Source organism: Streptomyces sp. NPDC059224 (assembly GCF_042754285.1).
Classification (GTDB): domain Bacteria; phylum Actinomycetota; class Actinomycetes; order Streptomycetales; family Streptomycetaceae; genus Streptomyces.
Window position 1 is genome coordinate 1 of record NZ_JBHZAN010000041.1, and the last position, 56,904, is coordinate 56,904.

Annotated in this window: 47 protein-coding genes, 2 tRNA genes and 1 pseudogene (1 of these 50 only partly in view); 23 read left to right on the forward strand and 27 right to left on the reverse strand. The window is 71.8% G+C overall.

Going from position 1 to position 56,904, the window contains the following annotated elements; genetic code table 11:
- Positions 1 to 129: 129 nt before the first annotated feature.
- The 5 genes from clpX to ACFXI4_RS36035 all read right to left on the reverse strand — a co-directional run bounded on the left by clpX (position 130) and on the right by ACFXI4_RS36035 (position 4,949).
- Positions 130 to 1,416 (reverse strand): ATP-dependent Clp protease ATP-binding subunit ClpX, encoded by a 1,287-nt coding sequence (clpX, locus tag ACFXI4_RS36015; protein WP_351319384.1) that lies wholly within the window; start codon positions 1,414 to 1,416, stop codon positions 130 to 132.
- A gap of 189 nt (positions 1,417 to 1,605) precedes the next feature.
- A complete protein-coding gene (locus tag ACFXI4_RS36020) occupies positions 1,606 to 2,271 on the reverse strand; it encodes an ATP-dependent Clp protease proteolytic subunit (protein ID WP_362723399.1) in 666 nt (221 codons plus the stop codon).
- A gap of 73 nt (positions 2,272 to 2,344) precedes the next feature.
- The gene (locus tag ACFXI4_RS36025; RefSeq protein ID WP_384999376.1) at positions 2,345 to 2,950 is read right to left on the reverse strand and encodes an ATP-dependent Clp protease proteolytic subunit; all 606 of its coding nucleotides are present in this window, start codon (positions 2,948 to 2,950) and stop codon (positions 2,345 to 2,347) included.
- Between the two features lie 346 nt (positions 2,951 to 3,296).
- On the reverse strand, positions 3,297 to 4,685 hold the full coding sequence (gene tig, locus ACFXI4_RS36030; RefSeq protein ID WP_384999249.1) for a trigger factor: 1,389 nt from the start codon (positions 4,683 to 4,685) through the stop codon (positions 3,297 to 3,299).
- Positions 4,686 to 4,872: 187 nt separating this feature from the next.
- Positions 4,873 to 4,949: transfer RNA gene (locus ACFXI4_RS36035), tRNA-Pro, on the reverse strand.
- A 163-nt stretch (positions 4,950 to 5,112) separates the two neighbouring features.
- On the opposite strand from ACFXI4_RS36035, the gene ACFXI4_RS36040 reads away from it, so the two are divergent.
- A tRNA-Gly gene (locus ACFXI4_RS36040) sits at positions 5,113 to 5,183 on the forward strand.
- A 237-nt stretch (positions 5,184 to 5,420) separates the two neighbouring features.
- On the opposite strand, the gene ACFXI4_RS36045 is transcribed toward ACFXI4_RS36040, so the two are convergent.
- Positions 5,421 to 5,615, reverse strand: coding sequence for a hypothetical protein (locus ACFXI4_RS36045; protein ID WP_054231893.1), 195 nt, complete (start codon positions 5,613 to 5,615; stop codon positions 5,421 to 5,423).
- 462 nt (positions 5,616 to 6,077) lie between these two features.
- On the opposite strand from ACFXI4_RS36045, the gene ACFXI4_RS36050 reads away from it, so the two are divergent.
- The gene (locus ACFXI4_RS36050) at positions 6,078 to 7,208 is read left to right on the forward strand and encodes an acyltransferase family protein (RefSeq protein ID WP_384999252.1); all 1,131 of its coding nucleotides are present in this window, start codon (positions 6,078 to 6,080) and stop codon (positions 7,206 to 7,208) included.
- Between the two features lie 6 nt (positions 7,209 to 7,214).
- Here ACFXI4_RS36050 and ACFXI4_RS36055 read toward each other — a convergent pair whose 3' ends face one another.
- Entirely contained in the window at positions 7,215 to 7,670 is a 456-nt protein-coding gene (locus ACFXI4_RS36055; protein ID WP_384999255.1) for an HD domain-containing protein, read from the reverse strand.
- 130 nt (positions 7,671 to 7,800) lie between these two features.
- Complete coding sequence (locus ACFXI4_RS36060) at positions 7,801 to 8,964, reverse strand: PP2C family protein-serine/threonine phosphatase (protein WP_384999258.1); 1,164 nt, start codon at positions 8,962 to 8,964, stop codon at positions 7,801 to 7,803.
- 175 nt (positions 8,965 to 9,139) lie between these two features.
- Here ACFXI4_RS36060 and ACFXI4_RS36065 point away from each other — a divergent pair, with 175 nt between their 5' ends.
- Complete coding sequence (locus tag ACFXI4_RS36065; protein WP_384999261.1) at positions 9,140 to 10,381, forward strand: GNAT family N-acetyltransferase; 1,242 nt, start codon at positions 9,140 to 9,142, stop codon at positions 10,379 to 10,381.
- A gap of 22 nt (positions 10,382 to 10,403) precedes the next feature.
- On the opposite strand, the gene ACFXI4_RS36070 is transcribed toward ACFXI4_RS36065, so the two are convergent.
- Together ACFXI4_RS36070 and ACFXI4_RS36075 are read right to left on the reverse strand one after the other, a co-directional pair.
- Positions 10,404 to 11,207 (reverse strand): Fpg/Nei family DNA glycosylase, encoded by an 804-nt coding sequence (locus tag ACFXI4_RS36070; RefSeq protein ID WP_384999264.1) that lies wholly within the window; start codon positions 11,205 to 11,207, stop codon positions 10,404 to 10,406.
- Positions 11,208 to 11,277: 70 nt separating this feature from the next.
- Entirely contained in the window at positions 11,278 to 11,769 is a 492-nt protein-coding gene (locus ACFXI4_RS36075) for a ribose-5-phosphate isomerase (RefSeq protein WP_384999267.1), read from the reverse strand.
- A gap of 203 nt (positions 11,770 to 11,972) precedes the next feature.
- Here ACFXI4_RS36075 and ACFXI4_RS36080 point away from each other — a divergent pair, with 203 nt between their 5' ends.
- Positions 11,973 to 13,448 (forward strand): amino acid permease, encoded by a 1,476-nt coding sequence (locus ACFXI4_RS36080; protein ID WP_384999270.1) that lies wholly within the window; start codon positions 11,973 to 11,975, stop codon positions 13,446 to 13,448.
- 12 nt (positions 13,449 to 13,460) lie between these two features.
- Here ACFXI4_RS36080 and ACFXI4_RS36085 read toward each other — a convergent pair whose 3' ends face one another.
- A complete protein-coding gene (locus ACFXI4_RS36085) occupies positions 13,461 to 15,113 on the reverse strand; it encodes a protein kinase (protein ID WP_384999379.1) in 1,653 nt (550 codons plus the stop codon).
- Positions 15,114 to 15,455: 342 nt separating this feature from the next.
- Here ACFXI4_RS36085 and ACFXI4_RS36090 point away from each other — a divergent pair, with 342 nt between their 5' ends.
- Positions 15,456 to 16,166 (forward strand): LPXTG cell wall anchor domain-containing protein, encoded by a 711-nt coding sequence (locus ACFXI4_RS36090; protein ID WP_384999273.1) that lies wholly within the window; start codon positions 15,456 to 15,458, stop codon positions 16,164 to 16,166.
- 68 nt (positions 16,167 to 16,234) lie between these two features.
- Here the strand turns inward: ACFXI4_RS36090 and ACFXI4_RS36095 are convergent, their stop codons facing one another.
- The gene (locus tag ACFXI4_RS36095; RefSeq protein ID WP_384999276.1) at positions 16,235 to 16,819 is read right to left on the reverse strand and encodes a biotin transporter BioY; all 585 of its coding nucleotides are present in this window, start codon (positions 16,817 to 16,819) and stop codon (positions 16,235 to 16,237) included.
- A gap of 288 nt (positions 16,820 to 17,107) precedes the next feature.
- On the opposite strand from ACFXI4_RS36095, the pseudogene ACFXI4_RS36100 reads away from it, so the two are divergent.
- Both ACFXI4_RS36100 and ACFXI4_RS36105 read left to right on the forward strand, forming a co-directional pair.
- Positions 17,108 to 17,811: pseudogene (locus ACFXI4_RS36100) on the forward strand (amino acid transporter); the annotation flags it as partial.
- A gap of 139 nt (positions 17,812 to 17,950) precedes the next feature.
- A complete protein-coding gene (locus ACFXI4_RS36105; protein ID WP_362731533.1) occupies positions 17,951 to 18,598 on the forward strand; it encodes a superoxide dismutase in 648 nt (215 codons plus the stop codon).
- 135 nt (positions 18,599 to 18,733) lie between these two features.
- On the opposite strand, the gene ACFXI4_RS36110 is transcribed toward ACFXI4_RS36105, so the two are convergent.
- The gene (locus tag ACFXI4_RS36110; RefSeq protein WP_362730447.1) at positions 18,734 to 19,396 is read right to left on the reverse strand and encodes a DsbA family protein; all 663 of its coding nucleotides are present in this window, start codon (positions 19,394 to 19,396) and stop codon (positions 18,734 to 18,736) included.
- A gap of 136 nt (positions 19,397 to 19,532) precedes the next feature.
- Here ACFXI4_RS36110 and pepN (ACFXI4_RS36115) point away from each other — a divergent pair, with 136 nt between their 5' ends.
- Positions 19,533 to 22,112, forward strand: a complete 2,580-nt coding sequence (gene pepN / locus ACFXI4_RS36115) for an aminopeptidase N (RefSeq protein ID WP_384999281.1) — start codon at positions 19,533 to 19,535, stop codon at positions 22,110 to 22,112.
- A gap of 207 nt (positions 22,113 to 22,319) precedes the next feature.
- Complete coding sequence (locus ACFXI4_RS36120) at positions 22,320 to 23,357, forward strand: hypothetical protein (RefSeq protein WP_384999284.1); 1,038 nt, start codon at positions 22,320 to 22,322, stop codon at positions 23,355 to 23,357.
- Between the two features lie 77 nt (positions 23,358 to 23,434).
- Here the strand turns inward: ACFXI4_RS36120 and ACFXI4_RS36125 are convergent, their stop codons facing one another.
- From ACFXI4_RS36125 to ACFXI4_RS36150, 6 genes are all read right to left on the reverse strand, one after another.
- Positions 23,435 to 24,637 (reverse strand): glycosyltransferase, encoded by a 1,203-nt coding sequence (locus ACFXI4_RS36125; RefSeq protein WP_384999287.1) that lies wholly within the window; start codon positions 24,635 to 24,637, stop codon positions 23,435 to 23,437.
- A gap of 311 nt (positions 24,638 to 24,948) precedes the next feature.
- Entirely contained in the window at positions 24,949 to 26,097 is a 1,149-nt protein-coding gene (locus ACFXI4_RS36130) for an RNA polymerase sigma factor (protein WP_384999382.1), read from the reverse strand.
- 8 nt (positions 26,098 to 26,105) lie between these two features.
- Positions 26,106 to 26,513: a YciI family protein gene (locus ACFXI4_RS36135; protein ID WP_362731936.1), complete on the reverse strand. Its 408-nt coding sequence runs from the start codon at positions 26,511 to 26,513 to the stop codon at positions 26,106 to 26,108.
- Between the two features lie 145 nt (positions 26,514 to 26,658).
- Positions 26,659 to 27,792: a serine hydrolase domain-containing protein gene (locus ACFXI4_RS36140; RefSeq protein ID WP_384999290.1), complete on the reverse strand. Its 1,134-nt coding sequence runs from the start codon at positions 27,790 to 27,792 to the stop codon at positions 26,659 to 26,661.
- A gap of 126 nt (positions 27,793 to 27,918) precedes the next feature.
- Entirely contained in the window at positions 27,919 to 29,697 is a 1,779-nt protein-coding gene (locus ACFXI4_RS36145; RefSeq protein WP_384999293.1) for a TIGR03767 family metallophosphoesterase, read from the reverse strand.
- A gap of 265 nt (positions 29,698 to 29,962) precedes the next feature.
- Positions 29,963 to 30,427 (reverse strand): NUDIX hydrolase, encoded by a 465-nt coding sequence (locus tag ACFXI4_RS36150; protein ID WP_384999295.1) that lies wholly within the window; start codon positions 30,425 to 30,427, stop codon positions 29,963 to 29,965.
- Positions 30,428 to 30,637: 210 nt separating this feature from the next.
- On the opposite strand from ACFXI4_RS36150, the gene ACFXI4_RS36155 reads away from it, so the two are divergent.
- Complete coding sequence (locus ACFXI4_RS36155) at positions 30,638 to 33,943, forward strand: S8 family serine peptidase (protein WP_384999298.1); 3,306 nt, start codon at positions 30,638 to 30,640, stop codon at positions 33,941 to 33,943.
- A gap of 49 nt (positions 33,944 to 33,992) precedes the next feature.
- Here the strand turns inward: ACFXI4_RS36155 and ACFXI4_RS36160 are convergent, their stop codons facing one another.
- Positions 33,993 to 34,802 (reverse strand): hypothetical protein, encoded by an 810-nt coding sequence (locus tag ACFXI4_RS36160; protein ID WP_384999301.1) that lies wholly within the window; start codon positions 34,800 to 34,802, stop codon positions 33,993 to 33,995.
- Positions 34,803 to 34,804: 2 nt separating this feature from the next.
- A complete protein-coding gene (locus ACFXI4_RS36165) occupies positions 34,805 to 35,332 on the reverse strand; it encodes a sigma-70 family RNA polymerase sigma factor (protein ID WP_362731267.1) in 528 nt (175 codons plus the stop codon).
- A gap of 298 nt (positions 35,333 to 35,630) precedes the next feature.
- Here ACFXI4_RS36165 and ACFXI4_RS36170 point away from each other — a divergent pair, with 298 nt between their 5' ends.
- The 3 genes from ACFXI4_RS36170 to pepN (ACFXI4_RS36180) all read left to right on the forward strand — a co-directional run bounded on the left by ACFXI4_RS36170 (position 35,631) and on the right by pepN (ACFXI4_RS36180) (position 40,268).
- On the forward strand, positions 35,631 to 36,647 hold the full coding sequence (locus tag ACFXI4_RS36170) for an aspartate-semialdehyde dehydrogenase (RefSeq protein ID WP_384999304.1): 1,017 nt from the start codon (positions 35,631 to 35,633) through the stop codon (positions 36,645 to 36,647).
- A gap of 159 nt (positions 36,648 to 36,806) precedes the next feature.
- A complete protein-coding gene (locus tag ACFXI4_RS36175; RefSeq protein WP_362729243.1) occupies positions 36,807 to 37,595 on the forward strand; it encodes a glucose 1-dehydrogenase in 789 nt (262 codons plus the stop codon).
- A gap of 99 nt (positions 37,596 to 37,694) precedes the next feature.
- Positions 37,695 to 40,268: an aminopeptidase N gene (gene pepN, locus ACFXI4_RS36180; protein WP_384999307.1), complete on the forward strand. Its 2,574-nt coding sequence runs from the start codon at positions 37,695 to 37,697 to the stop codon at positions 40,266 to 40,268.
- A 49-nt stretch (positions 40,269 to 40,317) separates the two neighbouring features.
- Here pepN (ACFXI4_RS36180) and ACFXI4_RS36185 read toward each other — a convergent pair whose 3' ends face one another.
- Entirely contained in the window at positions 40,318 to 41,580 is a 1,263-nt protein-coding gene (locus tag ACFXI4_RS36185) for a M14 family zinc carboxypeptidase (RefSeq protein WP_384999310.1), read from the reverse strand.
- 372 nt (positions 41,581 to 41,952) lie between these two features.
- Between ACFXI4_RS36185 and ACFXI4_RS36190 the strand changes: the two genes are divergently transcribed.
- Positions 41,953 to 42,405, forward strand: a complete 453-nt coding sequence (locus tag ACFXI4_RS36190) for a DUF5707 domain-containing protein (protein WP_384999313.1) — start codon at positions 41,953 to 41,955, stop codon at positions 42,403 to 42,405.
- A gap of 25 nt (positions 42,406 to 42,430) precedes the next feature.
- On the opposite strand, the gene ACFXI4_RS36195 is transcribed toward ACFXI4_RS36190, so the two are convergent.
- Positions 42,431 to 43,900, reverse strand: a complete 1,470-nt coding sequence (locus tag ACFXI4_RS36195) for an FAD-dependent monooxygenase (protein ID WP_384999316.1) — start codon at positions 43,898 to 43,900, stop codon at positions 42,431 to 42,433.
- 171 nt (positions 43,901 to 44,071) lie between these two features.
- Between ACFXI4_RS36195 and ACFXI4_RS36200 the strand changes: the two genes are divergently transcribed.
- Positions 44,072 to 44,671 carry a TetR family transcriptional regulator gene (locus tag ACFXI4_RS36200; protein WP_384999318.1) on the forward strand — a complete coding sequence of 200 codons (600 nt, stop codon included), beginning with the start codon at positions 44,072 to 44,074 and terminating at the stop codon, positions 44,669 to 44,671.
- A gap of 99 nt (positions 44,672 to 44,770) precedes the next feature.
- On the opposite strand, the gene ACFXI4_RS36205 is transcribed toward ACFXI4_RS36200, so the two are convergent.
- From ACFXI4_RS36205 to ACFXI4_RS36215, 3 genes are all read right to left on the reverse strand, one after another.
- Complete coding sequence (locus ACFXI4_RS36205) at positions 44,771 to 45,037, reverse strand: hypothetical protein (RefSeq protein ID WP_384999321.1); 267 nt, start codon at positions 45,035 to 45,037, stop codon at positions 44,771 to 44,773.
- Between the two features lie 139 nt (positions 45,038 to 45,176).
- The gene (gene malQ, locus ACFXI4_RS36210; protein ID WP_384999324.1) at positions 45,177 to 47,267 is read right to left on the reverse strand and encodes a 4-alpha-glucanotransferase; all 2,091 of its coding nucleotides are present in this window, start codon (positions 47,265 to 47,267) and stop codon (positions 45,177 to 45,179) included.
- Positions 47,268 to 47,477 carry a hypothetical protein gene (locus tag ACFXI4_RS36215; RefSeq protein WP_384999326.1) on the reverse strand — a complete coding sequence of 70 codons (210 nt, stop codon included), beginning with the start codon at positions 47,475 to 47,477 and terminating at the stop codon, positions 47,268 to 47,270.
- A 158-nt stretch (positions 47,478 to 47,635) separates the two neighbouring features.
- Here ACFXI4_RS36215 and ACFXI4_RS36220 point away from each other — a divergent pair, with 158 nt between their 5' ends.
- The 5 genes from ACFXI4_RS36220 to ACFXI4_RS36240 are packed head-to-tail and all read left to right on the forward strand — an operon-like array spanning position 47,636 to position 51,765.
- Positions 47,636 to 48,217, forward strand: coding sequence for an RNA polymerase sigma factor (locus ACFXI4_RS36220; RefSeq protein WP_384999385.1), 582 nt, complete (start codon positions 47,636 to 47,638; stop codon positions 48,215 to 48,217).
- Entirely contained in the window at positions 48,214 to 49,092 is an 879-nt protein-coding gene (locus ACFXI4_RS36225) for a zf-HC2 domain-containing protein (RefSeq protein ID WP_384999329.1), read from the forward strand. Before ACFXI4_RS36220 ends, ACFXI4_RS36225 begins: the two co-directional genes overlap by 4 nt.
- Before the next feature lie 8 nt (positions 49,093 to 49,100).
- Positions 49,101 to 49,853 (forward strand): ABC transporter ATP-binding protein, encoded by a 753-nt coding sequence (locus ACFXI4_RS36230; protein WP_384999388.1) that lies wholly within the window; start codon positions 49,101 to 49,103, stop codon positions 49,851 to 49,853.
- Entirely contained in the window at positions 49,850 to 51,157 is a 1,308-nt protein-coding gene (locus tag ACFXI4_RS36235) for a hypothetical protein (protein WP_384999332.1), read from the forward strand. The genes ACFXI4_RS36230 and ACFXI4_RS36235 overlap by 4 nt, the downstream gene beginning before the upstream one ends.
- A 5-nt stretch (positions 51,158 to 51,162) precedes the next feature.
- The gene (locus ACFXI4_RS36240) at positions 51,163 to 51,765 is read left to right on the forward strand and encodes a hypothetical protein (RefSeq protein ID WP_384999391.1); all 603 of its coding nucleotides are present in this window, start codon (positions 51,163 to 51,165) and stop codon (positions 51,763 to 51,765) included.
- Positions 51,766 to 51,801: 36 nt separating this feature from the next.
- On the opposite strand, the gene ACFXI4_RS36245 is transcribed toward ACFXI4_RS36240, so the two are convergent.
- A complete protein-coding gene (locus ACFXI4_RS36245) occupies positions 51,802 to 52,338 on the reverse strand; it encodes an HNH endonuclease (protein ID WP_362728685.1) in 537 nt (178 codons plus the stop codon).
- Between the two features lie 360 nt (positions 52,339 to 52,698).
- Here ACFXI4_RS36245 and ACFXI4_RS36250 point away from each other — a divergent pair, with 360 nt between their 5' ends.
- From ACFXI4_RS36250 to ACFXI4_RS36260, 3 genes are all read left to right on the forward strand, one after another.
- Positions 52,699 to 53,802 (forward strand): mechanosensitive ion channel family protein, encoded by a 1,104-nt coding sequence (locus ACFXI4_RS36250; RefSeq protein ID WP_384999394.1) that lies wholly within the window; start codon positions 52,699 to 52,701, stop codon positions 53,800 to 53,802.
- Between the two features lie 647 nt (positions 53,803 to 54,449).
- Positions 54,450 to 55,661, forward strand: coding sequence for an ROK family protein (locus tag ACFXI4_RS36255; protein WP_384999335.1), 1,212 nt, complete (start codon positions 54,450 to 54,452; stop codon positions 55,659 to 55,661).
- A 94-nt stretch (positions 55,662 to 55,755) separates the two neighbouring features.
- On the forward strand, positions 55,756 to 56,904 hold the 5' portion of the coding sequence (locus ACFXI4_RS36260; protein ID WP_384999338.1) for an ABC transporter substrate-binding protein. 189 nt of this gene lie beyond the right edge of the window; 1,149 of the gene's 1,338 nt are visible here — the first part of the coding sequence; the start codon lies at positions 55,756 to 55,758; its stop codon lies beyond the right edge, outside the window.

Sequence of the window (56,904 nt, forward strand, 5' to 3'; positions counted from 1 at the left end):
TCTCCCCGGGTCTCTTTCCCCCCTATTCGTTTATCAGAGCACGCTGTACGGCCATCCCTTGCCCGTTACCCCGCTGGGCGGGTCGGAGGGCACGCTCGCGGGCGCCCCTCCTCGCTATGACCGGTACGGCTATGCCGACTTCTGCTCACCCGCGCCGCGCCCGCGCGCGTCGCGCGGGATCAGGGTCGGGTTGACGTTGGAGTGGACGACGTCGGCCGTGATGACCACGCGGGCCACGTCCTTGCGGGACGGGACCTCGTACATCACGGACATGAGGACTTCCTCCATGATGGCGCGCAGGCCGCGGGCGCCGGTCTGGCGGAGGATGGCCTGGTCGGCGATGGCCTCCAGCGCCTCGCGCTCGAAGTCCAGCTCCACGCCGTCGAGTTCGAACAGGCGCTGGTACTGCTTGACCAGCGCGTTGCGCGGCTCGATCAGGATCTGGAGCAGGGCCTCGCGGTCCAGGTTGTGGACCGAGGTGATGACGGGCAGCCGGCCGATGAACTCGGGGATCATGCCGAACTTCACCAGGTCCTCGGGCATGACGTCCTCGAACTGGTCCTTGGACTGCAGCTCCCGCTTGGAGCGGATGGTCGCGCCGAAGCCGATGCCCTTGGCGCCCGCCCGGGACTCGATGATCTTCTCCAGGCCCGCGAAGGCGCCGCCCACGATGAACAGCACGTTCGTCGTGTCGATCTGGATGAACTCCTGGTGCGGGTGCTTGCGGCCGCCCTGCGGCGGGACCGACGCGGTGGTGCCCTCCAGGATCTTCAGCAGGGCCTGCTGCACGCCCTCGCCGCTGACGTCCCGGGTGATCGACGGGTTTTCACTCTTCCGCGCGACCTTGTCGATCTCGTCGATGTAGATGATCCCGGTCTCGGCCTTCTTGACGTCGTAGTCGGCCGCCTGGATCAGCTTGAGGAGGATGTTCTCGACGTCCTCGCCCACGTAGCCCGCCTCCGTCAGCGCGGTCGCGTCGGCGATCGCGAACGGGACGTTCAGCATGCGGGCCAGGGTCTGCGCCAGAAGCGTCTTGCCGGAGCCGGTGGGCCCCAGCAGCAGGATGTTGGACTTCGCCAACTCGATGGCGTCCTCGCGGCTTTGGCCGCCGCCGTTCTCGCCGGCCTGGACCCGCTTGTAGTGGTTGTACACCGCGACCGAGAGGGCCTTCTTGGCGGCCTCCTGGCCGACCACGTAGCCCTCCAGGAACTCGTAGATCTCGCGGGGCTTGGGGAGTTCCTCCCAGCGCACCTCGCTCGTCTCGGCGAGTTCCTCCTCGATGATCTCGTTGCAGAGGTCGATGCACTCGTCGCAGATGTACACACCGGGCCCTGCGATGAGCTTCTTGACCTGCTTCTGGCTCTTGCCGCAGAACGAGCACTTGAGCAGATCGCCGCCGTCACCGATGCGTGCCACGGTGTGCTTCCCCTTCGCCTGGGAGACGCCTGGACTCTTTCGAATCCAGCGGCTCCTGGTGCTGCCTTATGTCGACGGTACCTTGCCGGGCCCCTCGTACGGGCCCCCCTTGGCACGGTTCACTTTGACGTGCACCTTGCCGAGCCCGCGGTCAAACCGGGCCAAGGGCGGCAGAGACTACATCCTCTGTCAGCGGACGTCAGCGTTGTTCATCTTCCGGGTGGAGATGATCTGGTCCACGATGCCGTAGTCGAGGGCTTCCTCAGCCGTGAGGATCTTGTCGCGCTCGATGTCCTCGCGGACCTGCTCGATCGGCCGGTTGGAGTGCTTGGACAGCATGGTCTCCAGCTGGTCACGCATCCGCGTGAACTCCTTGGCGATGATCTCCAGGTCGGAGAGCTGGCCGCGGCCGGTGGAACCGGCGGGCTGGTGGATCAGCACCCGGGAGTTCGGCAGCGCCATGCGCTTGCCGGGCGTGCCGGCGGCCAGCAGGATCGCGGCGGCGGAGGCCGCCTGGCCCATGCAGACCGTCTGGATGTCGGGCTTGACGAACTGCATCGTGTCGTAGATCGCCGTGAGGGCGGTCATGTCGCCGCCCGGGCTGTTGATGTAGATCGAGATGTCCCGGTCGGGGTCCATCGACTCCAGGCACAGCAGCTGCGCCATGACGTCGTTGGCGGAGGCGTCGTCGATCTGGACGCCGAGGAAGATCACGCGCTCCTCGAAGAGCTTCGCGTACGGGTCGTACTCGCGGATGCCCTGGGAGGTGCGCTCGACGAAGCGCGGGATGACGTAGCGGGCGTCGGGCCGGGGCCCGTCGTAGCGGGCGTCAGCGGCGCCGGGAATGTTGCTCATGAGGGTGTTCACCGTCCTGGTGGCGTTCGGGGGGCTGGAGTCTCGGCGGAGCGTGGCGTGGCCGGGCCTGGTCTCAGGCGCCGGTGCCGCCGCCTCCCGGAACACCGGAGGCATGCGTGATGATCTCGTCGATGAGACCGTACTCCTTGGCCTCTTCCGGGGTGAACCAGCGGTCGCGGTCGCCGTCGCGGATGATCGCCTCGACGGTCTGGCCGGAGTGCTGCGCGGTCAGCTCGGACATGCGCTTCTTGGTGCGCAGCAGGTACTCGGCCTGGATCTTGATGTCCGAGACGGTACCGCCGAGGCCCGCGGAGCCCTGGTGCATCATGATGTCGGCGTGCGGCAGCGCGAAGCGCTTGCCCGCGGCGCCGCCGGTGAGCAGGAACTGGCCCATCGAGGCCGCCATGCCCATCGCGATGGTCACCACGTCGTTCGGGATGTACTGCATGGTGTCGTAGATCGCCATGCCGGCCGTCACCGAACCACCGGGGCTGTTGATGTAGAGGTAGATGTCCTTGCCGGGATCGGCCGCGAGCAGCAGCAGCTGCGCGGTGATCTTGTTGGCGATGTCGTCGTCGACCTGCTGGCCCAGGAAGATGATCCGCTCGCCGAGCAGCCGGTTGTAGACCTGGTCGCCGAGGCCACCACCGAAGGAAGGCTCGCCGGCGGCGGAGGGCATCAGATTCGTCACGTATCCACCTGCTCGTCTTACGACGGCGCCGGGCCGTCTCACGTTTCCGTAGCCGGGGGCTTGGCTGCCCTCGTACTCATGGACCCTAACGCGATGGTCCCTTCGGGGAATCCCGGTAAGAGGGCTGTTCGCCGGGGGCGTAGAGCCCCCGGCGGTGGCCGGACGGGTACTCGCCGTGGTGGTACGGGCGCGCGGGCGCGTGCGGGCGCGCAGCGGCTTGTCGCGCAGTTCCCCGGTGCCCCCGCGGGGGGCACTACGGTCCCGGCGATGACGAAGGGGCCCCCGGGACAGTGCCCAGGAGCCCCTTGTACGCCGTTGGCGGGCGCCGTGGGGCTCAGCCCTCGGTCTTCTCCTCGTCCGTGGCGGCCGGGGCCTCGGCGGCGGCCTCGGGGGCCTCCGTCTCGTCCTCGTCCTCGTCGTCCAGGTCGACGAGCTCGCCGTTGGTGTCCTTCACCGTGGCGGCCTCGACCACGACGGCCAGGGCCTTGCCGCGGGCGACCTCGCCGACCAGGAGCGGAACCTGGCCGCCCTCGACGACGGCCTGGGCGAACTGGTCGGGGGACATGCCGGAGGAGGCCGCACGCCGCATGAGGTGCTCGGTGAGCTCCTCCTGGTTGACGTTCAGCTTCTCCACCTTGACCAGCTCGTCGAGGACGAACTGGGTCTTGATGCCCTTGACCGCGGCTTCCTTGGTCTCGGCCTCGAACTCCTCGGCGGTCTTGCCCTGGATCTCGAGGTACTTCTCCAGGTCGAGACCCATCTGGCCGAGCTGGTGGTGCTCCAGGTTGTGCTTGCGGGTGTTGATCTCGTCCTCGAGCAGCTTCTCGGGGACGGGCACCTCGACGAGCTCCAGGAGCTTCTCCAGGACGCGCTCCTGGGCCTGCGTGGCCTGGTCGTACGTCTTCATGTTGGCGAGCCGCTTGCGGCTGTCTTCCTTGAGCTCGTCCAGGGTGTCGAACTCGGAGGCCAGCTGCGCGAACTCGTCGTCCAGTGCGGGAAGTTCGCGGGCGGCGACCTGGGTGACCTTGACGGTGACCTCGGCCTCACGGCCGGCCGCGGAGCCGCCCTTGAGCTCGGAGGCGAAGGTGGCCTCGCCACCGGCCTCCAGGCCCTTCACGGCGTCGTCGATGCCGTCGAGCAGCTCGCCGGAGCCGATGGTGTAGGAGACACCGCTCGCGATGCCGTCCTCCAGCACCTCGCCGTCGACCTTGGCCTCCAGGTCGATGGTGACGACGTCGCCGTCCTCGGCGGCCCGCTCGACCGGGGAGGTCGAGGCGAAGCGCTCACGGAGCTGCTCCACGGACTTCTCGATGTCCTCGTCGGTCACCTCGACGGCGTCGACCTCGACCTCGATACCGGAGTAGTCCGGGATCTCCAGGGCGGGGCGGATGTCGACCTCGGCGGTGAAGTTCAGCGTCTCGCCGTCCTTCAGCTCGGTGATGTCGACCTCGGGCTGGCCCAGCGGGTTGAGCTCGGCCTCGTTGACCGCCTCGGTGTAGAACTTCGGAAGCGCGTCGTTGACGGCCTCCTCCAGCACCGCACCGCGGCCGAACCGCTGGTCGATGACGCGGGCCGGGATCTTGCCCTTGCGGAAGCCCTTCACCGTGACCTGCTGGTTGATCTTCTTGTACGCCGCGTCGAGGCTGTCCTTGAGCTCCTCGAAGGGCACCTCGACAGTGAGCCGAACCCGGGTCGGGTTCAGGGTCTCCACGGCGCTCTTCACGGTTCGGTCTCCTTGTGGCTGACTGCTTGGGTTCTGCCGGGACCAGAGAGGCACCGGCGGAGTTTCGCCGCCCGGAGGAGTTCGTAGGCCGCCGTGCGGGGGCCGGGACACGCGGGCGCGCAGCTTGCATAGTAACCGCAGCCGCTCAGCGCCCCAAAAGGCGATCAAGACGGACGCCGTCATTCGATGGTCGGGGTGGCGGGATTTGAACCCACGGCCTTCCGCTCCCAAAGCGGACGCGCTACCAAACTGCGCCACACCCCGTTTCGGTGCGACACGTAGGGTACATGCCCGGCCCGCCCGCGTCGGCCGCTTTGTTCACCCGCGCCGACGCCACGTCCGTGCAGACCAACACGTTGGCCTAGGCGGTGGACGACCCGCTACGATGCCTTCTGTGCCGCGGTCACCGACCTGTGGTGCGCGGCGTGCGGGCGTAGCTCAATGGTAGAGCTCCAGTCTTCCAAACTGACTACGCGGGTTCGATTCCCGTCGCCCGCTCTGCGTGGCGAAGGCCCAGGCGAGAGGTTCCGACCTCCTTGCCTGGGCCTTCCGCCTGTCCGGGCCTTCCCCGCGTCCGGGGCCGGGCACCTCACTCCGTGGCGGGCCGGGCACGCCGGGCGCACGGACGGAGCCGGCGAAGTACAGGGCGTACGGAATCCATGTCTCGGTTCCGTCGCGTGTCCGCGGCTCGGGAAGCTCACTCGCGCGGGCGCATGCCCGCGCGCGCCCGCGCGGTCAGAAGCTGATCGAGTTGATGGTCTGCGCTATCGAGTCGAGGAAGCGCTGGATGGAGGGGGCCATCCCGGTCGACGCGAGGAAGAAGCCGAACAGGACGGCGACGATCGCGGGGCCGGCCTTGATGCTCCCCCCTCTGATCAGCACCACCAGGATGATCGCCAACAGCAGCACCACAGACAGTGAAATCGCCACAACTGATCACGCCCTCGGTCGGTTCCGCTCTCCCGGCCCGGGGGTACGACCCCGCACCCCCGCCAGGACCATCGTGCCACCAACCCGGCCGCACTATGCGGCCCGTGACACAACGTCGACAACTCACCGCCCACCGGCCCCCGCCCGCACAGTAATTCGACGGCCCACCCGGCCGCGGATCCAAGGTAATCGGCAGACTTGGTTTCGGTGTCCACACAACGCGTGCGCAGCCAATTCGAATTGTTGACACAGGCATCACAAGACGGAGTCACACGCAGGCGTTATGCACCAATTAGTCAGGATGAACAGGGACATCAAGGGTGTAAGTGCCGCATGAAACCGCATGGCTGCAGGAGTCGACCCGGGTAAACAGACGGACGGTTCACAGACCGTCACGGCCGATATCCAGCATTCACATCGATGGTTTTACGAAATCCCACAGGCGACGCTAGGGTGCCTCAGATGTTTGCCGCCGCCACGTCCCCCGGCCAGAACCCAGCACCGCGTCCCCCCGCCCGGCCGCCGGCGTACGGACACCGCGACGCCTTCTTCGACAACGCCAAGTACCTGGCGATCGTGCTCGTCGCGATGGGCCACTCCTGGGAGCCGCTGAAGGGCGACAGCCGTGTCCTGGAGGCGCTGTACTGCGTCGTGTACGCCTTCCACATGCCGGCGTTCATCGTCATCTCCGGCTACTTCTCCCGGAATTTCGACATGCGCCCGGACCGGCTGAAGCGGCTGATCACCGGCGTCGTCGTGCCGTACGTCCTGTTCGAGACCGCCTATTCGCTGTTCGAGCGGTACGTCGACCACTCCCCCGGCCAGGACATCAGCCTGCTCGACCCCTGGTACCTGACCTGGTTCCTGTGCGCACTGTTCGTCTGGCGGCTGACCACGCCGATCTGGCGGGCGGTCCGCCACCCGCTGCCCGTCGCCTTCGCCGTCGCGATGCTGGCGTCCGTGTCCCCCAGCATCGGCGACGACCTGGACCTGCAGCGGGTCCTGCAGTTCCTGCCGTACTTCGTGCTCGGCCTGTGCCTGAGGCCCGAGCACTTCCGGCTGGTACGCCGGTGGCCGGTTCGGATCGCCGCGCTGCCGGTGTTCGCCTTCGCGCTGGCCTTCTCCTGGTGGTCGGTGCCCCGGATGAACACCGCGTGGTTCTACCACCGGGACTCCGCGCAGGAACTGGGTGTGCCGTGGTGGTGCGGGCCGGTGATGGTGCTCGCGATGTCCGGCTGCTCGCTGCTGCTGACGGCCGGCTTCCTGTCCTGGGTACCGGGCCGCCGGATGTGGTTCACGGCACTGGGCGCGGGCACGCTGTACGGCTATCTGCTGCACGGTTTCGCCGTGAAGTACGCCGACCACGCGGGCTGGTTCGATCCGCGGTGGCTGCACGGGCCGCTCGGCGAGATCCTCGTCACCGCCCTCGCGGGCGCCACCGTCACACTGCTGTGCTCCGGGCCGGTCCGGCGGGTGTTCCGGTTCGCCATGGAGCCGAGGATGGCCTGGGCGTTCCGGCAGGACGCGGCGGAACAGGCGCGGGAGCGGCAGCGCCGGGAGGGCAGCGAGGGCCGGGAGATGGCCAACGCGTGATTCCGGTTACACCGGCGGGCCGAGCAGGGCGCGCATCCTGGCGTACTTCTCGGTCAGCCGTTTCCGGGTCTCTTCGTCGAGTACGGCGAGACGGCCCGGGTCGGCGTTGTGCGCGAGGTCGGCCTCTTTGACCAGGAGGGCGCCCGGGGTGTCCAGGATGCGGCGGGCGTACGCCTCGGCGGGCTCGGCGGGGTGCTTGGTGAGGGCGAGCACGATGGCCCTGGTGCGGGCCGTGAGGGGGGTCGCCGCGAGCCGTTCCGCGCTGAGGGCGTGGTCCTCGACGGCGTCGTGCAGCCAGGCGGCGGCGATCTGCTCCGGGTCACCGCCGCGGGCGCGGACGCCCTCGGCCACGGCGGCGAGGTGCTCGGCGTAGGGGCGGCCGGCCTTGTCGGTCTGTCCCGCGTGGGCGGCTCGGGCGAGCGCCTCGACTTCGGGGAGGGAGAGGGGGGTCGGGGAGGTCACAGGTGCGAGTGCTCCGTGGCGGGGGCGGGGACGCTCACCGGCGCTTGCGGGGTGCCTCCCCCGGAGGGGGTGCCGCCGGCGCCCACCCGTGCCGCCCCGAGCGGCACGACCGCCCGCGGGCCGGGCCGGCTCACCGCGCCGCCTCGCGGCAGATCAGCAGCAGCGCCCTGTCGTCGTTCACGTCCTTCGCCACCGCCTCGATCAGGTGCCAGGCCGCGCCGTGGAAGCCGCCCGCCACATAGCGGTCGGCCTCGCCGGTGAGGCGGTCGATACCCTCCACGATGTCCCGGTCCGACGTCTCCACCAGGCCGTCCGTGAAGAGCATCAGGACGTCGCCCGGGCGCAGCGAGCCCTTGACCGAGTCGAACTGGGCGCCGTCGTAGACGCCCAGGAGCGGGCCCTCCGCGGCCTTCTCCTCCCAGCGGCCGCTGCCCGCGCTGAGCTGGAGCCCCGGGGGGTGGCCCGCGGAGTAGAGCTCGTAGTCGCCGGAGTCCAGGTCGAGGACCAGGTGGATCGAGGTGGCGAAGCCCTCGTCCCAGTCCTGGCGCAGGAGGTATCCGTTGGCGGCGGTGAGGAAGGCGTGCGGGGGCAGGGAGCCCAGGAGGCCGCCGAACGCGCCGGACAGCAGCAGGGCGCGGGACGCCGCGTCCATGCCCTTGCCAGAGACGTCGGTGAGGACGACCTCCATCGTGCGGCCGTTGTTCGTGCGGGCGGCGACCACGAAGTCCCCGGAGAAGGACTGGCCGCCGGCCGGCCGCAGGGCCATCTCGCGGTGCCAGCCCGGCGGCAGCTTCGGCAGCTTGCTCTGCACCCGGATGCGTTCGCGCAGGTCGAAGAGCATGGTGCCGCCGCGCCGCCAGGGCACGCCGACCCGGCTGCGGAACTGGGCGGTGAGGAGGCCGAAGAAACCGCAGGCGGCCACGACCAGGACCACGCCGGGGGTGACCCGGGAGGGGCCCTCGGTGTAGGGGCCGAGCCGGACCGACTCGACGATCAGCGCCGTGGCGCCCGCCGCGTACAGGCCGAGCAGGCTCGCCGGGCGCAGCAGCAGGCCGCCCGCGATGATCGGCAGGACCAGGGAGGCCGGCGAGAACCACACCGAGTTGGCGAGGGTCATGGCCGCCAGCACGGGCACGGTCAGCAGGAGTCCGGCGAGCGCGATCCAGTCGGAACCGTCGCCGCGGAAGTAGTCCACGGCGCTTCTGCGCAGCCCGACGCGGGCCCGGTGCCACTGCATCCTGCACCGGGCCGTGAAGGTCTCGGCCTTCCCGCGCCGCTCTCCGTCTACTGCCATCAGTTCGGGACCCTATCCATCGGACCAGCTGCTTGGCACGGGAGGTCCCACTTGTCCCCCGTCCGAGGTTCGCCGTCGAGTGCGACTTCACAGTGAACTTCACCGGACGGCCCCGCGTCGCCGTCCGGGAGAAATTCGCTGGCCTGTCCGGCATTGCCCCTGGTACGCATGGCGCATGGCGACCGACCGTGCGACCGAGTTGAAGGTGCTGCGTGCCGAGGAGTTCGACGGGTGGTGGGACCACCTGATCCGGGCTTTCGGCGCCGGCTCGACCTCCGCGGAGGAGCGTGAGCTGGATCGCTCCCTCACGGAGTTCGAGCGTTCACTGGCCGTATGGGACGGGTCCGACCTGGTCGGGACGGGCGGGGCGTTCAGCTTCCGGATGACCGTACCGGGCGGCGCGGTGCTGCCGGTGGCGGGCGTCACCATGGTGAGCGTGTCCGCCACGCACCGGCGGCGCGGGGTGCTGACCGCGATGATGCGGCGCCAGCTGGACGACGTACGGGAGCGGGGCGAGGCGCTCGCCGCGCTGACCGCCTCCGAGCCGGCGATCTACGGCCGCTTCGGGTACGACATGGCCGTCCAGCAGCTGCAGGCCGAGATCGACACGAGCCGGGTCACGCTGACCGTGCCGGCCGGCACCGACGACGTACGGCTGAGGTACGCCAGGCCGGCCGACGTGCTCGACGCGTGCGAGGCGGTGTACGCGGAGCTGGTGCCGCTGCGGCCCGGGATGCTGGCTAGGCAGCCCGGCTGGGAGCGGGCGCCCCTCGTGGACCCGGAGAGCCACCGGGACGGGGCGTCGGCGCTGCAGTGCGTGGTGGCCGAGCGGGACGGGCGGATCGTCGGGTACGCCCGTTTCCGTACCAAGCTGGGCTGGTCGCCGAGCGGGCACGACGGCACCGTGGCGCTGGAGGACCTGGCCGCGCTGGACGCGGCGAGCGACGCGGCGCTGTGGCGGTTCCTGTTCGGCATCGACCTGATGTCCAAGCTGACGCTGCGGGGACGGCCGGTCGACGACGCCTGGCAGTACCTGGTCTCCGACATCCGGCGCTGTCTGACGCGGGTGCGGGACATGGGATACCTCCGCCTCGTCGACGTCGGCAGGGCGCTCGCGGCGCGGACCTATCAGGCGCCGGTGGACGTGGTGTTGGAGGTGACCGACGCCTTCTGTCCGTGGAACGAGGGGCGTTGGCGGCTGACCGGCGACACCAAGGGCGCCTCCTGCGAACGTACGGCGGATGCGGCCGAACTCGCCCTGTCCGTACGGGAGCTGGCGGCGGCCTACCTCGGTGGTGTCTCCCTGGTGTCGCTGGCGCGGGCGGACCGGGTACGGGAGCTGCGGCCGGGGGCGCTCGCGGAGGCGTCGACGGCGTTCGGGTCGGCGTCCCTGCCGTGGCTGCCGCACGGTTTCTAGAGCCCGCTCCGGGGCGCGCCGCTCAGCGCTTCTGACAGCCGGGGCACCAGAAGAGGTTGCGGGCGGCGAGGTCCACGGTGCGGATCTCGGTGCCGCAGATGTGGCAGGGCAGGGCGGCCCGGCGGTAGACGTACACCTCGCCGCCGTGGTCGTCCACGCGCGGCGGGCGTCCCATCGCCTCCGGGGTGTGTTCGGGCCGGACGGTGTCGATGCGGTTGTTCCGGACGCCTTCGCGCATGAGAGCGACGAGGTCGGCCCAGACGGCGTCCCACTCGGCGGGGGTGATCTCCCGGCCCGCGCGACAGGGATCGATCCCGTGCCGGAACAGCACCTCGGCGCGGTAGACGTTGCCGACCCCCGCGATGACCTTCTGGTCCATCAGGAGCGCGGCGACGGTCGTGCGGCTGCGGGAGATCTTTTGGTACGCGGCGTCCGGGTCGGCGTCGGCGCGGAGCGGATCCGGGCCGAGCCGGGCGTGTACGGCGTGCTTCTCCGCGTCGGTGATCAGGGCGCAGGTGGTGGGGCCGCGCAGGTCGGCGTAGGAGGCGGTGTCGGCGAGGCGGAGCCGGACGGTGTCGGTGCCCGGCGGCGCGGGAGCGTCACCGAAGGTGACCTTGCCGAAGAGCCCGAGGTGGATGTGGACCCAGTCACTGTCGCGGAAGCCCAGGAAGAGGTGCTTGCCGTGCGCCTCGGTGCGGGTGAGGGGCGCGCCGTCGATCAGCTGGGCGGCGTCGGAGAACTTGCCCTGCGGGCTGCTGACCCGCACGGGTCCGCTGAGCCGGCGGTAGTCCAGCGCCAGCCGGTGGATCGTGTGCCCCTCTGGCACTGAGGTGATTCCTTTCCCACCCACCCACTCGACTCACTCGGTCGAGGGGTGGGAATCGGAGGACTTCCGGTTACGCCTGCTGCTGCGGGTGGTGCGCCGGGATCGGCGGGAGGGCGCCCGTCGTCTCGTACGCACTGAGCATGTCGATGCGGCGGATGTGGCGCTCACCCTGCGAGAACGGCGTGTTCAGGAAGGTCTCGACGAACTTCGTCGCCTCCTCCTGGGTGTGCATCCGCGCCCCGACCGCGACGACGTTCGCGTCGTTGTGCTGCCGGCCGAGCGACGCGGTCTCCTCGCTCCAGGCGAGCGCCGCGCGCACGCCCTTCACCTTGTTCGCCGCGATCTGCTCACCGTTGCCGGAGCCGCCGATCACGATGCCGAGGGACTCCGGGTCCGCCGCGGTCCGCTCGGCCGCGCGGAGGCAGAAAGGCGGGTAGTCGTCCTGGGCGTCGTAGATGTGGGGGCCGCAGTCGACGGGGTCGTGGCCCGCCGCCTTCAGCCACTCGACGAGGTGGTTCTTGAGTTCGAAGCCCGCATGGTCGGAGCCGAGATACACGCGCATGGGACGAGTGTGACATGGCCGTTGACACGCGGCAGTACGGGGGCCACGCCCCGGAAAGTGTGAGTAACACTACAGAACCTCAGGAAAACCTCAAGTAACGATCTGGAATCAAAGGTTCAGGAATTCCTCCGCCTCCGTTTCACTGGACCAACTCGTACGCCGCTCGTACGGGACCCCCATTCACGGCGCAAAGGAATTCCCCCATGACTTCGCAGCCGACCACGACTGCCCCGCCCCCGGCCGGCGGTCCCGGCAACGGCAACGGTCTGCACGCAGGACTCAAGAACCGCCATCTGTCGATGATCGCCATCGGTGGTGTCATCGGCGCCGGTCTCTTCGTCGGTTCCAGCTCGGGTATCGCCACCGCAGGACCCGGCATCCTCCTGTCGTACGCACTCGTCGGCACGCTCGTCGTCCTCGTGATGCGGATGCTCGGCGAGATGTCCGCCGCCAATCCGACCTCCGGTTCGTTCTCCGCGCACGCCGACCGCGCGCTCGGCCGCTGGGCCGGGTTCTCCATCGGCTGGCTGTACTGGTTCTTCTGGGTCGTGGTGCTGGCGGTCGAGGCGACCGCCGGCGCCAAGATCCTGGAGGGCTGGATCCCGGCCGTGCCCCAGTGGGGCTGGGCGCTCATCGTGATGGTGGTCCTGACCGCCACCAACCTGGTCTCGGTCGGCTCCTACGGCGAGTTCGAGTTCTGGTTCGCCGGCATCAAGGTCGTCGCGATCGGCGCGTTCATCGTCGTCGGCCTGCTGGCGGTCCTCGGTGTGCTCCCCGGCGTCCACGCGGACAAGGCGAGCTTCGCCAACCTCACCGACCACGGCGGATTCCTGCCCAACGGGCCCGGCGCCATCCTCACCGGCGTCCTGCTGGTCGTCTTCTCCTTCATGGGCAGCGAGATCGCCACCCTGGCGGCCGGCGAGTCCGAGAACCCGCAGCGCGCGGTCACCAAGTCGACCAACAGCATCATCTGGCGGATCGGCGTCTTCTACCTCGGCTCGATCCTCATCGTCATCGCGCTGCTGCCGTGGAACGACCCGTCGATCAAGGAGAAGGGCTCGTACGTCGCCGCCCTCGACTCCCTCGGCATCGCGCACGCCGGCGAGATCATGAACTTCATCGTGCTGACCTCGGTGCTCTCGTGCCTCAACTCCGGCCTGTACACGGCATCCCGGATGGCGTTCTCGCTCGGGCAGCGCGGCGACGCGCCGAAGGCGTTCGCCAGGACCACCTCCCGCGGTGTGCCGATGGCCGCGATCGTGGCGTCCGTCGTCTTCGGGTTCGTCGCCGTCTTCTTCAACTACCGCTTCCCGGACTCCGTCTTCCTCTTCCTCGTCAACTCCTCCGGCGCGGTCGCCCTGTTCGTCTGGCTGGTCATCTGCTTCTCGCAGCTGCGCATGCGGAAGATAATCCAGGCCGAGGCGCCGGAGAAGCTCGTCGTGAAGATGTGGCTGTACCCGTACCTGACCTGGGCGACGGCCGGTCTGATCGTGTTCGTCCTCGGCTACATGCTGACCGACACGGAGGGTGAGAGCAGCGGCCGTACGACCGTGCTGCTGTCGCTGCTCGTCGCGGCGCTCGTGATCGCCGTCGCGCTGGTGAAGCAGAAGCTCACGGGGAACCGGGCGGCGGTCGCCGCGGAGGCCGGTGAGCCCGCCGACAAGGTGTCCGTCGGCTGATCCGCTGGCCGCTCACAGCAGGGTGAAGTCCTCCTTGACCCGCTCATAGGTCCGCACGGCCTGGGTTTCGACCGCCGGCTGGTACCAGGTGTTGATCTGGTACGACTTCCCGTCGGCGTCGAAGCCCAGCAGCCGTGCGTGCCAGGGGACTCCCTCGAGGGTGAAGGTGTACTCCCAGATCACCGCCGGGTGGCCGCGGAACTCCGTCTCGGCCAGCCGGATCTTGCTGTAGTCCTGGCCCTGGTGGGCGCTGCGTTCGGAGGCGCTCCAGCTGTCCATGAGGTCCCCGCGGGCCAGGGAGGACTTGGCGACGAGTTCCTGGCTGCCGTCCGGGGAGGTGTAGTGCACCTCGGCGCCGGTCTTCACGTCCCTGCGCCAGCCCTTCGGGGTCACCCAGGCGAAGCCGCCGGCCTCCTCGTGGGCGCCGGGCGGGAGGGTCCGGGGGCGGGCGGTGCCTTCGACCGTGGGCGCGGGTGTGGTGGGCCTCGCGGTCGAGGCGGTCGGGGAGGTGCCGGCCGCTCGACCGTCACCGCCGCCGGCCGTGGTGGTGACGAGGACGGCAACGGCGGTGGCCACCGCCGCGGTCCCGAGGACGGCCAGGAGAGCGGTGCGCCGGGGGACTTTGCGCCGGGGGGCCGCCGCGGGTGCGCCAGGCCTTGTGGCGCCGTTCGCCGCGCCCCTGAGGGGGCGTCGCAGCGTGGGGTCCGCCGGACTGCTGGACGGGGGCTCCGAGCGGGATTCCGTCGCCGCCTCCGTCGAAGCGCTCACCGGCGGGGAGGTCTGCACCTGTGCCGGCTGCGGGCGGGCGTCCTCCGGGGCCGGGGCGTGCGGTTTCGTCAGCTCCACGTACGTCGGGGTCGGGCGCTCCACCGGGACAGGAACCGGGGCCGGGTAGGCCTGTGCCGGGGTCCGGGTCGGGTGGGCCACCGGGCGCAGGGTCTCCTCGACCTCCTCCAGGCCCGGGCGTGCCGTCGGTTCCTTCGCCAGCAGCGCGGTCAGCAGGTCGTGCAACGGGCCCGCCGTCGCCGGGAGTTCGGGCTCCTCGTAGAGGACCGCGTGCAGGGTGGCGAGGGTCGTGTCGCGGGAGAAGGGGGAGCGGCCGCCGAGCGCGGCGCACAGGGTCGCGCCGAGCGACCAGACGTCGGACGGCGGGCCCTGCGGGCGCCCGGAGATCCGCTCGGGTGCCATGTAGTCGGGGGAACCGACGAGCATGCCGACCATGGTGAGCGCCTTGGCGTCCTGGATCGCCGCGATGCCGAAGTCGGTGAGGACGACGCGGCCGGCGGCGCTCTCGACGAGTACGTTCCCGGGTTTGATGTCGCGGTGCAGCACCCCCCCGGCGTGCACCTGCCGCAGCGCGGCGACCAGACCGAGGCCGATCCGGGCCGCCGCGCGCGGGCTCAGCGCCCCCTCCTCGGCCATGATCCATTCAAGGGAGCGGCCGTGGACCAGCTCCATGACGATCCACAGCCGTTCCCCCTCGTCGACGACGTCGTAGACCCGTACGACGTTGGGGTGGTCGATCCGGGCGGTGGCACGGGCCTCGCGCAGGGTGCGTTCGCGGCGGGTGCGGGTGTCCTCGGCACCGAGCCCGTCGATCCGCATCTCCTTGACGGCCACCTGCCGGTCGAGCGTCTCGTCGGCGGCCCGCCACACCCGCCCCATTCCCCCCTGCCCGATACTCTCGGCCAGCCGGTAGCGACCGGTCACCAGCAGCCCCGGGACACCACCGGGCCCCGCACCCCCCGAACTCCCCGGACCCACCGGATTCTCCGGGCCATCAGAATTCCCTGGACCACCGTGATCACCCGGGCTCCCTGGACTTCCTGGACTCCCTGAATTCTCTGAATTCTCCGGCAATTCGCTGCACCCCCTCAACGACCGCCTCCGATGACACACGATGGTCACACTTACGGCCGTACCAGCATAGTGCGGAGAAATCTTGTGGTACCTCTTCAAGTGGCCGCGAATTCAGGCGCGGCCCAGGGGGTCGCAAGGGGGACGAACATGAGTTCTCGTCGTATGGCAGTCGTCGCGGGATCGCTGGTCACGGCATCTTTCTCGGCCGTGATAATCCTCCCGTTCACGGCTGTCGCCGATGACCAGGGACCGGCGAGCGGCAAGGGGGGAAAGGCGGTCGACCAGGCACCGGAGGGCGTGAAACTCACGACCACTCTGCCCGGGAAGATCTCGGTCGACAACAGCTCGCAGAAAACGGCAGTCACCGCCACCGTCAAGAACGAAGGAACCAAGGACAGCACCGACATCAGGCTTTTGGTGGTCGGTTTCGACGGCCTGAAGGTCACGAACGTGCGGGGCTGCGACGCCATCGCGGCGAAGGACCTGCCGGCCGGTTCGAACAGCGGCTTCCGTTGCCCGGTCGGCGCGCTCGGCGCGGGCAAGTCGAAGTCGTACCCGGTGGACGCCACGTTCGACCTGGGCAGGACCGGGAGGATCTGTCTGCCCGTGCAGAGCGCGGACGGGAAGAAGACGTTCTGGCAGCAGGGCCCGGTGCCGTTCGGTACGACGAACCCGTCGCCGAACGCGCCGGCCACCCCGCTGCTGCTCGGCACCGACAACAAACCGGTGGGGCCGGGCGGCGACCAGCTGCCGAAGACCGGCGCGGACCGTGACGTACTGCCGCTCGGCGCGGCCGGCGCGGCGCTGATCGTGGCCGGGGCGGCGGGCGTGTGGTGGTCGCAGCGGCGGGCGGACTGAGCGGGACACCCACGCGAAGGGGCCCGGGGCGCGTGTGCGCCCCGGGCCCCCGCGGAGCTCTCGTCCCGTCAGCTCTTGCCGGTGAGCTTCCAGGCGGCCGGCATCGCACCCATCGCCAGGACCGCCTTCACCGCGTCGCCGATCAGGAACGGGGTGAGGCCGGCGGCGATCGCCGCGGACGCGGACAGGTCGGCGGCGTAGGCCAGGTACGGCACACCGATCGCGTAGATGAGCGCCTCGCCGAGCAGCATCGTGCCCGCCATCCGCAGCGCGTTGCGGTCGGCGCCGCGCCGGGCCAGGGCGCCCACGACGGCGGAGGCGAGCATCATGCCGAGGATGTAGCCGAAGGAGACGGAGACTCCGGAGGTGCCGCTCGCGAACCACGGCACGCCCGCGAGGCCCGCCAGCGCGTACAGCGCGAGGGAGAGCAGACCGCGGCGGGCACCGAGGGCGGTGCCGACGAGCAGGGCCGCGAAGGTCTGGCCGGTCACCGGGACCGGGGAACCCGGCACCGGGACGGCGATCTGCGCGGCGAGGCCGGTGAGCGCGGCTCCGCCGGCCACGAGGGCGACATCGCGCACCCGGGACACGGGCAGGAGGTCGGCGAGGACGGTGCCGGTACGGCTCGACGCGGCTGCGGTGGCGGTGCTCATGGGGACTCCGCGAGGTGAGGGTGGACGGACAGGCAGGGGACACCGTGACGCTATCCCGGGCCGCCTGAACCGAACACGTCAGCGATCGACAAAGGCCGGAACGGGCACTTGGTGGGCTCCCCACAAAGAATGTGGACTACACGCGGTACGAGGTGACGCCGATCACTGAGGCAGAGATGTTTCAGTCACGTCAGCGGCGTTGAGCAGGCCTGTGGAGTTCCACCAATCGAATCCCAGGGCTCTGGTGGGATTCCGGGTTGCCGGCCTACGCTCTCGCACATGGCCGCCATCGCGGCGGCCGAGTCTGAGGACCCGGTCCGGGGCGTGGCGAGCGCGGTCCGCACCGCGATGTGGCGCATCGCGCTCTTCTGCGTCGGCTCGATGGCGGTCATCGTCACCCTGGTCCCCTGGGACTCCCAGCAGCTCGTCGAGCGGGGCCCCTACGTCGCCACCCTCGACCGGCTGGGCATCCCGGGCGCCGGCCAGGTGATGAACGCGGTCGTCCTGGCCGCCCTGCTGTCCGCGATGAACGCCAACGTCTACGGCGCCTCGCGCATCGCCCATTCCCTGGCCGAGCGCGGCCAGGGCCCCAGGGCGCTTGCGAGGGTCTCCGGCGGCGTGCCGCGCCTGGCGGCCCTCACCTCCTGCCTCTTCGGTATCGGCTGTGTCGTGCTCAGCTACTGGCGCCCGGACGACGTCTTCCCCTGGCTGCTCAACATGATCGGCGCGGTGATCCTGGTCGTCTGGGGCTTCATCGCCGTCTCCCAGCCGCTGCTCCGCCGCCGCCTGGAGCGGGAGAACGCGCGGCGACCGGTCGTCCGCATGTGGGCGTTCCCGTATCTGACGTGGCTGGTCCTGGCCGGCATGGCGGCCGTCCTCGCCCTGATGGCCCGCGAGGCGGACACCCGTGTGCAGCTGTACTACACGGGCGGATGACCGCCGTACTCGCGGCGGCCGGGTACCCGCGGCAGCGGCGGCGCGCCGGCGGCTGACCCCGCCGCCCCCTCCCGAGGCCCTCACGTGACGACACGTGGGGGCCTTCTTCCTTGCCCGCGACAGGCTTCTTGTTGCTAATGTGTAGTTGCAAGTCTTTCGCAATAAGAGTAAGAGGTCCGGAGGGGACTCACGCCCATGCCCGTCTACACGCTCCCTGAACTGCCCTACGACTACTCCGCGCTCGCGCCCGTGATCAGTCCCGAGATCATCGAGCTGCACCACGACAAGCACCACGCCGCCTACGTCAAGGGCGCCAACGACACGCTGGAGCAGCTCGCGGAGGCGCGGGACAAGGCAGCCTGGGGGGCGGTCAACGGGCTGGAGAAGAACCTGGCCTTCCACCTGTCCGGGCACATCCTGCACAGCATCTACTGGCGGAACATGACCGGCCCGAAGGACGGCGGCGGCGAGCCGCTGGCCGCCGACGGCGTGGGCGGCCTGGCCGACGCGATCACCGAGTCCTTCGGTTCCTTCGCCGGCTTCAAGGCCCAGCTCACCAAAGCCGCCGCGACCACCCAGGGCTCCGGCTGGGGCGTCCTCGCCCACGAGCCGCTGAGCGGACGGCTGATCGTCGAGCAGGTCTACGACCACCAGGGCAACGTCGGCCAGGGCTCCACCCCGATCCTGGTCTTCGACGCCTGGGAGCACGCCTTCTACCTCCAGTACAGGAACCAGAAGGTCGACTTCATCGACGCCATGTGGGCCGTCGTCGACTGGCAGGACGTGGCCCGCCGCCACGAGGCGGCGAAGTCCCGCGCGGATGTGCTGCTGCTGGCTCCCTGAGCCGCCGATACGCCCTGCCTCGTGATCGTCTTCTCACCGCTCACGCGGGCAGGCGGCAAAAAGGGAGGCCCCCGCGAGGACATGACTCGCGGGGGCCTGCCCGTGCGGGGCCGCCGGACCTGCGGCCGCCGGGGCCTAAAGGTTGCTGAAGTCGGGGCCCTTGGTGCGGGTCCGCTTGATCTCGTAGAAGCCGGGGACGGAGGCGACCGCGAGGGTGCCGTCCCACAGGCGGGCCGCCTCCTCGCCCTTGGGGGCGGGGGTGACGACCGGGCCGAAGAAGGCGATCTGCTCGCCGTCCGCGCCGGGGACCGCGATGACCGGGGTGCCGACGTCCTGGCCGACCTTGTCGATGCCCTCCTTGTGGGAGGCGCGCAGCTCCGCGTCGAACTCGAAGTCCTCCTGCTCGGCGTAGTCGATCAGGTCGGCGGGCAGACCGACGTCCTCGAGCGCGCCCGCGATGGCCTCCAGGGTCGGGCCCTCGCCGTTGTTGTGGATACGGGTGCCGAGCGCGGTGTACAGCGGGCCGAGGATGTCGGAGCCGTGCTTCTGCCAGGCCGCGGTGACCACGCGGATCGGCTTCCACGCCTTGGTCTCCAGCAGCTCGCGGTACTCCTCGGGCAGCTCGTCCAGCTTGGGCTCGTTCAGCACGGCCAGGCTCATGATGTGCCAGCGGACCTCGATGTCCCGGACCTTCTCCACTTCCAGGACCCAGCGGGAGGTCATCCAGGCCCAGGGGCACAGCGGGTCGAACCAGAAGTCGACGGGGGTCTTGCCGGAACGCGTCTCGGTCTCGGACATGGCTCTCCTTGGAATAAGGCCTTTTCCACCGGCAACACCGGCACCCACGACCCCATTCCCGGGTCCCCGCGGTCAGGGGCGCATGGGAGGATCGGTGCTGTTCCGGCGTACCGACAACGATGAGGGAGTGCCGCCCGTGCCCGGTGAGAATCTGTCCCGCGACGAGGCCCGGGAGCGGGCCGCCCTGCTGTCGGTGGAGAGCTACGACGTGTCGCTGGACGTGCGGTCGGCCCTCGGCGAGGGCCAGGGCGAGCCGCGCACCTTCCGTTCGGTGACCACGATCCGCTTCCGCTGCAGCGAGCCGGGCGCGTCGAGCTTCGCCGACCTCATCGCGCCGAGCGTGACGGCCGTGACCCTGAACGGCAAGGATCTCGACCCGGGCGAGGTCTTCGACGGCACCCGGATCGCCCTGGAGGCCCTGGCCGCGGAGAACGAGCTGGTGGTGGACGCGCAGTGCGCCTACTCCCGTACCGGTGAGGGCCTGCACCGCTTCGTCGACCCCGAGGACGGCGAGGTCTACCTCTACACGCAGTACGAGCCGGCCGACTCCCGCCGGGTCTTCGCCAACTTCGAGCAGCCGGACCTCAAGGCGCCGTTCCGCTTCGAGGTGCGGGCGCCCGAGGAGTGGACGGTGTGGAGCAACGGGGCCGGTGAACTCGCCGACGGGGTGTGGCGGTTCGCGGAGACCAGGCCGATCTCGACGTACATCACCTGTGTGGTGGCCGGTCCCTACCACTACGTGACGGACCACTACACGCGCACGCTCCCGGACGGGACGGCGCTGGAGATCCCGCTCGGCGCGATGTGCCGCAAGGGCCTGGCGCCCTACTTCGACGCGGACGACGTCTTCCTCGTCACCAAGCAGGGCCTGGACTTCTTCCACGACCACTTCGACTACCCGTACCCCTTCGGGAAGTACGACCAGGCGTTCGTGCCCGAGTACAACCTCGGCGCGATGGAGAACCCGGGTCTGGTGACCTTCAGGGAGGAGTACATCTTCCGGGGCAAGGTGACCCAGGCGTCCTACGAGGCGCGGGCCAACGTCATCCTGCACGAGATGGCGCACATGTGGTTCGGCGACCTTGTCACCATGGTGTGGTGGGACGACCTGTGGCTGAAGGAGTCCTTCGCGGACTTCATGGGCACCTTCGCGAACGTCGGCGCGACCCGTTTCACCAACGCCTGGACCACCTTCGCCAACCGCCGCAAGGCCTGGGCCTACCGCGCCGACCAGCTGCCGTCCACGCACCCGATCACCGCCGACATCCGCGACCTCCAGGACGCCAAGCTCAACTTCGACGGCATCACCTACGCCAAGGGCGCCTCCGTCCTCAAGCAGCTGGTGGCCTACGTCGGCCAGGACGCGTTCCTGGAAGGCGCCCGCCGCTACTTCAAGCGCAACGCGTACGGCAACACCCGCCTGGCCGACCTGCTGTCGGTCCTGGAGGAGACCAGCGGCCGGGACATGAGCGCCTGGGCCGGGAAGTGGCTCCAGACGGCGGGGGTGAACGCGCTGACCCCTCAGGTGCTGCTCGCCGCCGACGGGCGGATCGCCGAGCTGGCGGTGGTCCAGGAGGCCGCCGAGTCGCACCCCGAACTGCGCCCGCACCGGGTCGCGATCGGCCTGTACCGCCGAACGGCCGGGGGGGCGCTGGAGCGGTACGCGCGCGCGGAGACGGACGTGGACGGCCCGCGCACGGTGATCGCCGACCTGGCCGGCACCGAGGCCCCCGAGCTGGTCCTGGTCAACGACGACGACCTCACCTACTGCAAGATCCGCTTCGACGACACCTCGCTGGCGACGCTCCGGGACCACCTGGGCGACCTGACCGACCCGCTCGCCCGCGCCCTGTGCTGGTCGGCGCTGTGGAACCTGACCCGGGACGCGCTGCTGCCGGCCCGGGACTTCGTCGGCCTGGTGCTGCGGTTCGCGAGCCGCGAGTCGGACATCGGCGTGCTGCAGATGCTGCACGCGTGGGCGGACTCGGCGCTGGTGAACTACGTGGCGCCCGAGGGGCGGGAGACGGCCGGGCGGCGGCTCGCGGAGGGCGCCCTGCGGGAGCTGCGGCAGGCCGAGCCGGGCAGCGAGCACCAGCTGGCATGGGCGCGGTTCTTCGCGTCGACGGCGGCGGACGAGGCCGACCTGCGGCTGCTCGGGGAGCTGCTGTCGGGCGCGGCCACGATCGACGGCCTGGACGTCGACCAAGAGCTGCGCTGGGCGTTCCTGGAGCCCCTCGCCGCGCACGGCGCGGCCGACGAGTCCGTGCTGGCGGCCGAACTGAACCGCGACGACACCGCGTCCGGCAAGCGCCACCAGGTGCGCTGCCTGGCCGCCCGGCCGTCGGCGGCGGTGAAGGCGCAGGCCTGGGCTCAGGTCGTGGAGTCGCAGGCGCTGTCCAACGCGCTGGTGGAGGCGACCATCGCGGGCTTCGCGCAGTCCTCGCAGCGGGACCTGCTGGCGCCCTACGCGGAGAAGTACTTCGAGGTCATCGCGCGGATCTGGGAGGACCGCTCGATCCAGATCGGGATGGACGTGGTGCGGGGCCTGTACCCCTCGTTGCAGGACAGCCCCCGGACGCTGGAGGCGACGGACGCCTGGCTCACGGCCCACGCCGACGCGCCGCCGGCCCTGCGCCGGCTGGTCCTGGAGGCCCGCGACGACCTGGCCCGCACACTGCGCGGGCAGGAGTGCGACGCGAGGGCCGTCACCGGCTGACCTTTGGCCTACGGTTCCCCGCCGGGTGACCGTTACGGAATTCATTCCATCATGACCGTAACCTCTGGTCCGCACCCGATCGGACCAGGGGTTTTCGGCTCCTACTCGGCAGTCGAACACCTGACCTTTAGCACCGTTCCGTCCGCATTCCTCAACAGGAACGTAACAGCGGTTAACGGGCAGACCGGACGCGGGAATCTCCGGTCCATGACCCACAACACCCCGCTCTCCCCCCGCCCCCTGCGTCACCTCTCCGACGTCCACCGCCGGGTGCTGACGACGGCTCAGCTCCGCTCCCACGGCGTCCCCGCCGCCGAGATCACCGAGCAGTGCCGGGCCGGCGGCCCCTGGCAGCAGCTGCTGCCCGGCGTGATCCTGCTCCACCCCGGCGCGCCGACCGGCGAGGAACGCCTGCACGGGGCGCTGCTGTTCGCCGCCCGCGAGCCGGCCCCCGGCGTGCCCGCCCAGCCCGGCGCCGGCTCCCCGCACCGCACGGTCTACCCGGAGGCGATGATCACGGGCCTCGCCGCGCTGACCCTGCACGGCTTCTCGGCCACCCCGCCGCTGCTCTCCCTGGACCACGTGGACGTCCTGGTCCCGCGCCTGCGCCGGATCCGCTCCACCTCCTACGTCCGGGTGCTGCGCACTTCGGCCCTGCCGACCCCCGAGGCGGTGACCGGCCTGCCCGTCGCCCCGGTCCCCCGCGCCCTCGCGGACGCGGTGGCGGACCTGACCGACGCGGAGGCGGTACGCCGGCTGCTGACGGAGGCGGTCCGCGGTCACCACTGCGAACCGGCCCCGGTGGTGCGGGCGCTGAACGAGGCGAAGCTGCTGTCCCGCCCGCACGTGGTCGACGCGGTCGACTCGCTGGTCGCCGAGGGCCGGGCCATCGCCGAGGACCGCCTCTACCGGATGGTCCGCGAGTACGGCCTGCCCGACCCGGTGTGGAACGTGGACCTGCGCCTGCCCGGCGGCCCGCACCTGGGCGGGCTGGACGCCTACTGGCCCGAGCAGGCCGTCGCCCTCGAACTGGACACCCGCGCGCCGCGCCAGGACGAGGACGCCCTGTGGTCCGAGTACGCCGGCAAGCGCGAACACCTGGAGCGGCTGGGCATCACCGTCGTCCACCTCACCCCGAAGAAGCTCCGCGACACGATGGAGCAGCAGGCTGCGGTGGTCCGTACCGCCCTGATGGCCTCCGAGGACCGGGATCCGGCCGCCCATGTCGTGGTGCTGCCCCGGTAGCGAAGGGGGATCGCGGAGGGGAGCGCGGAGGCCGTCGGTCCGGAGGGGGACCGACGGCCTCTCGGCGTCCTGCCCTGTCACTGCCCGCCGACGCCCGGCCGCAGTTCGTCGCGCACGTCGCCGGCGACGCGGTCCAGCAGGTCGGCATACGCGGCGATCATCCGGGTACGGCTGAACCGCTCGCGGCTCGTGAGCAGTGCCGGCGTGAAGGCCTCGCGCTCGGCCACCGCCGCCGACCACGCGAAGGCGATCGCGTCGGGGTCGAACGGCGTCACGAGACCGAGCCCCTCGACGATCGAGGCGCTGTCGCCGACGTCGGTCGTCACCGGTACGGCGCCGCACATCATGCCCTCGATCAGGCACAGCGGTGCCGCCTCGCCGGAGACGGAGGTGAGGGCGACGACGTCGGATCCGGCGTAGACGGCCTCCATGTCGTGCCGTACGCCAAGGAGGTGCACCCGGTCGCCGAGGGCGGCCCGGTCGGCACCGAAGGCGATCTCCATGTCGGCCCAGAGCGCGGGGTTGTCCCCGGTCATCCCGGCGCCGCACATGACCACGTGGCCGCCGCCCTCGCGGGCCAGCCACGCCCGGGCCGCCCGCAGGAAGAGCGGCACGTTCTTCATGCCGGCGTACCGGGCCGCGAAGACGACGACGGGGGCGGCGGCCGGGATCCCGGCGGACTCGCGGAAGGCGAGGCGGGCCGCCGCGTCCGGGCGGAAACGGAGCAGATCGACCCCGTTCGGGATGACGTGCAGCAGCTCACCGGGGATGCCGGCCGCCTCGTACGCCTCCCGCGTGGACTCCGCGCAGCACACGCACGCCACGACCTTCCCGTCCGCGATGGCGGACTTCAGCTCGTCCAGCGCCGGGCCCTGGTTCTCCGGGTCGGACCGGTGCAGGCAGACGACGACGGGGCGACGGGGCAGCCCGGCCTGGTTGAGGAGCGCGAGCGGCTGCTCCTTCAGGGAGAGGATGACGTCCGCACCGGCCATCGCCCGTGCGGTATCGGCCAGTTCGGGCCCGCTGAAAACCGACGCCGCCACCGTGCCGTCGACGAGGCCCGCGGTGCGGCCGAGGGAGGTGACGTCGATGCCGCCGGCCGTGAGCGCGCGGTAGCAGGCGTCGTCCTCCATACGCTGCGTGGTGGCTTCTCGGTGGACCTCACCGTGCAGACTCAGCACCCGATGCCACTGCTGTCCGCCCTCTACCAGGCCGAGCAGCACATCGCTGTGCACGATCCGGGCTCCCCCGGAGAAAAAACCCTCGTAGACCGAGAGCACACGAAGTCCGGGCCGAGCGCCCACACGATCACCAGCCTTGCACCATATCGAGCCATCCCCGGGAACCTCGGGTTAGCCGATATGAGGCGGTACGGACGTTTCATTCGGATGAACGGTATGTCTCATATCGGAGTCCGATTCATTTACACGGCGGGTACCTGGACGGTCACGCGCGGCATCGTCCGACAACCTTCGTTGTCACCCTTCTGACCTGCGGTTTTACGGGACCCTGTCGGGGCGGCGGGAGGCGCGGGACCGGCCCGGCCGACGGCAAAAAATCGGCAATCGCGCCCTTGGAACGTACGACGGTGTCAGCGGCGGCCGCGGCGGGCGTTGAGCCGGGCGGCCTGGCGGGTCAGATGGTCCCGCTCGGCGAGGTCGGCCGCCTTCCCGGCCGCCTCGGCGTACAGCCGTGCCGCGGTCGGCAGGTCGCCGTCGCGCTCGTGGAGGTAGGCGGATACCGCGGTGTACCGGGGCAGCGCGGGGTCGAGCGCCGCGAGCGCGGCCAGACCGGCGCGCGGTCCGTCGGCCTCACCCACGGCGACCGCGCGGTTGAGCCGGACCACCGGGCTGTCGGTCAGGCGCGCGAGTTCGTCGTACCACTCGACGATCTGCACCCAGTCGGTCTCCTCGGCGGTGAGCGCGTCCGCGTGCAGGGCGGCGACGGCGGCCTGGGCCTGGAACTCGCCGAGGCGGTCGCGGGCGAGGGCCGCCTGGAGGATCCCGACGCCCTCGGCGATCAGGCGGGTGTCCCAGCGGCTGCGGTCCTGCTCGGCGAGCGGCACCAGACTGCCGTCGGGCGCGGTGCGGGCGGCGCGCCGGGCATGGTGGAGCAGCATGAGGGCGAGCAGTCCGGCCGCCTCGGGGTGGTCGACCCGGGCGGCGAGAAGCCGGGTGAGCCGGATTGCCTCGGCGGCGAGGTCGACGTCACCGGAGTAGCCCTCGTTGAACACGAGGTAGAGCACGCGCAACACGGTGGCGACGTCGCCGGGCTGGTCGAACCGCACGCCGGAGACGGTGCGCTTGGCCCGGCTGATGCGCTGTGCCATGGTCGCCTCCGGCACCAGGTAGGCCTGGGCGATCTGCCGGGTGGTGAGCCCGCCGACGGCGCGCAGGGTGAGCGCGACCGCGGACGACGGGGTCAGGGACGGGTGGGCGCACAGGAAGTAGAGCCGGAGCGTGTCGTCGGCCGCGGACGCCGGCCCGGGCGCGGGTTCCTCGTCGGCGCGTTGCTCGCGCCGGCGGCGGGCGGTGTCCGCCCGGGTCGCGTCGAGGAACCTGCGCCAGGCCACGGTGACCAGCCAGCCCGTGGCGTCCCGCGGCGGGTCTGCCGGCCAGCTCCGGACCGCCTCGACGAGCGCGTCCTGCACGGCGTCCTCGGCCGCCGCGAAGTCGGCTCCGCGGCGGACGAGCATCCCGAGCACGCCCGGGGTGAGGCTCCGGATCAGAGCCTCGTTCATCTCCGAGGTCATTCGGTGACCGTGGGCCGCACGCCGTAGAACGGCCGCAGCTCCAGCCACTCGTGGATCGGCCTGCCGCCGGCCCCGGGGGCGGCCGACAGCTCCCCCGCCAGCTCGACGGCGCGCTCGTAGCTGTCGACGTCGATGATCATCCAGCCGGCGATGAGGTCCTTGGTCTCCGCGAACGGTCCGTCGGTGACCGGCGGGCGCCCCTCACCGCCGTACTGGACGAACGTCCCCTCCGGAGCCAGCGCCTGGCTGTCGACGAACTCGCCGCTCTTCTCCAGCCGCGCCGCGAAGTCGTTCATGTACTGCAGGTGGGCCGAGATCTCCTCGGGCGTCCACTGGTCCATGGGGACGTCGTTGACCGCGGCCGGGGCGCCCCGGTAGTGCTTGAGCAGCAGGTACTTGGCCATGGTGGTTCTCCTCGGTGCTCGTGCGGCCCATTGTGGCCGCGCTCGCCCCTGGGACGGAGCCGACCGCGCGTTCTCTACATCACCGCCGGATCTTTTTTCCGGCTTCCCGCACAGGGCGCTCGCGGCGGGCGCCCGTGGGAGGCGCTCAGCTCCCGCAGAACTCCGCGTCCAGGACCCTGGCCGGGTCGCCCGTCCAGTCGCCGTTGAAGTTCACGGCCAGGGCGTGGCGGCCGTCGGGGGTGGTGGCCGCCGTGGAGGAGGAGCCGTGGATGCCGCCGTCGTGGCCCCAGACGTGCACCCCGCAGGAGAGGGTGTGGTCGATCAGGCCGAGGCCGTAGGCGCTGTTGGGGTCGCCGGGGACGGGGACCGTGGTCTTCATCTCCTTCAGCTGGTGCGCGGGGAGCAGCCGGCCGCGCAGCAGGGCCTGGTAGAAGCGGGTCAGGTCGGCGGAGGTGGAGATGATCTCGCCGGCCGAGGAGGCCATGGAGGGGTTGAGGGCGGTGACGTCGTAGGTGGGGCCGGTGGCGGTCTCCGCCAGTTTCGAGTAGGCGCGGCTGCTCGGGCGCGGGAGGGTGGTGCGGGTGCCGGGGACGGACGTGCCGGTCAGGTGGAGCGGCCCGATCACCCGGTGCGTGATCTCCCAGGCGTACGAGTGGCCCGTCACCGCCTTGATCACCAGGCCGGCCAGGACGTAGTTCGTGTTGGAGTAGGACCAGCTCGTGCCCGGTGCGAAGGCCGGCTCGTGGCGCATCGCGATGTCCACCAGCCCGGCGGGCGTCAGGGTGTCGTAGCGGTGCCGGAAGAAGCCGTCCTTGAGGAAGTACGTACGCCCGAAGTCGTCGTCCGCCGTGTAGTTGAAGATGCCGCTGGTGTGGCGGAGGAGCTGGCGGACGGTGACGCGGCGGCCGTCGTTGCCGTGGCCGCGGACCACGCCGGGCAGCCACTTGTCCACCGTGTCGTCCAGGGACAGGCGGCCCTCCGCCTCCAGTTGGAGCAGGACCGTGGAGACGAAGGTCTTCGTGATGCTGCCGACCCGGTAGCGGTCGGACGCGGCGCGCGGGGCCCCGGTGCGGGTGTCGCCCACCCCGGCCGTCGTGGACCAGGTGCCGCCCGGGCCGCGGACCGTGGCCGTCACCCCGGGCACGCCCGCCGCGACCGCGGCCCGGACCGCCTCGCGGGTGGCGCTGTGCCCGGCGGCGGGTGCCGCCACCGCCGGTGCCAGGAGCGCCGCGGACAGGGCCACCGCCGTGGCCGCCACCAGTGTCGTACGTACGAACATGTCTCTCCCCCAGTCGGATCACCGGTCGGTCACCGGTCGGGTCCACGCGGTCGTCGGACCCGGTCGGGGGAAGGGACACCGCCGTGATCGGCGAGGTTGCCCGGCTGTGGGCCGGTTGGGTGAGTTTCAGCCCTTCTTCAGGACCAGCTCCGTGTTCCGGTCCACGGCGTCGCCGCCCAGGACCTTGCTGGAACCGGGCGCGTTGAAGGCCAGTTCGCGGTACAGGGCGGCGAGGCCGGTCTGGGAGAGGTCGGAGAAGTCCGTGCGGTGCGGGGCCGCCGACTCGATCAGGGTGGTGAAGAGGGAGACCGTGCCGTCCTTGTTGTCCACCAGCTCGACGACCCGGGCCAGCTGCGGGTGGTCCACGTGCGAGGCGGTGGTGATCTCCCAGAAGGAGTTGCCGTTCGAGGCCTTGTGCGGGGTGATGAGGTTGCGGTGGATGTGGCCGTTCACCCAGGCGAGCACGCCCGCGTGCCGGTTGAGGAGGCTGACCAGCTCGGCGCCCGAGTGGCGGCGGTCGCCCGGGCGGGCCGGGTCGGGGCGGGTGTTGGTCATCGTCCGGCTGGTGTGGTGGCTGAAGACGACCGCGTAGGAGTCCTTGTTCTCCCGCAGGGTCTTCTCCAGCCAGGCCAGCTGGGCCCCTCCGATCGATCCGTCGTAGTGGCCGCCGGCGTCCGTCGTGTCGAGGCTGATGCCGATGACGTCGTCGGAGATACGGAAGACGTAGTACTGGGTGCCCGCGGCCAGGTTCGCGGAGGAGTAGCCGTGCCCGACCGGCCCGAGGCCCTGGTGGGCCGGGTCCAGGTGGGCCTTGAGGTAGTCCGACGCCGTGTAGGGGGCGCGCTTGTCGTCCGGTGTCACCGAGCGCATCGAGCGGGCGTGGGCCTTGAGGAAGTCGCGGTAGCCGCTGCCCTTGGGGTCCTGGGCGTTGCGGATGGAGTCCTGGAGCTTCCTGGCCTCGGCGTCGGTCACCGTCATCAGCTTCTTGCCGGCCACCGCGGCCGCGGCCAGGTAGGGATCGGCGTGGGAGCCGAAGCAGCCGAGCGGCAGCGCGTCGTGGTTGCCGACGGTCGAGTACCAGGGGAGGTTGAGGCCGGGGCTGTTCACCTCGCGGATCGCGGCGGCGAGGAAGCCGGCCAGGTGCGGGAAGCCGAGCGCCTTGTCGCCGTCGCGGACGGTGGAGCCCGCCTGCCAGTACATCTTCAGGCCGCTGTTCTGCACGCCCTCGTAGTGCGCGGGGTCGCCGCTGTTGGGGGTGATCCGGCCGCCGCTCATCACCTTCATGAACCACTCCAGCTCGGAGTGGGCGTTGTTGTCGGTGTTGTCGCCGGTCGTCATCACGAAGTGCAGCGGGGAGCCGGTGACCGGGGCGCCGCGCAGCGCGTTCACGCGCTCGACGAGGGAGACCGCCCCGGGCACGGTCAGCGCCTCGTGGGGGCGCCAGGCGTGCGGGTCGTGGGCGCGCAGGTACTCCAGCCGCAGCGGGTGCTGGACGTCCATCAGGTGCAGGTCGGTGAACTGCACGAACGCGGCCAGTGCGGTACGGCGGTCGGCCCGGCCCGACTTGGCCGCGGCCAGGTCGGAGCGGAGCACGCGCGACCAGCCGGTGCCGTCACCGAGCCGGCGGTAGCCGGAACCGGTGCGGGGGGCCGCAACGGAGGCGAGGGTGGTGCCCTTGGTGTAGGGCGCGAGGGGCGCCGCGGCGGCCCGGCGGCCCTCGGCGACCGGCTGCTGCTCCTCGGTGACGGCGGGCGCGGCCTGGCCGGCGGTGGGACGCAGGGCGAGGCCGACGCCGGCGGAGAGCGAGAGGGCTCCGGCGGTGGCGAGCACGGTACGACGGTTGATCTCCAGTGCCTCGCGGCCCTTGTGGGCCGCGGAGGTGGCGACTGAGCGTATGCGCGACATGGCGCGGTCTCCCCGAGTGCGAACGCGTCCGGCAGTGGTCGCGGGCGATCGCTTCCGCGAACTTCCCGCTCACTCTGGATCGTTGGCACCGGGGATGGCCTGCGCGTGAACGTGGCGGCAACGTGCAGCGCCGATCACCGTACGTGGATCAGGTGAGGTGGGGGCCGGTCATGGAGCGGATCGCGGGCGTCCGGGGTCCGGTCACTCCGCGTTCATCTGCCGGGGAAGGGGAGGGTCTCCGGCCCTCACGACCGGCCTGCGGTGCTTACGACTGCTCCTGTGCGAACCGCCCCGCCGCCGGCCGCTCCCGCCACAGCCGCAGGGCGACGTCGACCAGCCGGATGTGCCTCAGGTCCGGTACGGCGTCCAGGTCGTGCCAGGCGGCCATGTCGGTGGAGCCGTTCACCTCGTTGCGCAGTTCGCCGCCGGCGATCTCGCCGCTGTAGACGATCCGCACGTGGTGGTGGTCGGTGACGCGGGCCAGCAGACTCTCCCGGACGAAGCGGTGGTGGCGGGAGTCGATGCCCAGCAGCCCGGTCACCTCGATGCGGTAGCCGGTCTCCTCCAACAGCTCGCGGCGGACCGTGTCGTAGGGGTCCTCGCCGTGTTCCATGCCGCCGCCGGGCAGGACCCACTCGGGCGTGCCGTCGTCGGCGGGCGACCGGGCGAGCAGGACCTGTCCGTCACGGACGCACACGGCGTAGGCCGCCACCCTCAGCTTCTCGCGCACATCCGCACGGTAGGCCCCGCGGGAGTCCGCGGCCAACGGGATTTCCTTTCACAGCAAGGACGCAGATAGGGGGTTTTCCCCATACGTTCATATCGATTCGGTCAACGATCCCAAAAGACCATTCCCTTGGGGAAAGCTGTGCGCCTGCGTGCTGGTTCTTGACCAGGTTCCGGCCGTTCCATGCTCGTTCCTTTACCTCAAGGGATGCAGATGACCCTCAGCCCCCAGCACGACCCGATACCGGGCCACAGACGCCTGGGCCGGATGGCCGTCGCCGTCGGTGTCGTGGCCGCGCTCTCCGCCGCCGGGCCGATACCCCTGGCGGCCGCCGCGGCCCAGGCCCCGGCCGCCGCCACCGCGGACGCCAAGCCGGCCCACGACAAGCTCGGTTCGGACGACGCCGAACTGCTCGCCGAGGCCAAGGCCGACGGCACCAAGAACGTCACGATGATGATCGCGACCGCCCCGGGGCAGACCGAGCAGGTCGCCCGGGAGCTGGACGGCGTCAAGGGCGGCTCGGTGGGCCGTACGTACGACGAGCTCGGCTATGTGCGGGCCACCGTCCCCACCGGCCGGGCGGACTCGGCGATCGACGCCGCCGCGAAGCTGTCCTCGGTGCACGCGATCGATCTGCGCCAGGAGATCCGGCTCGACGACCCGGCGGTGTCGGACACCGCCAAGCCGGCCGAGTCCGCCAGGGCCGCGAAGACCTACCCGGCGCCGGGGAGGAACACCCCCGCCGCGAACCCGTACAACCCCTCCTTCGAGACCGGCGCCGTCGACTTCGTCGAGGCCCACCCGAAGGCGGACGGCCGGGGCGTCACGATCGGCATCCTGGACTCCGGCGTGGACCTCGGCCACCCGGCGCTGCAGAAGACCACCACGGGCGAGCGGAAGATCGTCGACTGGGTGACCTCGACCGACCCGATCGTCGACAGCGACCAGACCTGGCGGCCCATGGTCACGGCCGTGTCCGGGCCGAGTTTCAGCTACGGCGGCCAGACCTGGGCGGCGCCGGCCGGGTCGTACGGGATCAGCACGTTCAAGGAGTCGTACACCACGGGTGGCGACGCGGCCGGTGACGCCAACCGGGACGGGGACACCACCGACAGCTGGGGCGTGCTCTACGACCCGGCGGCCGGCAAGGTCACCGTCGACCTGAACAACAACCACGACTTCTCCGACGACACGCCGATGAAGCCGTACAAGGACGGCTACCAGGTCGGCTACTTCGGCACCGACAACCCGGCGACCGACGTCGTCGAGCGGCAGCCGTTCGTCGTACAGATCCGCAAGGACGTCCCGATGGACCCGTACGGCGGGGACTGGGTCGGCAAGACGGCCGACTTCGTCAACATCGGGGTCATCGAGTCCGAGCACGGCACCCACGTCGCCGGCATCACCGCCGCCAACGGGCTGTTCGGCGGCAGGATGACCGGCGCGGCTCCGGGCGCGAAGATCGTCTCCTCCCGGGCCTGCACCTGGACCGGCGGCTGCACCAACGTCGCGCTCACCGAGGGCATGATCGACCTGGTCGCCAACCGGGGCGTCGACATCGTCAACATGTCGATCGGCGGTCTGCCGGCGCTGAACGACGGCAACAACGCGCGCGCCGAGCTGTACACCCGGCTCATCGACACCTACGGCGTGCAGCTGGTGATCTCCGCGGGCAACTCCGGCCCGGGCACGAACACCATCGGTGACCCGGGACTCGCCGACAAGGTCATCTCGGTCGGCGCGGGCATCTCCAGGGACACCTGGGCCGCCAACTACGGCTCCCAGGTGACGACGAAGTACCAGCTGCTGCCCTTCTCCTCGCGCGGTCCGCGGGAGGACGGCGGCTTCGCGCCGACGCTGGTCGCCCCCGGTGCCGCGATCAACACCACCCAGACCTGGCTGCCGGGCTCCCCGGTCGCCGAGGCGGGCTACTCGCTGCCGGCCGGCTACTCCATGCTCCAGGGCACCTCGATGGCCTCCCCGCAGGCCGCGGGAGCCTCCGCCCTGCTGCTGTCGGCGGCGAAGGAGAAGCACATCAGCCTCTCCCCCGCCGACCTGCGCACGGCGCTGACCTCGACCGCCCACCACATCAAGGACGTGCAGGCCTACGAGGAGGGCGCGGGCCGCATCGACATCGTCGACGCGTGGGACGCCATCCGCGACCACGCCACCGCGCACGACTACACCGTCAAGGCGCCCGTCGACACCGCGATCGACTACGCGCTGAAGACCCCGGGCTTCGGCACCGGCCTGTACGACCGCGAGGGCGGCCTGAAGGCCGGGCAGAAGAAGACCTACGACGTCACGATCACCCGGACCTCGGGCCCGGACAAGGCGGTCCGGCACGAGCTGCGCTTGGAGAACAACGCCGGGCACACCTTCAAGGTCCTCGGCGACGACGAGGTGAGGCTGCCGCTGAACCAGCCGGTGACGGTCAAGGTGCAGGCGCGGGCGAAGAGTTCGGGCATCAGGTCGGCGATCCTGGAGGTCGACGACCCGAGGACCGAGGGCGTGGACAAGCAGATCCTGACGACGGTCGTGGTGTCGGCCCCCGTCCACTACACCTGGGCCGCGTCCGGTTCGGTGCAGCGCAACAGCTCCACGTCGTACTTCGTGACCGTGCCCGAGGGCGCCAGGTCGCTTGAGGTCGCGATGAGCGGGCTGGCCGCCAAGAGCCAGACGCGGTTCATCTCCATCCACCCCTACGGCGTCCCGGTCGAGGACACCGGCACCCCGTACTGCTACAACAACTACCTCGACGGCAACGGCTGCAAGCCCGACGTCCGTTCGTACCCCGACCCGCAGGCGGGGGTCTGGGAGATCGAGGTGGAGGCGCGCCGTACCTCGCCGCTGCTCGACAACCCGTACAAGCTGGGCGTCACCGTGCTCGGCGCGGCCTTCGACCCGGAGACCGTGACCCTGCCCGAGGCGAAGGCCGGCGTCCCGGTCAGCGCCTCCTGGAAGGTGACCAACGAGTTCGCCGCGCTCGACGGCAAGCTGGTCGGCGGTCCGCTCGGCTCCTCGAAGACGGCCCGTTCCTCGATCAAGGAGGGCGAGGTCCAGTCCACCACGGTGACCGTGCCGGCGGGCGCGCAGTCGCTGGACGTGGCCATCGGCGGCGTCTCCGACGCGGCCGCCGACCTGGACCTGACCGTGTACGACGCGTCCGGCAAGCAGGTCGCCCAGTCCGCCGACGGCGACTCGGAGGAGGCGGTCTCCATCGCCTCGCCGGCCGCCGGCACGTACACCGTCCAGGTCGCCGGCTACTCGGTCCCCTCGGGTGCCACCGACTACGACTACCGGGACGTGTTCTTCTCCGCCGCGCTCGGCGCGGTCACGGTCGACGGGTCGGCGCCGGTCAAGCTCGGCACGGGCGGATCGGCCACGGTGACCGGCCAGGTCACGGCGGCCACGGCGGCCCCCGAGGGACGTGAGTTCTTCGGCCGGGTCCAGCTGGTCAACGCACGTGGCACGGTCGCGGGCATCGGCAGCGTGAAGATCGAGAAGGTCGTTCCGTAAGGGACACCGGAACGGAGGCGGGCGTCCCGAGGGGCGCCCGCCTCTTTCTTCACGCGCCCGGGCAGGTCGCCGTCCGGGACTCGGGCAGGTCACGGACGATCCAGGCGCGCTCCGGCGCGATCGCGGCCTCGCCGACGGCGTACAGGTCGGCCACGGACCGGCCGCGGGTGACGCCGACCAGCAGCCGGACCCCGGCGCGGATCCGGGCATCGGACTCGACGAGGACGTCGACCTCCGCGGCCGTCCTCGCCGGTTTGTAGGCGTGGGTCACGCGCAGGGTGACGCGTTCCCTGCCGGCGTCCGGGAGCTGTCGGACCCCGGTGACGGTGCCCTCGGCCACGAGCCGGGCGCAGGCCAGGTAGCCGGGGCCGGCGGCGGACTCCTGGGCCGGGACGCTCCCGGCCGCCTTGTCGGAGCTGCTGCGGTTGTCGGACTCCGACCCGCTCGGACCGTGCGCCGCCAGCCAGCCGAAACCGAGCACGACCGAGGCGAACGCGGCGGCGAAGGCGCCGGCGAGCGCGAGGGCCCGGACCCTGGGACGCCGCCGGGGAGCGGGCCGGGGCGCCGGCTCCCGCTCCGGCCGGGGAGCGGGGCCGGGCGCCGGCTCCCGCTCCGGCCGGGATCCGGCGAGCGCGTCACCGATGACGCCCAGCCGCTCCCGCAGGACCGCGACGTCGGCGGCGGCGGCCCGGTGCTCGGTCATGAAGCCCGGGTCGGCACGCTGCCGGTCGGAGAGCGGCTCGTCCAGCAGAACGGCGAGCAGCGCGTCGGCGCCGTGGGCGGCACCACCGTCGGCACCACCGAGGAACCCGTCCCGCACCTCGCCCTCGGCGTCGTGGCCGTCGTGTTCGGCGGGCATGGTCACACCACCTCGTCCTCGTGCAGGCGGGCGCGCAGGGCACGTACCGCCGTGTGCAGCCGGCTCTTGACCGTGCCCTCGGGGATGCCGAGTTCCTCGGCTATGCCGCGCACCGGCAGGTCGGCGTAGAAGCGCAGGACGACGACCTGGCGCTGGGCGTCCGGCAGCTCGTCCAGGCCGCGGGCGACGGCGACGGAGAGCACGCTGCTGTCCTCGCCCGAGGTGTGGTCGGGGACGCGCAGGGCGGCCAGGCGTTCGCCGAGGCGTTCCTGGCGGCGCTTGGCGCGGTGCCAGTCCATGGCGAGGTTGGAGGCGACCACCGCCGCCCACGCCGAGACGTCCCGCGGTGCCTCCCGCCCGCTCGCGGCCCGCTCCAGCAGCCGCAGGCGGACCTGCTGCACCCCGTCCAGCAGGTCGACCTGCGGTACGCCGCCCAGCGCGAGCACCGCCCGGACCCGGCGCTCCTGGTCCGCGTCCAGGGGATCACCATGCTGGTCCCCCTGGGCCCGGCGGGCCTTTCTGCGCAGCACAACCCACCCCCCTCACCGCGTTTCCCCTACGACGCCGCAGCTCCCCGAAACGTTCGGACGGCTCCGGGAAATCTTTCCCGAGGCGTATGTCACACCGGCGCGCCAGGCAGCACAGCTTGCGGCGCGGGCGCGGCACGGAGGCAATTTATGCAGCTCAGTGCCGGTGCCGACGAGAGTTCCGCCGACCGTGCGGTCCACTCCTCGGGCATGGCGGGCAAAGAATTGGACAGGCTGACCCGGGTCGGCCGCATGATGGAAAGGCCGTAGACACACGTCACCACAGGCAGAGGGAGTCACCGTGAGGGTCGGAATCGTCGGAGCCACCGGTCAGGTCGGCACGGTCATGCGCAGGATCCTCACGGAACGCGACTTCCCCGTCACCGGGCTGCGCCTGTTCGCCTCGGCCCGTTCTGCCGGGACGGTGCTGGACGGCGTGACCGTGGAGAACGCGGCGACCGCCGACTACACGGGCCTGGACATCGTGCTGTTCTCGGCGGGCGGATCCACCTCCCGGGCGCTCGCCGGGAAGGTCGCGGCGCAGGGTGCCGTCGTCATCGACAACTCCTCCGCCTGGCGCAAGGACCCCGCGGTCCCGCTGGTCGTCTCCGAGGTCAACCCGCACGCGATCGCCGACCGCCCCAAGGGCATCATCGCCAACCCGAACTGCACCACGATGGCCGCGATGCCGGTCCTGAAGGTGCTGGACGCGGAGGCGGGCCTCGAAGCGGTCGTCGCCACCACCTACCAGGCGGTCTCCGGCTCCGGTCTGGCGGGCGTCGCCGAGCTGCACGGGCAGGTGCAGAAGGTCGCCGCCGACGCCGACAAGCTCACCCACGACGGCGCGGCCGTCGACTTCCCCGAGCCGCAGGTCTACAAGCGGCCCATCGCCTTCAACGTGCTCCCCTTCGCCGGCAACCTCGTCGACGACGGTCTCAACGAGACCGACGAGGAGCAGAAGCTGCGCCACGAGTCCCGCAAGATCCTCGAACTCCCGGCGCTCAAGGTCTCCGGCACCTGCGTGCGCGTCCCGGTGTTCTCCGGCCACTCCCTCCAGGTCAACGCCCGGTTCGCCCGCCCGATCAGCCCGCAGCGCGCCACCGAGCTGCTCGCGGACGCCCCGGGCGTCGAGCTCTCCGACATCCCGACCCCGCTGCAGGCGGCCGGCCAGGACGCGTCGTACGTCGGCCGGATCCGTCGCGACGAGACGGTCGACAACGGGATCGCGCTGTTCATCTCCAACGACAACCTCCGCAAGGGGGCCGCGCTGAACGCGGTGCAGATCGCCGAGCTGGTGGCGGCGGAGCTGTCGGCCTAGGCGCCGTCCGCCTCAGGGGGTGCCGCCTTCTGCCGCGGGGCGGGTGCGGCGCCGTCCCGGCCGGCCGCGCCCGCGGCGGAGCCGCATATCGGCACGGTCCCGCGCCCCTGGACGGGGCGCTGTCGCTCACGCACCTCGTCCAGGGGAGGGACACCACACATGAGCAACACCCAGCCGTCCTGTGCCGCATCGCGTGTTCTCGACGGCAAGGTCGTCATGATCACCGGTGCTTCCAGCGGGATCGGGGCGGCCGCCGCGCGGCTGTTCGCACGGGAGGGTGCGGCCGTCGTGCTGACGGCGCGGCGGGAGGAGCGGCTGCGCGCGCTGGCCGAGGAGATCACCGCCGACGGGGGCCGGGCGCTGGCCGTACCGGCGGACGTGGCCTCGGCCGCGGAGGTGGAGGAGGTCGTCCGTACGGCGGTCGCCGCCTTCGGCCGCCTGGACTGCGCCTTCAACAACGCCGGGTTCGGCACCGCCGGGACCGAGCTGCACGAGACCGGCCAGGACGTCTACGAGCAGACCATGGACGTCAACGTGCGCGGGGTCTGGAACTGTCTGCGCTCCCAGATCCCCGAGATGCTCGGGTCCGGCGGCGGCACGATCGTCAACACGTCGAGTGTCGCGGGACAGCGGGCGACGGGGGCGTCGGCCGCGTACGTGGCCGCCAAGCACGCCGTCCTCGGGCTCACCAGGGCCGCCGCGGCCGAGTACGCGCAGCGCGGCATCCGGGTCAACGCGCTGGTCGTGGGCAGTACCCGCACCGAGATGATGGACCGGGCGGTGCGCACGCTGCCGGAGCTGCGGGAGCGGTTCGAGGGCGAGACCCTCCAGAAGCGGATGGCCGGCCCCGCCGAGGTCGCGGAGGCCGCGCTGTGGCTGTGCAGCGACCGCTCCTCCTTCGTGACCGGCGCGGCGATGCCGGTCGACGGCGGTACGACGGCCGCCTGACATCCCGTGTCCGGGAGATCTCTGGGATTTTCCTCGTCGCCCGGGGCCGGGCCGCCGTGGAAGGATGGCGCAACCCACACATAACGAGGAGATGACCGCGTGCCTGGCACAAACCTGACTCGCGAAGAGGCACAGCAGCGGGCGAAGCTGCTCACCGTTGACTCGTACGAGATCGATCTCGACCTCTCCGGAGCGCAGGAGGGCGGTACCTACCGGTCCGTGACCACGGTGCGCTTCGACGTCGCCGAAGCAGGCGCCGCTTCCTTCATCGACCTGGTGGCCCCGGCGGTCCACGAGGTCACCCTGAACGGCGACCCGCTGGATGCCGCCGAGGTCTTCGAGGACTCCCGGATCGCCCTGCCGGACCTGCTGGCCGGCCGCAACGTCCTGCGGGTCGTGGCCGACTGCGCCTACACCAACACGGGCGAGGGTCTGCACCGGTTCGTCGACCCGGTCGACGAGCAGGCCTACCTGTACACCCAGTTCGAGGTGCCGGACGCCCGCCGGGTCTTCGCCTCCTTCGAGCAGCCGGACCTCAAGGCGACCTTCCAGTTCACGGTGAAGGCGCCGGCCGGCTGGACCGTCATCTCGAACTCGCCGACGCCCGAGCCCAAGGACGACGTCTGGGTCTTCGAGCCGACGCCCCGCATCTCGTCGTACATCACCGCGCTGATCGTCGGCCCGTACCACTCCGTGCACAGCGTGTACGAGAAGGACGGCCAGTCGGTGCCGCTGGGCATCTACTGCCGGCCCTCGCTCGCCGAGTTCCTCGACTCGGACGCGATCTTCGAGGTGACGCGGCAGGGCTTCGACTGGTTCCAGGAGAAGTTCGACTACGCGTACCCGTTCAAGAAGTACGACCAGCTGTTCGTGCCGGAGTTCAACGCGGGCGCGATGGAGAACGCGGGCGCGGTGACCATCCGCGACCAGTACGTCTTCCGGTCCAAGGTGACCGACGCGGCGTACGAGACGCGCGCCGAGACGATCCTGCACGAGCTGGCCCACATGTGGTTCGGCGACCTGGTCACCATGGAGTGGTGGAACGACCTGTGGCTGAACGAGTCGTTCGCCACCTACACCTCCATCGCCTGCCAGGCGTACGCGCCCGGCTCGCGCTGGCCGCACTCGTGGACGACGTTCGCCAACTCCATGAAGACCTGGGCGTACCGGCAGGACCAGCTGCCCTCCACGCACCCGATCATGGCCGAGATCCGCGACCTGGACGACGTCCTCGTCAACTTCGACGGCATCACCTACGCCAAGGGCGCGTCCGTCCTGAAGCAGCTCGTCGCCTACGTCGGCATGGACGAGTTCTTCACGGGCGTACAGGCGTACTTCAAGCGGCACGCGTTCGGCAACACGCGCCTGTCCGACCTGCTGGGCGCCCTGGAGGAGACCTCCGGGCGTGACCTGAGCACCTGGTCGAAGAAGTGGCTGCAGACCGCCGGGATCAACATCCTGCGCCCGGAGGTCGAGACCGACGGCGATGGTGTCATCACCTCCTTCGCGATCCGCCAGGAGGCCCCGGCGCTGCCCGCCGGCGCCAAGGGCGAGCCGGTCCTGCGTCCGCACCGCATCGCGATCGGCCTGTACGACCTGGACGAGGCGTCCGGCAAGCTGGTGCGCACCGACCGGATCGAGCTGGACGTGGACGGCGAGCTGACCGCCGTACCGGAGCTGACCGGCCGCCGCCGTCCCGCGGTGTTCCTGCTCAACGACGACGACCTGTCGTACGCGAAGGTCCGGCTGGACGAGCGGTCGCTGCACGTCGTGACGGAGCACCTGGGCGACTTCGAGGCCTCCCTGCCCCGCGCGCTGTGCTGGGCGTCGGCCTGGGACATGACCCGCGACGCCGAACTGCCGGCCCGTGAGTACCTGGCCCTGGTGCTGGCGGGCATCGGCAAGGAGTCCGACATCGGTGTCGTGCAGTCGCTGCACCGCCAGGTGAAGCTGGCCGTCGAGCTGTACGCCGACCCGACCGCCCGCGAGGCGCTGCTCACCCGCTGGACCGACGCCACCCTGGCCCACCTGCGGTCGGCCGCCCCGGCGAGCGACCACCAGCTGGCCTGGGCACGGGCGTTCGCGGCCACCGCCCGCACCCCGGAGCAGCTGGACCTGCTGGACAGCCTGCTGGAGGGCACCCACACCATCGAGGGCCTGGCCGTGGACACCGACCTGCGCTGGGCGTTCGTGGAGCGGCTGGCGGCGGTCGGCCGGTTCGACGAGGCGGAGATCGCGGGCGAGTACGAGCGGGACAGGACGGCCGCCGGCGAGCGCCACGCGGCCACCGCCCGTGCCGCGCGGCCGACCGAGGAGGCCAAGGCCGAGGCGTGGGCGTCGGTCATCGAGTCCGACAAGCTGCCGAACGCCGTGCAGGAGGCGGTGATCGGCGGCTTCGTCCAGATGGACCAGCGTGAACTGCTGGCGCCGTACACGGACCGGTACTTCGAGATCCTGAAGTCGGTGTGGGACACCCGCTCCCACGAGATCGCCCAGCAGATCGCGGTCGGCCTCTACCCGGCCCTCCAGGTCTCCGAGGAGACCGTCACCAAGACGGATGCCTGGCTGGCCGCGGCCCAGCCGAACGCGGCCCTGGCCCGTCTCGTCTCGGAGTCCCGCGCGGGCGTCGAGCGCGCCCTGCGGGCGCAGGAGGCGGACGCCGCGGCCCAGTAGCGGCCGTCGTCACGACGGAGGGGGCGCCGGCGGACCGGCGCCCCCTTCCTCATGCGCACAACCGTGCGGCGAGATCCAGCATCGTCCGCACGTGCAGTCCGGTCTGCGCGGACACCGGGATCCAGCGCGGCTCGCAGGCCTTGTCCAGCTCCCGGCACCATTCGCGCACCAGGTCCGCGAGCGCGTCGGCGGTCGCGGGCTCGGTGCGGGCCAGCGCCCGGTGGGCCATGGCCGCCACCCGCAGCGGGATACGGCGGGCGGAGACCCCTAGGGTCGCGAAGTGGCCCCGGGAACCCGCGTGTTCCTCCTCGGCCCAGCCGGCCGCGAGCGACGGCGCGACCCGCAGCAGCTCATCGGCGGCGGTGTGCAGGGGCCGCAGATCGTCCGGTACCGCACCGGCCGGGACCGGCTCCAGCAGGGCGGCGAGCTCCCGGGTCCGGGCCAGCAGCAGGTCGCGGGCCCGGCCGACGGCGCGCCGCGGGTCGGGGGCGGCCCGGGAGTCGCTCACCGCGGGCACCGCCCAGGCCGGTGCCTCGACGAGGGCGGTGAGGGTGCCGTGGCACCGCGGGTGGAGCCAGGTGCTCTCGGCGACGAAGCCGCTCGGGTCGCGTTCGCTGCCGCTGCTCGCCGGCGGCAGCCGCAGGACGCCGGGCGGGTCCGGACGCCAGTCCGGACCGTCGCAGGGGTGGTCGTCGAGCGGGATCCGCAGCCGGGCGGCGATCTCCCGGAACGCGCGGGCGGCACCCGGAACCTCCCGGGTCTGCATGGTGAAGGCGCCGCCGAACTCGATGCCGTGCAGGGTGAACTGGACCGCAGGACGCAGTTCGTCGAGCAGCCGCACCAGCGCGGCGGACTCGGGCAGCGGTTCCCGTCCGGTGTCCGAGGCGGGCAGCGACTCGGGCTGGCAGGAGAACTCGGGCCGGTAGAAGTGCCGGTGGCACTCCTCCAGGGACGGGTCGGGTTCCTCGGGCTGCCAGCCGTGCGCGAGGCGGGCGCCGTCCGGGTCGAGACAGAGCAGCAGGTGCCAGGTGCAGTCGAGGCGGCGGAGCAGCTCGGGCCGGTGGGCGAGGAGACGGGCGAGCCGGAGCGCGGAGGCGCCCCCCACGGGTTCGTTGGCGTGCGCGCCCGCGACCGTCAGCAGCTGCCGTTTGCCGTGCCCGGCGGACAGCAGCCACAGGGGCCGGCCGGCCCGGCTCTCCCCGGCCGCCCGCAGCCGCAGCGTCCCGGGCGCGAGAGCGACCAGCGTGCGAGCCCGCCGCTCCAGCTCGCCGACGCCCGGGTAGAGCGGGCGCCGCAACGGCGGAGTCCGCACGCGGGCCTCTCCCGTCAAGCGCCCTGAGAGTTGCTGTCCCCGGTGGTCTCCTTCTTGTCCAACGGGCGGATCTCGATCTTGGTCGTCACGTCAACTCCCCTTGTCGATACGGACGTTGGGCGACCCCCATGGGAACTCCGGGCGCAACGGCTGTCAAGGGCGCAGCCGGGTCCCCGCGCTCCCCATCACCTAGGCGGAGTTGAGTACCCGTGCTCACGTCCAGGGTGTCCGTGCGTTGCGAGTATCGGTGCAACGGCGGGGCACGGAGCGCCGGTTCGCCCGGCCGAGCCGGTCGGATTCGGCCGGAGTCAGCCGGACAGTCCGCCAGACACGCAGACACGCAGACACGCAGACAGTTACGGAGAAGCCGTCATGTCCCGTCGTATCGCTCTGTCCATCGCCGCCGGTGTCGTCGTCCTCGGTGGCGCCGGTGCCTTCGCCCTCGCCTACGCGGGGGACCAGCCGCCCGCCTTCGCGCACAGCACCGCCCGATACACCGCGGCCGGCAGCGGCCGTGCCGGTTCGTTCGCCTTCTCCACCGAGGTCACGGCGTCCTCCGGGGTGAAGAGCCTGAAGGTGCTGGCCTGGCCGGAGAGGTCCGAGTTCGCGAAGAAGCCGCTGACCGCCAAGGACATGGCCGGGGTGGAGCCGGCGACCTGCGCGCCGGCCGAGGGGGACACCACGCGGTGCGTCTACAAGTCCGTGGTGACCGCCGCCGACGCCGCCTCGTCCGCGCACGGCACCTGGCACGTCGCCGTACTGGCCACCGCCAAGGACGGCAGCACCACCCTGGACACCAAGGTCACCGACTTCACCGTCGGCTGACCCGGCCGTCGCCGATGGCGTCCGCTCAGCCGACGTGCGCGGCCAGCGCCGACTCGATGTCCGCGGCCCGCGCGTCCTCCGCCGCCCAGGCCGCGTACCCGTCGGGGCGCACCAGCAGCGTCGTACCGCGGTCGCTCGCCCAGTGCGCCACCGCCAGCCGGTCCGCGCGCCCCTCGCCCGCCTCGTACGCACCCGGGGTGACCAGGACGAACCGGCCGCCGCGCAGCGCCTCGTAGAGCCGGCCGCCGCCGGCCAGGGCGAGATCGGGAACGCGGGCGCCGGTGAGGGGATGGGCTCCCCTCGGAGCCGGGTACCGGTAGCCGACGCCGGTGATCTGGCCCATGATCCTGGCGCGGACGGGAGCCAGCCGGTCGAGGACCGCGACGAGCACGGAACGCACCGGCAGCTGCCAGCCCTTGGCCATCGCCAGGCGGACGATCGCGCCGCTGCTGCGCAGCACCGACCTGCCGACCGGGTGGCGTTCGGCCTGGTAGGTGTCGAGCAGACCGGGTGCGGCGTGGCCGTGCAGGACGGCGGCGAGCTTCCAGCTCAGGTTGGCCGCGTCCTGCAGACCGGTGTTCATCCCCTGGCCGCCGGCCGGGGTGTGCACATGCGCCGCGTCACCGGCCAGGAAGACCCGGCCCACCCGGTAGCCGGGCGCCTGCCGCTCGTCGCTGTGGAAGCGGGACACCCAGCGGGCCTCGCGCATTCCGAAGTCCCGGCCCAGGGCCAGCCGGGTGATCTCCCTGACCTCGTCGAGATCGACCGGCTCGTGATCGGGAACGTCACGGCCCCGGTGCCAGCAGATGACACGGTGGTAGCCGTCGCCGAAGGGCGCGAGGAAGGCGAACGCGTCGCCGACCGCGGCGGCCGTGATCAGCGTCTCGGGCTGCTCGTCGAGCAGCACGTCGGCGAGGACGACGGACCGGATCGCGGACCTTCCCGGGAACGGCAGCCCGACCGCCGTCCGCACGGCACTGCGCATGCCGTCGGCGCCGACGACATACGCGGCGCGCAGGTCCTCGTCGCCCTCGGCGCCCCCGACGTGCACGGTGACGCCGTCGGCGTCCTGGCTCAGGCCGGTCACCCCGGACTCGTAGCGGAAGTCGACACCGGCCTGGACCGCGCGGCGCTCCAGCACCTTCTCCACCTCGTACTGCGGGATCACGAGCACGTGCCGGAAACGGGAGGGGAGGGTCCCGGCGTCGAGGGTGAGCCCGTCGAAGAGGTTGAGCCGGGTGAGCGGCTTGCCGACGGCCTCCAGCTCGTCGGCGACGGCGCGGGCGTCCAGCTGCTCCAGGGCACGGGCGTGCAGGACGAAGGCGCGGGAGAGGTTGCTGATCCCGTGCGGCCGCTTCTCCAGGACGGTGACCGGGATGCCGGCGGCGGCGAGGTCACCGGCGAGGAGCAGGCCGGTGGGACCGGAGCCGACGACGATCACGCGGGAGGTCGCGGGGCTTGTGGGGGTGGCGGGGGTGGCGGTCGGGCCGTTCATGGGGGCCTCCTGGATTGCCTACGCTCGTCGACCAGCATTCGTTGACCAACCCTTGTTGACCAACGACTGTTGGCCAACGCTTGTTGGCCAACGTTTGTTGACAAGCCTAGACAGGGCCGCTCACGCAGTCAACACTTGTTGGCCTACGGCTGTTGGCCTACGCTCGTTGGCATGACCGGCACCCCCAGTAGAGACACAGGGCCCACGAACGGCTCGGCGACGCGCCGCTCCGAGGCCAGCCGCTCCGCCATCCTGGCCGCGGCCCGCGAACGCTTCGCCACCGACGGGTACGAGCGCGCCACCATCCGCGCCATCGCCAAGGACGCGCACATCGACCCGTCCATGGTCATGCGCTATTTCGGCAACAAGGACGGCCTGTTCGCGGCGGCCGTCGCGCTCGATCTGCACATGCCCGACGTGTCCCAGGTGCCGCGCACCGAGGCCGGGCGGACGCTGGTGGCCCACTTCCTGACCATCTGGGAGGAGAACGAGGAGCTCACCGCGGTACTGCGGGTCGGCATCACCAACAAGGCGGGGGCCGAACGGCTGCAGGGCATCTTCCGGGAGCAGGTGGTACCGGTGGCCCGGCGGGTGTGCCCGGACCCCGAGCAGGTGCAGACGCGGGCGGGGCTGTGTGCCGCGCAGTTGATGGGGCTCGCCCTCACCCGTTACGTGCTGCGGCTGCCACCGGTGGTGGCGCTGGCGCGGGAGGAGATCCTCGCGTGGCTCGGGCCGACCCTGCAGCGGTATCTGACCGCGCCGAACCCCTGAGCGAACGCGCCGAACGCACCGAGGGCGCCGGTCAGCTCCCGTGCGCCCCGTGCGGGGACGTACGGAAGGCGACCGGCGCCCTCGACGGAGAAGCGGAGGTCAGGCCTTCGCCCTGGCCTTCGTCGTGCCCGGCTTGGTGACCCGGATCTTGGACTTGTCCAGCACCATGACCAGGCCCGCGATGACCACGAAGAGCACGAGCGGGATCAGGACGTAGAGACCCAGCGTCTCGATGACGCTCAGGCCCTTGCCGGGGTCGTCGCCGTCGTCACGCGTGAGCGCGAGAGCAGGGGACGACATGAGCAGCATCATCAGCGTCGTACCGGCAGCCAGGGCGCCGGCGCGCAGGGCGTTCTTCTTGTCCACGCTCCCAAAAGTAGCGGGCCGGCCTGAGGGGCGCGCGGCCGGGGTACCCGTACGCGGCGCCGCGCACGGTCGAGACCGCCCCGGGGGCCGCCGCCGAGCCGCCGCCGGCCGGCGGACGCCCCGGGACCGGTCGCCGCCCTCACGCCCCGGACTGGCTGGGCAGAGACACCGAGCGGCCGTCGTCCTCCGGGCCGGGCGGGTTCTCCGGCCGCAGCACCTCCAGGAGCGCGCGGACCCTCGCCGACGCCGTCAGCTCCTCCAGGGTCACCGGGCGGCCCGTCGCGTCGGCGATCGGGAGGCGCCAGTTCGGGTACTGGTCCCAGGTGCCGGGGAGGTTCTGCGGGCGGCGGTCGCCGACCGTGTCGGGGAGCCAGACGCCGACCATGCGGGCCGGGGTGCGGAGCAGGAAGCGGTGCACGGCCCGGATCTCGGCCTCCTCGTCACCGGCGTCGGAGCCGGCCAGCAGGCCCAGCCGGGTCAGCAGCGCCAGCCACTCCGCCGTGTCGGCCGCCGCGTCCGCCCGTTCCTCGGCCACCGGACGGGTCAGCAGACCCAGCCGGTCGCGGAGTCCGACATGCTCGCCGGTGAGGCGGGCGGCGGTGGGCGGCAGGTCGTGGGTGGTGGCGGTGGCGAGACAGTCGGCGCGCCAGCTCTCCGGGGCGAGCGGGCGGCCGTCGCCGTCCCAGTCCCGTTCGAACCAGAGCACCGACGTGCCGAGCACCCCGTGGAGCTGGAGCGTCTCGCGCACCCCCGGCTCCACGGTCCCCAGGTCCTCCCCGATCACCACCGCCCCCGCCCGGGTCGCCTCCAGCGCCAGCAGGGCCAGCATCGCCTCGGCGTCGTAGCGGACGTACGTGCCCTCCGTGGGCGGCCGGCCCTCCGGTACCCACCACAGCCGGAACAGGCCCATCACGTGGTCGATGCGCAGCGCGCCCGCATAGCGGAACAGGGCGCGCAGCAGCTGGCGGTAGGGAGCGTGACCGGAGGCGGCGAGGCGGTCGGGGCGCCAGGGCGGCAGGCCCCAGTCCTGGCCTCGGGCGTTGAACGCGTCGGGCGGGGCGCCGACGGACATCCCGGCGGCGAAGAAGGCGCGCTGCGCCCAGGCGTCCGCGCCCGCGGGGTGCACTCCGACGGCGAGGTCGTGCACGATCCCGACCGGCATCCCGGCCGCGCGGGCGGTGCGCTGGGCGTCGGTGAGCTGGGTGTCGGTGAGCCAGGCGAGCCGGGAGTGGAAGGCGACCCGGTCCCGCAGCGAGGCGCGGGCGCGGGCGGTCTCCGGCGAGCGCGGGTCGCGCAGCGCCTCGGGCCACCGGTGCCAGTCGGAGCCGTGCCGCTCGGCGAGCGCGTACCAGGTGGCGTGGTCCTCCAGGGGCTGCCCCTGGTCGGCGCGGAAGGCGTCGTAGGCGGCCTGCCGGGCGGCGGTGAGCGGTACGGCGGCCAGCGCCTCCAGCGCCTGCCGCTTCAGCTCCCAGACCGCGTCCCGGTCGATGTGGGCGCCCTGCTCGAGGACGGCGGCGCGCAGCCGTCCCGCGCGTTCCGTGAGCGCGGGGTCCGGGACGTACTCGGGGACGGACTCCAGCCGCAGGTGCACCGGGTCGGGGAACCGGCGGGAGGAGGGACGGTAGGGGGAGGGGTCGGTCGGAGGTCCGGGCACGGCCGCGTGCAGCGGGTTGACCTGCACGAACCCGGCCCCGGCCGTGCGTCCGGCCCAGTCGGCCAGTCCGGCCAGGTCACCGAGGTCGCCCATGCCCCAGGAACGGTCGGAGAGGAGCGAGTACAGCTGGACGAGGAGACCGTACGAGCGGCCGGCGGGTGTGGGCAGCCGGTCGGGGGCGACGATCAGGTGGCTGCGGGCGGTACGGCCGTCGGGCGCGACGGCGGTCAGCAGATGCACCCCGGCCGGCAGGTCCGTCACGTCCGCCCGGGTCTCGCCGTCCTCCGTGCGGACCTCCAGCCGGGTGCCGGCGGGCAGGTCGAGGGCGGGGCCGCGGGAGCCGGCCCAGTGCACGAGTGTCGGCGGCAGCAGCCGTTCGGCGAGGTCCCGCTCCCGGTCGGCCAGGGCGGTGCGGACGGCCTCCGGGCCGCTCGCGTCGACGCCCAGGGCGGCCAGCACCGCGGTCACGGCACCGGCCGAGGCCGCGACCGTACGGTCCGGCGACGGGCTGTAGGAGGTGGCGACGCCGTGCAGTTCGGCGAGCCGGCACAATTCCCCGTCCAGGGCTTCGCTCATCTACAACCCCGGCTCACTGGTCAGCGGGGCCAGGTCGGCGAGCGGCGGTTCGCTGGTCAGCGGCTCGGCGTCGGGCAGCGGGGGCTCGCTGGTCAGCGGCGCCTCCGCGCAGACGGTCTCGGCGCTGAACACGCACAGCAGGGACTCCTGCACGGTCTCCACCGGGGGTTTGAACTGGGCCGGGATCGGATGGTGAACCGTTGCGGCCACGGTGGCCTCCTTGTCCTGACGTCGGGTAGGGCGGCGGACGCCGCGTCGTGGCAGGCCTACCCCGTCGCGGCGAGGGCACTCCCCGCCCCCGTCCCCACACCGGGTGAACCGACCGCGTCCGGGTGATCGATAAAGAGGCTGTGAGACTGTTCCGCCCCATGGGGGGCCACCGGGAGAACGACGGAACGGCCGACGGGGACGCGGCGCTGCTGCGGGCCGTCGCGGCCGGCGACGGCCCGGCGCTGGCCGTCCTGTACGACCGGCACGCGGGCTGGCTGTACGCCCGCCTGACCCGGCGCTGCGCCGACCCGGAGGTGGTGCGGGAAGTGCTCCAGGACACCTTCGTCACGGTGTGGCGGTCGGCCGCCGCGCACCGCGGGCAGGAAGCCGGCGGCTGGCTGTGGACGATCGCCGCCCGCCGGCTGGTGGACGCCCGTCGGGTGCAGGAACGGGCCGCCCGGGTGGAGGTCCTGCCCGGCCCCGCGGTCGCGCCCTCCGCGGAGGACCGGGTGCTCATGGGCCTGGAGTACGGCGACGTCGGCACCGCCCTGGACCGGATCTCGCCCGAACTCCGCGAGGTGCTGCGGGCGACGGTCGTGGACGGCCTGTCCACCCGGGAGACCGCGCGGCTGCTCGGCATACCGGAGGGCACGGTCAAGTCCCGCGCACTCCGGGCCAGGGCCGAACTGCGCACGGCCCTGGCCCGGTTGAACCCTTCACCGATGGGAGGCCCGGCGTGAGGACACCCTGGCACGCCTCCGAGGATCTCACCCTGCGGTACGCCGACGGCTCCCTGCCGGAGGCGGACGCGTGGTCCCTGGAGAAGCATCTGGAGAGCTGCACCGGCTGTGCGAGCCGGGTGTCGGCGGCGGTGCGGGAGACAGCGGCGGGACCGGTCCTCGAAGAGCTCCGGGACTTGGTGCTGACGGCCGCGCCCCCCGCCGCAGGAGCGCGGGAAGCGGTGCGACGAGCCCCCACCGGCCGACACCGGACCAGCCGCCTCACCCCCGCCTTCCGGTCCCTCGGCCCCGCCCTGAGGGGCAGCTGGCTCCTCGCCCTCCTCACCGTCGTCGTCGGCGCCCTCCTGCTGGCCCGAGCCGCGGACTACGGAGCCACCCGCGCCCTCCTCCTGACCGTCGCCCCGGTCGTCCCCGTGGCCGGTGTCGCCCTCTCCTACGGCCCGCACGCCGACCCTCTGCACGAGATCACCGCGTCCACCCCCGCCGGCGGACTGCGCCTCGCACTCACCCGTACCGCCGCCGTCCTCGCCGTGAGCCTGCCCGTGCTGACGCTCACCGGCGCCGCCCTGCCCTCCTCGGGCACCCCCGGGGCCGCCGCCTGGCTGCTGCCGGGCCTCGCGCTGACCCTCGGCTCCCTGGTGCTCGCGTCCTGCGTCGGCTGCCGTACCGGGACCGCGGTGACCGGCGGCGGCTGGCTGGCCGCCGTCCTCGTCCCGGCCGTCGCCGCCCACGGCGGCCCGTTCACCGCGCGGCTGGCCGGACAGCTGTCCGCCTGCTTCGACGGCACCCAGGCCGGCTGGGCCGCCGCCGCCGTCGCGTGCGCCGCGCTCCTCGCCGTCCGCCGGGACGCCTACGACCATCTGGAGAACCGTTGAACATACGAGTGACCGGCCTGCGCGTCCGGCACCGCAGGACCGTAGCCCTGGACTCGGTCGATCTCACGCTCGGCACGGGTGTGCACGGGCTGCTGGGCCCGAACGGCGCCGGGAAGACCTCGCTGATCAGGGTGCTGGCCACGGTCGCCCGGCCGGCCGCGGGACGGGTGGAGCTGCTCGGCCGGGACACCGCCGGGCACCGCGCCCTCGGCGAGGTCCGCGCCCGGCTGGGCTATCTGCCGCAGGAGTTCGGCTACTACCCGGGGTTCACCGTGCGGGAGTTCGTGGCGTACGTGGCCTGGCTGAAGGAGATGCCGGCCGCCGGGGTCCCGGCCGCCGTGGAGCGGGCGGTGGCCCGGGTCGGACTCGCCGGCCGGGCCGACGCGAAGATCCGGACGCTCTCCGGGGGCATGGTCCGCCGGGTCGGCATCGCGCAGGCGGTCGTCAACGAACCGGAGGTCCTGCTGCTCGACGAACCGACCGCCGGCCTGGACCCCGAGCAGCGCGTGGAGTTCCGGGAACTGCTGCGCGAGCTGGGCGCCTCGGCGACCGTGGTCGTCTCCACCCACTTGGTGGAGGACGTGGCCGCGGCCTGCACAGAGGTCACCCTGCTGGACGCGGGCCGGGTCGCCTACCGGGGTACGCCCGAAGCGCTGGCCGCCCTCGGCGAGAGGTCCGAGGGCCCCGGCGACCATCCGATCGAGCGCGGCTACACGACAGCCCTGCGCGCCCACCGCACCGCCCGGGAGGCCCTGCGATGAGAGTGGTGACGACGGTACGGGCCCCGCTGCTCGCGGAGGCGCGCCGGGGCTTCGCCCCCTGGGCCGGGCTGACCGTGCTGCTGACGCTGGGCGTGGCGCTCGCCGCGTCGGCCGGCCGGTGGCAGGGCGGCTGGGCGGAGACGGCCACCGAACTGCACGATGCCGTGCTGATCACGGTCCCGGCGGCCGCGGCCGCGGGCTGCTGGCAGGGCGGACGGGAGCGGCGGCGCCGTACCCGGGAGCTGTGGGACACGGCCGTACGGCCACCGCTGGCCCGGTTCCTGGTGTCGGTGCTGCCGATGGCCCTCTGGGTGGCTGCCGGGTACCTGGCCGCGGCGGGGCTGGCGCTGCTCGCGACCTGGCCGTACGCGCAGGGTGCCCTGGGTGACGGACCGCGTCTCGCCCGGCTGCCCTTCGACGCGTTCGTGACGGGCGCCGCGGTACCGGCCGGCCAGGTGGCCGGGCGTGTGGTGCCCTCGCGGCTCACGGCTCCGCTGCTGGCCGTGGCGGGCTATCTGGGACTGGGGGTGCCGGCGGCGACCGGCTCCGGGTCCGGGCGGTATCTCGACCCGGCGTTGGCGGTCGTGGAGACGTCGGTGCCGGTGTGGTGGCAGCCGGTGACGGCGGCGGTGTGGGCGGGCGGGCTGGCGGGGGCGGCCGTACTGGCGTACGCGGCCCGGCGCCGGTGGACGGCCCTGCTGCCGCTGGCCGCCGCGACGGCCGCGGCCGTGCTGCTCATACGGACCGGGGACGGACTGTGGCGCACCGACCCGCTGGCCCTGCGGCAGGTGTGCGACACGTCCGGCACCCCGGCGGTCTGCGTGGACGCCCGGTACGCGGGTGCGCTCCCGCAGCTCACCGAGGCCCTGTCGGGCGTCACCGGCCGGCTGGCGGGCGTGCGGAACCTGCCGGTGCGCTGGGTGGACCGGTACGGCGGGCCGCGCGCCGGCGAGGCCGGCCTGCCGTCGCTGACGCCGCTCGGCTGGTCGTTCGCGCGGGGGCGGCTGACCGATCCGGCGGAGTTCGCGTGGGAGGCGGTGGGGGCGCTCCAAGTGCGCGGTGACTGCCCGGACGAGCTGACCGACCGGCGGATCGTGCTGGCCGACGACGCGGTCGTCGACTACCTGGCACCGCTTCCCGCCCGGCGGCACCTCGACGACCTGGCCCCCCGTGCCGAGAGGGCCGCGCGCCTCGCTGCCCGGGCCCGCCTGGCGGCGATGGGTGCGCCAGAGCGCCGGGCCTGGCTGTCGGCGTACTTCGCGGGCCGGGCGAACTGCGACCCGAGCGGGGTGCCCGCGCTGTGACGACGATCGCCGGTCCCCTGCTCCACGCCCGCGCGCGCACGCTCCCGGCCGCCCTGGCCGCACTCGTCGGCACGGCCGCCTTCGCCGTCTGGGCGGCGGCCCGCCTGGACGCCTATGTGGACCCGGACCGCCGGGTGCCGGTGGTCGCGCTGGCCCCGCTGCTGGCGGCCGCGGTGATCGGGGTGAGCCTGTACTCGCCCTCGGACGAACTGGACCGGACGGCGGTACGGCCGTGGTGGCCGCTCCGGCTGGCTCAGCTGGCCGGGCTCGTCGCAATGGCGGCCGTGCTGCTGCCGCTGGCGGTGCTGGGGCATCCCGAGGCCTTCGGACCGCCGGCCGTGATCCGCAACACGCTGGGCTGTACGGGAGTGACGGCCGCGGCGGCGGTGCTGATCGGCGCCCGGCTGAGCTGGCTGCCCGCCTTCGGTTACGTCAGTGCCGTGTACCTGGGCTCGGCGGGGGCGCGTGGACGTGCGGTGGCCGTCTGGGCGTGGCCCGTGCAACCGGGCGCGCAACCGGGCGCCTGGGCGGCGGCGCTGGGGGCGTTCGCGGTGGGCGGCGCGCTGTACGTCGTACGGGGTGCGCGTGCCGAAGGGCCCCGTGGCTGAGGCGGGCAGCCACGGGGTGTGCGAAGGCCCGGATCGTCAGGCGGAGATGCCGTCGATCCGGGCCAGGGCGTCGTCCGCGCCGTACGGCTGCAAGTAGGGCAGCCAGCGCGGGTCCCTATGGCCGGTCCCGATGATGCGCCAGGCCAGGCCGGTGGGTGGGGCTGGTTTGTGCCGCAGCCGCCAGCCGATCTCGAAGAGATGGCGGTCGGCCTTGACGTGGTTGCAGCGGCGGCACGACGCCACCACGTTGTCCCAGACGTGCTGACCCCCGCGACTGCGCGGGATGACGTGGTCGACGCTGGTTGCGACGCCACCGCAGTACATGCACCGGCCCCCGTCGCGCGCGAAGAGCGCCCTTCGGGTGAGCGGAACGGGTCCTCGGTAGGGAACCCGGACGAATCGCTTGAGCCGGACCACGCTGGGTGCGGAGACTGTGACGGTTGCGCTGTGCATGAAGGCGCCGGATTCCTCCAAGGCGACTGCCTTGTTCTCCAGGACGAGGACGAGCGCGCGGCGGAGCGGTACGACGCCGAGCGGCTCGTACGACGCGTTGAGGACCAGGACATGCGGCACGGGGGCCTCCTTGGGCGTCGGCGGCGCGTGGCTCGCGCCGGGACGATCTGTGGCCAGTCTCCCCTCTTGCCTGGTGGACGCGCCACCATGTCCGCGTAACGGCCTGGGAGTGTTTTCGACCACACCGCATTCATCCCCCGGACACCCCCCATTTCAAGCGAGCCTGCTCAACCGGGAGGCCTGCGGAGCGAGCCGGAGTGAGCACGGTCTCTCCTTCTCGTATCCGTCGGGCGCACACGCGATGCCCCGTTAGTGTGGTGATCCTGCCCGTCCGGTGACCTTCTCGTGACCTTGAACGCCGTACGTGACCTTGAACGCCGTACCGGAGGGCAGTACCGCACCGCCCTGGAGGTACCCGCCGTGTCCTTGCCCGCCGCCCTGCTGGCCGCCGGTCCGTCGCCGTCTCCGACCCCCTCGGGGTCGGAGACACCGGCGGTGCCCGCGCTCCAGGACGCCCAGGAGAGCGCCACGAACGCCGCGAGCTGGGTCGAGCAGAACTGGTCGACGTGGCTGGCGATCGGGCTCAAGGTGCTGCTGGTCCTGGTGATAGCGGTGGTGCTGAGAAAGGTCGTCCTACGGGCGATCACCAAGTTCATCGACCGGATGAACCGGACGGTCGAGTCGGCGGAGGGCACCACGCTCGGCGGGCTGCTGGTCAACGCCGAGCGGCGGCGGCAGCGCTCGCAGGCGATCGGGTCCGTGCTGCGGTCGGTGGCGAGTTTCCTGATCCTCGGCACGGCCGCGCTGATGGTGCTGAGCAGTTTCCAGATCGACCTGGCCCCGCTGCTGGCCTCCGCCGGTGTCGCCGGTGTGGCGATCGGTTTCGGCGCCCGCAACCTGGTCACGGACTTCCTGTCCGGCGTGTTCATGATCCTGGAGGACCAGTACGGCGTCGGCGACTCGATCGACGCGGGGATCGCCTCCGGCGAGGTGGTCGAGGTCGGCCTGCGGGTGACCAAGCTGCGCGGCGACAACGGCGAGATCTGGTACGTGCGCAACGGCGAGATCAAGCGGATCGGCAACCTCTCGCAGGGCTGGGCCACGGCCGGTGTGGACGTCACCGTCCGGACCACCGAGGACCTGGACCGGGTCCGGGCCACCCTGGACGAGGTCGCCGAGAAGATGGCCAAGGAGGAGCCCTGGAACGAGCTGCTCTGGGGCCCGATCCAGATCCTCGGCCTGGACTCCGTCCTCCTCGACTCGATGGTGGTCAGGCTCTCCGCCAAGACCATGCCGGGCAAGGCCCTGACGGTCGAGCGCGAGCTGCGCTGGCGGATCAAGCGGGCCTTCGACGAGGCGGACATCAGGATCGTCGGCGGGGCGCCGGTCGCGCTCACCGAGGAGGAGCCGGTGGACCCGACGGCGGCCGTGGCGGCACCGTCGGCCTTCTCCAACTCGGACTCGCCGCAGGTGGCGGCGACGGCTCCGATCGCCGTCCAGCGAGGGGCGACGGCCGGGAAGTAGCGGAGCGGTCCAGCACACTCGTTCGAGTGCACGATGGGGCGTTCCGGCGTCTCACGGCGTACGGGGTGCCCCATCGTTCCGCCGGGGCGCCCGGCGCGGGCTCAGCCTGGCAGCAGCGTGAGGAGAACGGGGGACGAGCGCCGAACCGATCATGGAGACGGTCGCGACGGAACAGGACCCCATCGATCCGCTGATCGCGATCGAGGAGGCGTCGGTGGCGCCGATCCGACCCGAGTTCATCGAGGGGACGGCCGTCGTGCCGCCCACGGCGAACGACAGGGACGCGGCCGCGTACAAGGACCGCCAGGGGCGCCGCGGCGGCGACGGCCACGGGCGACTTCATCAAGGTCAAGTAGCACCCGCGAGCGCCTCGCCACAAGGGCCCGTCCGGCCTTCCGGACGGGCCCCTCGCGCGTCCGAGCGCAGGTAACGAGTGGGTTGCCGCGCAGTGGAGCTATTGACGCTCCCCTTCCGGCGGCCTACGTTTTCCAGCCAACAGGAAACTTTCCTAACAGTGATCAAGGGCGAACGGTCCCGGGCGTCCCGGGCGGGTGACCCCCGCGCGTGATCCCAGAGCGTCACCCGGGTGGACCGATCACCCGGGTCACTGGGAAACTGAGCGGCTGGAAAGGCAGGTGTCGAACCGCATGGCAGGAACCGCAGGCACGCCGGGCACCCCGCGCGTACTCCGCGCCATGAACGACCGCGCCGCACTGGACCTGCTGCTGGAGCACGGCCCGCTGTCGCGGACCCGGATCGGCAAGCTCACCGGCCTCTCCAAGCCGACGGCCTCGCAGCTGCTGGCCCGCCTGGAGGCGGCCGGGCTGGTGCTCGCGACCGGCACGAGCGAGGGCCGGCCGGGCCCCAACGCCCAGCTGTACTCGGTGAATCCGGGCGCCGCCCACGCCGCGGGGCTCGACGTCAACCCGGCCCGGATCCGCGCCGCCGTCGCCGACATCACCGGCCGCACCGTCGGCGAGTACGAACTCCCCACCCCGGGACGGCGGTCGGCCCAGTCGGTCGTACGGCAGGTCACCGACGCGCTCGACGGCGCGGTCAAGGCGGCCGGGCTGGCCCGGGACGACGTCCACCGGCTGGTCATCGGCACACCGGGCGCCTTCGACCCCAACACCGGCCGGCTGCGCTACGCCTCGCACCTGCCCGGCTGGCACTCCCCCGCACTGCTCGACGACCTCGCCGCCGCGCTGCCGATGCCCGTCGAGTACGAGAACGACGTCAACCTCGCCGCCATCGCCGAACAGCGGCTCGGCGCGGCCCGCGGCCACGGCGACTTCGTGCTGCTGTGGAACGAGGAGGGCCTCGGCGCCGCCCTGGTGCTCGGCGGCCGGCTGCACCGCGGCTGGACCGGCGGCGCCGGCGAGGTCGGCTTCCTTCCGGTGCCGGGCGCCCCACTGGTCCGCCAGGTCACCAAGGCCAACAGCGGCGGTTACCAGGAACTCGCCGGAGCGCAGTCGCTGCCCAGGCTGGCCGACGAGCTCGGCATCGCCGGGCTGACGGCCGGGTCGCACTCCGAGGCGGCCGCCGCGCTCGTCGCCCGCGCCGCCGATCACGGCAGCGGGCCGCACCACGAACTCCTGCGGACCTACGCGACCCGGGTCGCCACCGGTCTCGCCTCCCTCGTCTCCGTCCTCGACCCCGAACTCGTCGTCCTCAGCGGCACGGTCCTGACCGCCGGGGGCGAAGTGCTGCGGGCCCTGGTCCAGGCCGAGCTGGAGGAGCTGGCGGCCGCCCGGCCGCGGCTCGTCGTCGGCGAGGTCCAGGAACACCCCGTGCTGCGCGGCGCGCTGGAGAGCGCGCTCGCGACCACCCGTGACGAGGTCTTCGACACCTCGCGCTGACCCGCACCAGACCCCGTCGGCCCGCACCGCCCTGCCAACCCCCCGCACCGGCCCCTTCCCTCACCGCCCGCCCCTGGGAGACCTTGCCATGCCCATGTCCTTCACTGCCCGAAAGACGGCGTTTGCCCTCACCGCCCTGACCAGTTCGCTCGCCCTGCTCACCGCCTGTACCGGCCAGTCATCCTCCGGCGCCACCGACGACGCCTCGGCCGACACCACCATCAACTTCTGGCACGCCTGGAGCGCGCCGAGCGAGGTCAAGGGTGTCCAGGCGCTGATCTCCGGCTTCGAGAAGGCGCACCCCAACATCCACGTCAACGTCGTCGGCAACATGACCGACGACAAGATGAACCAGGCGCTGCGCACCGGCGGCGACAAGGCCCCGGACGTCATCTCGTCCTTCACCACCAACAGCGTGGGCAAGTTCTGCGACTCGGGCGCGCTGGTCGACCTCAACCCCTTCTTCAAGAAGTCGGACATCGACCCGGAGACGACGTTCCCGAAGGCGATGAACGAGTACACCCAGTTCGAGGGCAACCGCTGCTCGGTGCCGTTGCTCGGGGACGCCTACGGGCTCTACTACAACAAGACGGCGTTCCAGAAGGCCGGCATCACCAGCCCGCCGAAGACCTGGTCCGAATTCCGGTCCGACGCCAAGAAGCTGACGATCGCCAGGGGCGACAGCTTCAAGCAGCTCGGTTTCATGCCGGACTACCACGGCTGGGAGACCACGACCGAGCACTACCTCGGACAGTTCTCGCCGACGTACTTCGACAGCCAGGGCAAGTCGAACCTCGCCAAGGACCCGGCCTTCGAGAAGTCCTTCACGCTCCAGAAGCAACTCGTCGACGCGCTCGGCGGCTACAAGAAGCTGGAGACGTTCCGCGCCACGCTCGGCGACGAGTGGGGCCCCAAGCACCCCTTCCAGACCGGCCAGGTCGCCATGCAGCTCGACGGTGAGTGGCGCCTTGGCATGGCCCTGGACGCCAAGCCGAACTTCGACATAGGCGTCGCCCCGATGCCGGTCCCCGACGACCAGGCCGCCCAGTACGGCAAGGGCTACATCACCGGCACCATCGCCGGCATCGCCGCCACCAGCAAGAAGCAGAACGCGGCCTGGGAGTTCGTGAAGTACATCAGCACCGACACGGACGCGGTGGTGAACTTCTCCAACGCCATCCACAACGTGCCGTCCACGCTGGCCGCCCTGAAGTCGCCGAAGCTGAAGTACGACCCGCGGTTC

Excerpts from the sequence above, each read along its gene's own strand:
- ACFXI4_RS36025 (WP_384999376.1), bottom strand. The coding sequence starts at position 2,950 with ATGCCCTCCGCCGCCGGCGAGCCTTCCTTCGGTGGTGGCCTCGGCGAC.
- ACFXI4_RS36050 (WP_384999252.1), top strand. The coding sequence starts at position 6,078 with ATGTTTGCCGCCGCCACGTCCCCCGGCCAGAACCCAGCACCGCGTCCC.
- ACFXI4_RS36110 (WP_362730447.1), bottom strand. The coding sequence starts at position 19,396 with ATGTCCGAGACCGAGACGCGTTCCGGCAAGACCCCCGTCGACTTCTGG.
- ACFXI4_RS36200 (WP_384999318.1), top strand. The coding sequence starts at position 44,072 with ATGACCGGCACCCCCAGTAGAGACACAGGGCCCACGAACGGCTCGGCG.
- ACFXI4_RS36130 (WP_384999382.1), bottom strand. The coding sequence starts at position 26,097 with ATGAACGAGGCTCTGATCCGGAGCCTCACCCCGGGCGTGCTCGGGATG.
- ACFXI4_RS36255 (WP_384999335.1), top strand. The coding sequence starts at position 54,450 with ATGGCAGGAACCGCAGGCACGCCGGGCACCCCGCGCGTACTCCGCGCC.
- ACFXI4_RS36160 (WP_384999301.1), bottom strand. The coding sequence starts at position 34,802 with ATGCCCGCCGAACACGACGGCCACGACGCCGAGGGCGAGGTGCGGGAC.
- ACFXI4_RS36145 (WP_384999293.1), bottom strand. The coding sequence starts at position 29,697 with ATGTCGCGCATACGCTCAGTCGCCACCTCCGCGGCCCACAAGGGCCGC.
- ACFXI4_RS36080 (WP_384999270.1), top strand. The coding sequence starts at position 11,973 with ATGACTTCGCAGCCGACCACGACTGCCCCGCCCCCGGCCGGCGGTCCC.
- ACFXI4_RS36120 (WP_384999284.1), top strand. The coding sequence starts at position 22,320 with ATGACCCACAACACCCCGCTCTCCCCCCGCCCCCTGCGTCACCTCTCC.
- ACFXI4_RS36020 (WP_362723399.1), bottom strand. The coding sequence starts at position 2,271 with ATGAGCAACATTCCCGGCGCCGCTGACGCCCGCTACGACGGGCCCCGG.
- ACFXI4_RS36085 (WP_384999379.1), bottom strand. The coding sequence starts at position 15,113 with ATGGGGCGGGTGTGGCGGGCCGCCGACGAGACGCTCGACCGGCAGGTG.
- ACFXI4_RS36220 (WP_384999385.1), top strand. The coding sequence starts at position 47,636 with ATGGGGGGCCACCGGGAGAACGACGGAACGGCCGACGGGGACGCGGCG.
- ACFXI4_RS36235 (WP_384999332.1), top strand. The coding sequence starts at position 49,850 with ATGAGAGTGGTGACGACGGTACGGGCCCCGCTGCTCGCGGAGGCGCGC.
- ACFXI4_RS36175 (WP_362729243.1), top strand. The coding sequence starts at position 36,807 with ATGAGCAACACCCAGCCGTCCTGTGCCGCATCGCGTGTTCTCGACGGC.
- ACFXI4_RS36075 (WP_384999267.1), bottom strand. The coding sequence starts at position 11,769 with ATGCGCGTGTATCTCGGCTCCGACCATGCGGGCTTCGAACTCAAGAAC.
- ACFXI4_RS36190 (WP_384999313.1), top strand. The coding sequence starts at position 41,953 with ATGTCCCGTCGTATCGCTCTGTCCATCGCCGCCGGTGTCGTCGTCCTC.
- ACFXI4_RS36060 (WP_384999258.1), bottom strand. The coding sequence starts at position 8,964 with ATGGCAGTAGACGGAGAGCGGCGCGGGAAGGCCGAGACCTTCACGGCC.
- ACFXI4_RS36065 (WP_384999261.1), top strand. The coding sequence starts at position 9,140 with ATGGCGACCGACCGTGCGACCGAGTTGAAGGTGCTGCGTGCCGAGGAG.
- ACFXI4_RS36195 (WP_384999316.1), bottom strand. The coding sequence starts at position 43,900 with ATGAACGGCCCGACCGCCACCCCCGCCACCCCCACAAGCCCCGCGACC.
- ACFXI4_RS36140 (WP_384999290.1), bottom strand. The coding sequence starts at position 27,792 with ATGTTCGTACGTACGACACTGGTGGCGGCCACGGCGGTGGCCCTGTCC.
- ACFXI4_RS36155 (WP_384999298.1), top strand. The coding sequence starts at position 30,638 with ATGACCCTCAGCCCCCAGCACGACCCGATACCGGGCCACAGACGCCTG.
- malQ (WP_384999324.1), bottom strand. The coding sequence starts at position 47,267 with ATGAGCGAAGCCCTGGACGGGGAATTGTGCCGGCTCGCCGAACTGCAC.
- ACFXI4_RS36095 (WP_384999276.1), bottom strand. The coding sequence starts at position 16,819 with ATGAGCACCGCCACCGCAGCCGCGTCGAGCCGTACCGGCACCGTCCTC.
- ACFXI4_RS36105 (WP_362731533.1), top strand. The coding sequence starts at position 17,951 with ATGCCCGTCTACACGCTCCCTGAACTGCCCTACGACTACTCCGCGCTC.
- ACFXI4_RS36090 (WP_384999273.1), top strand. The coding sequence starts at position 15,456 with ATGAGTTCTCGTCGTATGGCAGTCGTCGCGGGATCGCTGGTCACGGCA.
- ACFXI4_RS36135 (WP_362731936.1), bottom strand. The coding sequence starts at position 26,513 with ATGGCCAAGTACCTGCTGCTCAAGCACTACCGGGGCGCCCCGGCCGCG.